Here is a 57,470-nt window from a genome sequence, read left to right as displayed (position 1 = left end):
GACGTCGTCGCGCACGCGGCGCACGACCTCCGACCACACGAGCGCGCCCGCGCCGATGACGTCGACCCGCCCGGGGTGCATGAACCCCAGGGCGGTGCGCTCGGCGCGCGTGCGGTGAAGCAGGTCGTCGCAGGCCGCGAGCACGGTGTCGACCGGCAGCACGGACCCGTTGATGCGGTCGCGGTCGTACCGGGCGAGGCCGAGCGCGTGGGCCGTGACCGTCGTGACGGACCCGGCGAGGCCGACGAGCGTCGCGGCCCGCCCGAGCGGCACCACGCGGGCCGCGTCGTCGAGCGCGGCCCGCACGTCGGCGCGGGCCGCCGCCTCCTCCTCGGGGGTCGGCGGGTCGGAGCGCAGGTGCCGCTCCGTCATGCGCACGCACCCCACGTCCATCGAGTACGCGGCGTCGGGCGTCGTCGTGCCGAGCACGAGCTCCGTCGAGCCGCCGCCGAGGTCCACCACGACGTAGGGGCCGGGGCGCACGGCCGCGACGGTCGACGTCGCCCCGCGGAACGACAGCGCCGCCTCCTCCTCGCCCGAGACGACCTCGGGCTCGACGCCGAGCGCGTCGAGGACGCCCGCGACGAACTCGTCGCGGTTCTCGGCGTCCCGCGTGGCCGACGTCGCGACGAAGCGCGTCCGCGTCGCGCCCAGGTCGTCGATCACCTGCGCGTAGCGGCGCGCGGCGTCGAGCGTGCGCGCGAGCGCCTCGGGGGCGAGCCGACCCGTGCGGTCGACGCCCTGGCCGAGCCGGACGACCTCCATGCGGCGGTCCAGGTCGACGAGGGTCCCGGCCTGCGGGTCGACGTCCGCGACGAGGAGGCGGATCGAGTTGGTGCCGCAGTCGATCGCCGCCACGCGCGAGGCGCCGGGCGGGACGGGGGCGGGCGAGGCGGCCGGCGCGGCGGTCGCGCCCGGGTCCCGGGTGAGCGGAGAGGTGGAGCCAGAGGTCATGCGTCCAAGCGTGCCACGCGGTCAGCAGGTGCAGCGGTCGGGGCGCCACACGTCGCGCACGCGCTCGAGCGCCTCGTCGCCCAGCGGGTTGACGCCCGGCCCGGCCGCGAGCGCGTGGCCCACGAGGACGTGCAGGCACTTCACGCGCGTGGGCATCCCGCCCGCCGAGATGCCGTCGATCTCCTCGACGTGGCCGAGCGCCTCACGCTGCGCGAGGTAGTGCTCGTGCGCGCGCCGGTAGGCGGCGGCGAGCTCCTCGTCCTCGGTGAGCCGCTCCGACATCTCCTTCATGACGCCGTTCGCCTCGAGCGTCGACGCGGCCGCGACCGCGCCCGGGCTCGTGAGGTAGAAGGTCGTGGGGAACGGCGTGCCGTTCTCGAGCCGCGGCGCCGTGCGGACGACGAGCGGGCGCCCGCACGCGCACCGCGCGGCGATGCCGACGACGCCGCGCGGGGTGCGCCCGAGCTGCTCCGCGAGCGTCTCGAGGTCGCGCTCGGTGACGACGACGTCCGGGTCGTCGGCGGGGATGGCCAGGCGGGCGTCGGGCACGGGACTTCCTTCGGGTCGGTCGGCGGCGTCGGGACGACGCCTCACCCATTCTCCCCGCTCTGCGGAGCGCCCTCGTCGCCGGCCGGTTCCTCGCCCGCGGGCGCGGTCCCGTCGGACGTCCCCGCGTCGTCGCCGCCGGACGTGCGCGGACCGCCCGCGACCTGCACCGACTCCCAGATGGCCTCGTACCAGGGCGTGCCCTCCTCGTACCCCCGGACGGGCCCGTCCGTGATCGTCCGCCCGGTCTGCGGGTCGGTGTCGTCGACGACCGTCTCCGGGTCGAGCACGCGCCACGGCCGCTCCCCCGGCATGACGAAGTTGAGCCGGTCCCGCGCCTCGCGCTCGACGTACGCCTGGTCGTCCCAGCGGGCGAGCTCGGCCTCGAGCTCGGTGTGCTCGGCCTGCGCCTGCTCGAGGCCGGCGCGCAGCTCGCGCAGCTCCCCCGTCTGGTTGACGTACGCGCGCAGCGTCGGCAGCAGGAGCACCGCGGCGAGCAGCACGACGACGGACAGGACCAGGGTCCGGACGGTCACCACCTCGGGCAGGAGGAAGCCGTAGCGGCTCCGGCGCCGGTCCTCGGGCGCCGGGCCGGCCGCACGTCGCGTCGACGTCGCGCTGCTCGGTCGGGCGGCGGGGCGGCGCGCTCCGGACGACGACGGGGTCCGGGCGGTCGAGCCGCCGCCCGGGGACTTCGCCGAGGAGCCCGACGCCGTCCGCTGGGCGCCCGTGGACGCCGGGCGCGGGCTCGCGGCCCCCGAGGACGCGGAGCGCTTCGTGGGCTTCGTCCCGGACGTGCCGCGCGCGGGCCCGGAGCCCGGCCGCGCGGGGGCACCGGGGCGCGGGGGACGACGCGAGGACGGCATGCCCCGATTGTGCTGCCGCGAGACGCGGCGCGCCGGGAGCACGCGCGGTGCGCCCGCGAACGTGAGGCGATCGACACGACTTCTTCACCCGTCCGGACGCGCCGGAGCCCGGCGGGCCGACGAGCGGCCCTCCGGGCTCCGGGTGCCGGGTCGTCCCGGCGGGGTCGTGCGCGACCGACGGTCAGCCGCAGGTCAGCCCTGCACCGTCCAGCGCGGGAACGCGCCACGGCCGGCGTAGCGGGCGGCGTCGTCCAGCGCCTCCTCGATGCGCAGGAGCTGGTTGTACTTGTTGATGCGCTCGCCGCGGGCGGGTGCACCCGTCTTGATCTGGCCGGCGTTCGTCGCGACGGACAGGTCCGCGATCGTCGTGTCCTCGGTCTCGCCCGAGCGGTGCGACACCATCGCGGTGAAGCCGTTGCGCTGCGCGAGCTCGACGGCGTCGAGCGTCTCGGTGAGCGTGCCGATCTGGTTGAGCTTCACGAGGAGCGAGTTCGCCGCCTTGAGCTCGATGCCCTTCGCGAGACGCTCCGGGTTGGTGACGAACAGGTCGTCGCCGACGATCTGCACCTTGTCGCCGACCTCGGCGACGAGCTGCGACCAGCTGTCCCACTCGTCCTCGGACAGCGGGTCCTCGATGGAGACCAGCGGGTAGTCGCGCACGAGCTGCTCGTAGTAGGCGATCATCTCGGCCGGCGTCTTCGCGCCGCCCTCGAACTGGTACGCGCCGTCCTTGAAGAACTCGGTGGACGCGACGTCGAGCGCGAGCGTCACGTCGGTGCCCGGCGCGAAGCCGGCCTTCTCGATCGCGACGAGGATGAGGTCGAGCGCCTCGCGGTTGCTCGCGAGGTTCGGCGCGAAGCCGCCCTCGTCGCCGAGGCCGGTGGCCAGGCCCTTCTCCTTGAGCACGGACTTCAGCGCGTGGTAGACCTCGGCGCCGGTGCGCAGCGCCTCGCGGAACGAGGAGGCGCCGATCGGGGCGACCATGAACTCCTGGATGTCCACGTTCGAGTCCGCGTGCGACCCGCCGTTGAGGATGTTCATCATCGGCACGGGCAGGACGTGCGCGTTCGGGCCGCCGACGTAGCGGTACAGGTCGAGGCCCGCGCTCTTCGCGGCGGCCTTCGCGACGGCGAGCGAGACGCCGAGGATGGCGTTCGCGCCGAGCTTGCCCTTGTTCGGGGTGCCGTCGAGGTCGATGAGGGCGGCGTCGATGAGGCGCTGGTCCTCGGCCTCGAAGCCGATGAGCTCCGGGGCGATGTCGTCGATCACGGAGTTCACCGCGCCCTCGACGCCCTTGCCCAGGTAGCGGGACTTGTCGCCGTCACGACGCTCGACGGCCTCGAACGCACCGGTCGACGCGCCCGAGGGCACTCCGGCGCGGGCGAACGTCCCGTCGTCCAGGACGACCTCGACCTCGACGGTCGGGTTTCCGCGGGAGTCGAGGATCTCGCGCGCTCCAACGGCTTCGATGCTGGCCACAGGTGCTCCTTCGGGGCAGGGCTGCGGGCGCTTCGAACGGTGGTGGCGGACCCGGGCAGGGAAACCCGGGACGCCGCGTGCGCGCCCGCGACGATGGTGGGTTTACGACCACAGCCTAGTGCCCGGTTGTGACCTGCGCCGCTGCGTCCGGTCCGTGGGCCCCGGGTCGGGGACCTGCGCGTCGACGATCGGGACGAACGTCCCGCCTCAGCCCTGCACCGCCGGGCCGGGCTCCGCGGGCGCCCCTGCCGACGTCTCGGCCGCGACGATCCGCGCCTCGACGCGCCGCAGCTCGCCCCGCAGCGCGGCCTCCGCGTCGAGCCCGTCGGCCTCCGCGCGGGCCACGAGCGCGAGCAGCTCGCGCCCGAGCCGCTCGTCCGGCGTCGGGCCGGCGCCGTCCTCGCCGACCGCACCCGCCCCGGTGCCCGACGGCGCCGCGAGCGCCGCGCCGACGACGTCGCCGAGGCCGCCGCGCCCGGCCCGGGACAGGACCTTCTGCGCGCGGGCGAGCGACCCCTGCGTGTGCGAGATGCCCTCGAGCACCGACGAGCGCTGCTTCTCCGCCTTCTTGATCGCGTCCCACTGCCCGTGCAGGTCGGTCGCGTCGGCGTCCGCGAACACGTGCGGGTGGCGCCGCACGAGCTTCGCCGCGAGGTCGGCGGCGACGTCGTCGACGGTGAACGGGTCCGGCTCCTCGCTCGCGATGCGCGCGTGGAACAGCACCTGCAGGAGCAGGTCGCCGAGCTCCTCGCGCATCCCGGCGCGGTCGTCGGTCTCGATGGCGTCGGCGAGCTCGTGCGCCTCCTCGAGGAGGTACCGCACGAGCGAGACGTGCGTCTGCTCGCGGTCCCACGGGCACCCGCCCGGGGAGTAGAGGCGGTCCATGACGGCGACGACGTCGCGCAGCGGGTCGGTCGCGGCGTCGGGCGCGCGGTCGTGCGTGGGCTCGTGCGGGTCCGGGGCGGCCGAGGGCTCGGGGGCGGTCACCGCCTCATCGTAGGTTCGCCGGGCGCGCGGTCACCGCCGGTCGAGCGTGCCGTCGCTGCCTGCCCCCAGCACGCGGTCGTGGCCCGGGCGGGGCCACGACCGCGTGGTGGGGACGGCGGAAGCGCTACGACCGCCAGGTGTCCGACAGCGTCACGGAGCCGTCGGCGCCGACCGTCGCCGTGCGGTTGCCGCCGCTCTCCCAGACGACGTTCCCGCCGCCGTCGCGCTTGACGTACTTGTACTGGAAGGTCGTGCCGGCCGGGAGGTCGACGCGCGCGGTCCACACCGGGTAGGCCGACGACGACAGCGGGACGCCGTTCGCGGGCGCCCAGGAGCCGAGCGCCGGGATGCTGCCGACGACGTGGACCGTCTGGCCCCACGTGGTGGTCGCGGTGACGGAGAACGACGCGTCGCCCTGCCCTTCGACCGGCCCGCCCGGCGACCCGCCGCCGTCGCACGGGTCGCCCGCCGTGACCGTCCCGCCGGAGACGGCGACCGCGGCGCCGGACAGGGCGTAGTCCTTGCCGCCGTTGCTGTCCCAGGCGCCCGAGCCGTTCGTGAAGGCGGCGGTGACGGTCGCGGCCGCGCCCGTCGCCCCGCTGGGCAGGCTGATCTGCCGCGAGACCCAGCCCGTGCAGGCCGCCGTCATCGGGAGCCCGGGGACGCTGGTCCAGGCGCCGGTGCCGACCTTGTAGTGGACGTTGTACGCGTTCCAGCCCTTGTCGGTCGCGTAGTAGACGGTCGTCGTGCCGGCCGGGTCGACGGGCCCGGGGCCCCCGGTGCCGCCGTCGCCGCGCGCCCCGACGTGGAGCGCGAGCGCCCCGTACGCGGGCACCGTCGCCGTGAAGGTGCCCGAGCCGGAGACGGAGACGGTCTTCGAGCAGTCCTTCGACGCCACGACGTCGCAGTACGTCCCGGCGGGGAGCGAGGTCTGGTAGGTGCGCGTCACGGCGTTCGCGGAGTTGTTGATCGTCACGTAGCCCTTGGCGCCTCGCCCGTAGGCGATGTGGTTGTTCCCGTCGTCCCACCAGCCCGTCACCGAGGTCCCGGCGACCGCGTTGTGGAAGCCGACCATGCCCGCGATCTCGGTCCAGCGCTGCGTGCAGACCCACGCGCTGTCGGCACAGCTCGCGTCCGGCACGGAGGTGGCCGAGGCGCCGGGCGCACCCGCGTCCTTGTCGCTCCACGTGTAGCCCGAGTAGACGCTCGGCGCGCCGTAGGGCCACGAGAGCATGAACGCGTTGGCGAGCCGGTACTTGGCGCCCCACTTGTAGTTCATCGTCTCGCCGTTGCGCTCGGTGTCGTGGTTGTCGACGAAGACGCCCGCGCGGTCGGAGGGGAGCTTGTTGTCGCCGATGGTGCGCAGGTCCTTGATCTGGGCGTCGAACCGGGACTTCAGCTCGCGCGCGTAGAAGAACTCGTGCGAGTCGCCGGAACCGAGGTACTCCGAGGGCTGGATCGGCTCGCCGCTCGCGCCGATGACCTCGTGCACCCAGAAGACGTTCGGGTTCGTGAGCCGCGCCTTGATCGCCGCGAGGTCAGCGGCCGGGATGTGCTTCGCGGCGTCGATGCGGAAGCCCGAGACGCCGAGCGACAGGAGGTCGTTGAGGTAGCCCGCGATCTTGCCGCGCACGTAGTCGGAGCCCGTCCGCAGGTCCTGGAGCGAGACGAGGCGGCAGTTCTGGACGTTGTACCGGTCGCCGTAGTTGCTGATGTTCGACCGGCAGTCGTTGAAGTCGTTCGGCCCGTACGGGACGCCCGGGAAGCTGTCCACGGAGTAGCTCGTCCCGCCGGTCCCGGTGCCGGACCCGGTGTCGGCGCCCGCCGTGTGGTTGACGACCGCGTCGACGATCACGCCCACGCCTGCCGCCTTGCAGGCGCTCACCATGCGCTGGAACTCGGCGCGGGTGCCGAGCTTCGACTCGAGCTTGTAGCTGACGGGCTGGTAGGAGGTCCACCAGGCCGTGCCCTGGATGTGCTCCTGCGGCGGCGAGACCTGGACGTAGCCGAACCCGGCCGGGCCGATGGTGCTCGTGCACTCGGCGGCTACGGAGTCCCACGTCCACTGGAAGAGGTTGAGGATCACGTCGCCCCGGCCGTTCGGGGAGTCGACGACGGGCGTCGGCACGGGCGGCGCGGCCGCGGCGGGTCCGGCGACCGGGACCGCGGCCAGCGCCGCGGTCAGCGCGAGGGCCGCCGAGGCGCCGGCCGCGAGGACGCGGCGCAGGCGCCCGCGGTGCGGGCTGGCGGGGCGGCCTGCGGGGACGGGGGTGGGCGCCGGGGGTCCGGCGAGGTCGGTGGTGCGCGTCATTGCAGCTCCTTCGAGGATGCGGCCGCCCCTCGCTCGGCGTCGAGCACGGGCGGGCCACGCGGTGATGACGAGCGCCCCGGGGTGGCGGGCGCGACCGGCACCTGCGGCGTTGCAGGATGTTTCCGGATGTTGCTGCAACCTTACAGAGACCGGCGCGGGCTGTCACGACCTGTGTCCACGGGTCGTGCGGACGGGTCGTGCCGGTGCGGCGGCGGCCCGGACGGCATAGCGTCGGAGGACACGCCGAGAGGAGACGCCATGGGAACCAAGCGCCGGTGGAAGGACCTGACGAAGGGTCAGCGGATCGCCGTCGGGGTGGTGGGAGCCGCACAGGTCACGCTCACCGCCGCGGCGTACCGGGACCTCGTGCGTCGGCCGGCCGACCAGGTGAACGGGACCAAGCTCGCGTGGGGCCTCGCGCTCCTCGTCAACTGGGTCGGGCCCATCGCCTACTTCCTCGACGGCCGCAAGAGCTGACCGCGGGAGGGCTCAGCCCTCGACCGTGAGCCCCGCCGTCGGCTCGAGCAGCGTCAGCGCGCGCCGCAGCGCCGTGCTCGACGTGTGCACGGTGTAGGGGAAGTAGACGACCTCGACGCCCACCTCGGCGAAGCGACGCTCCAGCTCCGCGCCCTTCGGGGTGCCGCGCCAGTCGTCGCCCTTGAAGAACACGTCGAACGGGCGCTGGCGCCAGGTCTCGAGCTTGTCGGGCTGGGTCTCGACGAACACCTCGTCGACGAACCGGACGTGGCGGACGATCTCCGCGCGCTCCGTGACGGGGACGACCGGGCGCCGGCCCTTGGCGAGCTCGAGCATGTCGTCGTCCACGACACCCGCGACGAGGTAGTCGCACTCGCTGCGGGCGTGCCGGAGGACGTTGAGGTGCCCGACGTGGAACAGGTCCCACGCACCGGGGGCGTACCCGACCTTCATGCCCGTCCTCCCGTCCTCGGCCGCGCGCCCCGCACGGCGAGGGGGCCGCGTCCAGGCTAGGACCGGGAGGAGACCCGGAACCACGCCCTCCGAGGGTGAAGAAGGCGGCCCACCGGGTGAATTGTGGGCTCGACGAGCGCGTGGGAGCGCACCCGCCCGCCCGCCCGGCAGGGGCCCGATCGCTGCGTGCTACCTTCGGTCGGTCGCCTTTCCGGACGACGTCCCCGCGCACCGGAGGGAGTGCCGACCTCAGTCATGCCGTCCCAGGTCCTCACCGTGTGCACCGGGAACGTCTGCCGCTCCCCCACCGCCGAGAGGCTGCTGAGCATCCGCAGCGACACGAGCGTCACGGTGTCGAGCGCCGGGACGCACGCGCTCGAAGGAGCACCGCTCGACGAGCCGATGGCGCGGCTGCTCACGGCACGCGGCCTGGAGGCGTCGACGCACACCGGGCGGCAGCTCACGGCGGCGATGATCGAGCAGGCGGACCTCGTCCTCACGATGTCCCGGGCCCAGCGGGCCGCCGTCGTCACCCTCGTCCCGCAGGCCGTCCGACGCACCTACACGCTCCTGGAGCTCGCCGCGCTGCTCTCGGCGATCGACCTGCCCGTCGACCCGGACGAGACCGACGCCGACCGGATCGCCCGCCTCCCGGAGATCGCGAGCGCGCAGCGCGTCCGGACGATCACCCCGCGCACACCCCTCGACATCCCGGACCCGCACGGTCGCTCCGAGCGGGCCTACCGGCAGGCGTTCACGACGATCGACACCGCCGTCGCGGCGGTCGCCCGCGTCGTGCACCCGCCCGCCGCCCGGCGCCTCGAGTGGTCCCCCACCCTCACCGAGCGCGGCGCGCGCACGCCGCCGTTCCCCGGCGGCGGGGACGGCACCGACCCTACCGGGCGCGGCGGCAGCAGCTCGCCCCGGCACGGCGGCCGGCGGAGCTGGCGCCTGCGCTGACCGCGCGTCAGCGGGCCGACGACGTCCCCACCGTCGCGGCCGCGCTCACCTCGCCGAGCACCACGGCGTCGATGAGCTGGCGCGCCCACCCGAGGACCTCCGCGCCACGCAGCGGGCGGCCGCCGATGCGCGCCGTCGTCGGGTACGGCACGAGGATCGCCCGGATCGCGGGCTTGAGCAGCGTGCCCGGGTAGAGGCGCTTGAGCCGCAGCTGCGCCGACTCGGGGAGGTCGACCGGCGCGAACCGGATGAACTTGCCCTGCGCGGTGACGTCCGTGAGCCCCGCCCGGCGGGCGTGGTTGCGGAAGTCGGCGACGTCGAACAGCGCGGACGCGACGTCCGGGAGGGCGCCGTAGCGGTCGACGAGCTCGGCCCGCACCTCGGCGAGCTCCGGCGCGTCGGCCGCGGCGGCGATCTTCTTGTACGCCTCGAGCCGCAGACGCTCGGTCGCGATGTAGGACTCCGGCAGGTGCGCGTCGACCGGGAGCTCGATCGAGACCTCCGGCTGCTCCTCGGGCCCGTCGCCCCGGTAGTTGGCGACGGCCTCCCCCACCATGCGCACGTACAGGTCGAACCCGACGCCCGCGATGTGGCCGGACTGCTCCCCGCCGAGCAGGTTGCCCGCGCCGCGGATCTCGAGGTCCTTCATCGCGACCTGCATGCCCGCGCCGAGGTCGGTGTGGGCCGCGATCGTGGCGAGGCGGTCGTGCGCGGTCTCGGTGAGGGGCCGCTCGGGCGGGTACAGGAAGTACGCGTACGCGCGCTCGCGCCCGCGGCCCACGCGGCCGCGGAGCTGGTGGAGCTGGGAGAGGCCGAGCATGTCCGCGCGCTCGAGGATGAGCGTGTTCGCGTTGGAGATGTCGAGGCCCGTCTCGATGATCGTCGTGCAGACGAGGACGTCGAGCTCCTTCTCCCAGAACGCCCGGATCACCTGGTCGAGCTGGTGCTCGTTCATCTTGCCGTGCGCGACGCCCACGCGGGCCTCGGGGACGAGCTCGCGCAGCCGCGCCGCGGTGCGCTCGATCGTCTCGACCTTGTTGTGCACGTAGAACACCTGACCCTCGCGCAGGAGCTCGCGGCGCAGCGCCGCGGCGATCTGCTTCTCCTCGTACGCCCCGACGTACGTGAGGACGGGGTGGCGCTCCTCCGGCGGGGTCGCGAGGGTCGACATCTCGCGGATGCCCGTGACGGCCATCTCGAGCGTGCGCGGGATCGGGGTCGCGGACATGGCGAGCACGTCCACGTTGGTCCGCAGCTGCTTGAGCGTCTCCTTGTGCTCGACGCCGAACCGCTGCTCCTCGTCGATGATGACGAGGCCCAGGTCCTTGAACCGCACGCTGCCCGTGATGAGGCGGTGGGTGCCGATGACGACGTCCACCGTCCCCTGGGCCAGCCCGTCCACGACCTCCTCGGACTCCTTGGGGGTCTGGAAGCGCGACAGCGCCTTGACCGTCACGGGGAAGCCCGCGTACCGCTCGGAGAACGTCTCGAGGTGCTGCTGCACGAGCAGCGTCGTGGGCACCAGCACCGCGACCTGCTTGCCGTCCTGGACCGCCTTGAACGCCGCGCGGATCGCGATCTCCGTCTTGCCGTAGCCGACGTCGCCGCACACGAGCCGGTCCATCGGGACCGTCTTCTCCATGTCGGCCTTGACCTCGTCGATCGTCGCGAGCTGGTCGGGCGTCTCGACGTACGCGAACGCGTCCTCCAGCTCGCGCTGCCACGGCGTGTCCGGGCCGAACGCATGGCCCTGCGTCGCCATGCGCGCCGAGTACAGGCGGATGAGCTCGCCCGCGATCTCCTTGACGTGCTTGCGCGCGCGGGACTTCGTCTTGGCCCAGTCCGACCCGCCCATCTTGTTGAGGCTCGGTGCCTCGCCGCCAGTGTACTTCGTGACCTGGTCGAGCTGGTCCATGGGCACGAACAGGCGGTCGCCCGGCTGGCCACGCTTGCTCGACGCGTACTCGATCACGAGGTACTCGCGCGTCGCGGCGTTGCCGCCCGTGCCGAGCGTGCGCTGCACGAGCTCGACGAAGCGGCCCACGCCGTGCTGCTCGTGCACCACGAAGTCGCCCGCCTTGAGCTGGAGCGGGTCGACGACGTTGCGACGCCGGCTGGGCATCTTGCGCATGTCGCGCGTGCTCGTGCCGGCCCGGCCCGTGAGGTCGGCCTCGGAGAAGACGGCGAGCCGCAGCCCCGGCGCGACGAAGCCCTTGCCGACCATCGCCGGCGTGACGAGGACGATGCCGCCCTCGGGCTCGTCGTCGAGCCGCGGCACGAGGCGCGCGGGCGTGTCCGCCGCGCCGAGCTGCTCGACCATGCGCTTGGCCGGCCCGTGGCCCTCCGTCGTGAGCACGAGCCGCCAGCCCGCGTGCTGCAGCCCGCGCACGTCGTCGAGCGCGCGCGCCACGTCGCCGCGGTAGGACTCGACGTCGCGCGCGCCGAGCGTGAAGGTCGGCACGCCGTCGGCGCTCTCGCCGACGTGGGCGGCCGTCGTGCCCGCGCCGCCGCTCGCCGCAGTGGCGTCCGCAGCAGCGCCCCCGTCGGCGTCTGGCGGGACGTCGAGGTCGGGGTTGTCGAGCGCGAACGACGACAGCGTCCACCAGCCCAGGCCGCGGCGCTGCGCGACCGCGCGCACCTCGGAGAACGTCTCGAACGACGCCGCGGACAGGTCGACCGGCGCCTTGCCGCCCGCCACCGCGCCCGTCCAGGCCGCGGCGAGGAACTCCTCCGTGGTCGCCACCAGGTCGTGCGCGCGACGGCGCACGCGCTCGGCGTCGTCCACGACGAGGAGCGCGTCGTCGGGCACGAGCTCGAGCACCGGGACCATGCGGTCCACGAGCACGGGCGCGAGGGACTCCATGCCCTCGACCGCGACGCCCGCCGCGAGCCGGTCCAGCATCTCCGTCGCGCCCGGCAGGTCCTCCACCAGCGCGGCGGCCCGCGCCCGTACCGAGTCCGTGAGCAGGATCTCGCGGCACGGCGGCGCCCACAGCCCGTGCTCGGCGATCTCCAGGCTGCGCTGGTCGGCGACCGCGAACCAGCGGATCTCCGACACCTCGTCGCCCCAGAACTCCACGCGCAGCGGGTGGTCCTCCGTGGGCGGGAAGATGTCGAGGATGCCGCCGCGGACCGCGAACTCGCCGCGCCGCTCGACCATGTCCACGCGCGTGTACGCCGCCGCGACGAGCCGCTCCGCGACGTCGGTGAGGTCCGCCGTCGTGCCCGCGTGCAGCTCGACCGGCTCGAGGTCCCCCAGCCCGTCCACGACGGGCTGCAGGAGCGCCCGGACCGGCATGACGAGCACCCGGACGGGACCGGACGGGCCGACCTCCGGGTCCGGGTGCGCGAGGCGCCGGAACACCGCGATGCGCTTGGCGACCGTGTCCGCGCGCGGGCTCAGGCGCTCGTGCGGCAGCGTCTCCCAGCTCGGCAGCACCGCGACGACGTCGCCCAGCTCGTCCGGCAGGTAGGCGCGCACGCTCGCGGCCAGCTCGTCCGCGTCGCGCCCCGTCGCGGTCACCACCACGAGCGGGCGCGAGCCCGCGGCCCACGCCGGGCCACCCCCGCCGCCCGACCCCGGGGCGTCGCCGTCCGGCACCGGCCCCGTCGCGCGCGCCCCCGCCATCGCCGCGAGGAGCGGCGGGCGGACGCCGGCCGGGCCGACGACGTCGGCCTCGCCGCGGGCGCGCACGTGCTCGACCGCGGCCGCCGCGGCCTGGTCGGCGAGCAGCGCGGGCAGGATGCCGGTGAGGTTCATGGGGGTCCTTCGAGGAGAGGGCACGACGACGGTCCCGACCGGGGCGGGCGATCGGGTCCGGCGTCCACACTACGCGCGTGGACCCACATCGTTCCGCGCGCGGGCGTGCGTCAGGCCCCCGCCACCGGGGCCTCCTCCGAGCGCCCCGCCGCCGCGGCCCGCCGCCGGGCGCGCAGGTCCCGGGCGACCCAGATCGAGTTCGGCACCACCTGGAAGACGAGGATCGCGACCGCCGACCCGACGACCGGCCCGGCCGCGCCCAGCGGCTCGATGAGCACCCACGAGAGCGCCACGTTGCTCACGGTCATGAGCAGGACAGGGACGACCTGGAACCGCAGGCCGCGCTCGTCGGTCATGTACATGCCCGGCGGGTAGTTGAGCGCCTGGACCGCGACGAGCGCGCAGTAGCCGAGGACGAGCGCGAGCGGCACGGTGATCTTGCCGTCGGCGACCACGTCCTGGAGGAACGGCAGGCACAGCGCGAGCACCGTGGACAGCAGCACGCCCCCGGCGAGGAACGCGAGCGAGATCCGGAACGGGCTCATCACCTCGTCGCGCGCCCGCGCCTGCGCGAAGTAGGGCCACATGCTGACCCCCGCCGCGATGATCGCCTGCATGACGAGCCCGAAGAGCTGGGTCGCGAACGTGTACTGCGCGAGCGCCTGCGTCGTCGACAGGTGGGACAGGAGCAGCCGGTCGCTCTGCATCGCGACCGGCATCGCGACGGACTGCACGAGCATCGGCACCGCGACCGATGCCACCGGCACCCCGGGCACGGCCCGGCGCCGCGGGACGTCGCGGAACGCCCGGCCGACCTGGGGCGCGAGCAGGCGCGCCGCGACGCTCACCGTGATCGCCGACGCGAGCCCGGCCGCGACGTAGGAGACGAGCGCGACGTAGTTGCCGCCCTGCCCCTTGCCGACGAGGACGAGCACGACGACGCCGACGAAGAAGAGCGGCGACACGATGCCCTGGAGGAACGTCTGGAGCACGTTCTGCTTGAGCCCGATGAGGACCCGGATGCCGATCCCCAGCGGGAGCGACAGCCCGAACACCACGAGACACAGCGTCGCGACGACGTCCCCGCCCGCGACGAGGCCGTCGCCCAGCAGGAGGGGCCACCACCCGAGGAGCTGGATCGCCACGCACACGGCGGCGATGGTCAGGCCCGAGACGGTGAGGACGCGCAGCGCCGTCGTCAGCGTCCGGTGGACCCGCTCCGACTCGCGCGGGGACGACGCCTCCGCGATGGCGTTGATGACGACCGCGCCGATGCCGAGGTCGGCGAACGGCAGGAGGTTGCGCAGCCCGTTGAGCAGCCCGTACTGGGCGTAGGACGCGACGCCGAAGTGCTCGATGATGAGGCGGCTGGTGACGATCCCGAGGAGCCCCGCCAGGCCCATCACGGCGACCTTGGCGCCGGCCGTCCCGGTCACCGAACGCCAGAGGCCCACTCGTCCTCCTCGTGCTCCCGGTGCGTCGCCCGCAGGCCCGAGCGCCGGTCCGCTGCCCGGAATTCACGATCTTAGGACCTTCTCCACGAGATCCGACCGTCGCGGGAGGGTGAATCCCGCCCGACCTGCGGCGACCGTCCGGTGCGCCCGACTACGGTGGACGGCAGGGCCCGTCGCCGACGGTGCCGACCGGCCGCGGAGGGCGAGAGATGACGCTGCGCGAGTACGTGACCGCGGTGCTGCGCCACTGGGTCGTGGTCGCCGTGTGCGCCGTCCTGGGGGCGGTCGCCGGGTTCGGCTACGCGCGCTCGGAACCGAAGGTGTACCAGTCGTCGGCGTCGGTGATGGTCGTCCCCGAGCAGGGCGAGAACGCCGCCGAGCTCGTGCAGGGCTCGAACTACGTGCAGAACCTCGTGGCGTCGTACGCGGTGCTCGCGCAGTCGCCGTACGTGCTGGAGCCCGTGATCGAGGACCTGGGCCTCGACACCACGCCCGCCCGCCTGGCCCGCAGCGTCAGCGTGAACACGCCGCTCAACACGGTGGTCATCGAGATCGCGGTGAGCGACACCTCGCCGGACCGCGCGCGCGAGATCGCCGACGGCATCAGCGACCAGCTCGCGCTGGCCGTCCCCGAGCTGTCGCCGCAGCTCGCCGACAGCTCGTCGGCCGTGCGGATCACGACGATCGCCCCCGCGCGCCAGCCCGTGAACCCCATCGCGCCCAACACGCGCCTGCTCACGATGGTCGGCCTCGCCGCGGGCCTCGCCGTCGGCGTGACGTACGCCGTCCTGCGCGAGCTGCTCGCGCGCCGCGTCGTCAGCTCGTCGTCGATCCAGTCGATGCTCGGCGTGCCGTTCCTCGGCGAGGTCGTCAAGGTGCCGTCGCGCACGTCGCTGCCCGCCGTCGTCGCCGCGGGGCCGGGCAGCCGCCCGTCCGAGAGCGTGCGCACGCTCGTCGCCAACGTGCGCTTCGCCGACGTCGACCACGGCCGCCGTGTGCTCATGGTCTCCTCCGGCGACGCGGGCGAGGGGAAGAGCTCGATCGCGATCAGCCTCGCGCTCTCGCTCGCCGAGGACGGGAGCAGCGTGCTCCTCGTCGACGCCGACCTGCGCCGGCCCTCGATCGCGCGCGTCACCGGGCTGGAGGGGTCGGTCGGCCTGACGAACCTGCTCGTCGGCGACGTGGCCCAGGAGGACATCGTGCTCCCCTGGACGCGCCCCAACCTCTTCGTGCTGCCGAGCGGGGTCCTGCCCGCGAACCCCGGCGTGCTGCTGTCCTCCGAGCGGCTCGTCGCCGTGATCGGCGACCTGCGGACGCACTACGACTACGTCGTGATCGACACCGCGCCCATCCTCCCGCTGAGCGACCCGCTGTGGCTCTCGCGCGCCGTGGACGGCGTGCTCGTCGTCGCGCGGGCCCGCAAGACCCGCATCTCGCGGCTGCGCCAGACGGTCGACAAGTTCGAGCGGGGCGAGGCGGACGTCATCGGCATCGTGCTCAACGACGTCAAGCCGCGCGGGCGCAGCGCCTACTACGTCGACGACCCCCGGGTCGGCATCCCCGGCGCGTTCTCTCGCGAGACCGGATCCGCGGACGTCCGCCCCGTCGCGACGGCCGACGACGCGGCGGCGCCGCGCGCCGTCGAGGACGCGGACCGCCGCACGACGCCGTGACGACCGGATGACGACGCGATGACGGCGCGCGCCGGGGCCGAGCCCGGCACCGGGCCCCGGACGACCGTCCCGGCGCCGCAGCCCCTCCCGGGGGCGTCCGACGTCGCGACGCGGATCGCGGCCGGCGCAGCCGCCCTCGCGTGCGGCGCCTGGGTCCCGACCGTCGCGGGGATCACCCCGGCGATCGTCGTCGGGCTCGTGCTGCTCCCCGTGTGGCTCCCCGTCGTGCGCCGGTCCCGGCCCGGCCGGTGGTTCGTAGGGCTCGGCGTCCTCGCCCTGCTCAGCGGCGTCCTGCTCACCGAGCTCTCCGCCCCGGACCGCGTGCTGTCGTCGCTGGCGCTGCGTGGCGGCCTCATCACGCTCTCGGCGCTCGTCCTCGGCGCCGGGGTGCTCCTGTGGTGCCGCGCCGTCCTCGAGACCTCGACCGTCGCCGTCCTCTTCGGGGTCGGCGCGCTCGCCGCGGCCGTGCTCCGGACGGGGGGCGCCGACAACCCCTGGAAGTACACGTTCGGCATGCCCGTGACCGTGCTCGTGCTCGCGCTGTGCCTCAGCACGCGGTCGCGCGGGCTCCAGGTCGTCGCCGCCCTCGCGCTCGCCGGGGTCTCCGCGGTCAACGACTCCCGGTCGGCGGCGACGACGATGCTCATGGTCGCCCTCCTCGTCGCCTGGCAGGCGATGCGCACCGGCCTGCGCGTGCGGTCCGGCGGGGTGCGCGTCGCGACGCAGCTCGGCGTGCTCGCGCTCGTCGTCTTCCTCGGGATGCAGACCCTCGTGCTCGACGGCTACCTCGGCGCGGACGCGCAGCAGCGCACGGAGATGCAGATCCAGACGTCGGGCTCCGTCTTCACGGGCGGGCGGCCCGAGATGGGGGCCGCGACCGCGCTCGTCGCGGCCCGACCCTGGGGGTACGGAGCAGGCGCTGTGCCCAACCTCGAGGACCTGCTCACCGCCAAGACCGGGATGGCGCGGCTCAACTACGACCCGAACAACGGCTACGTGGAGAAGTACCTCTTCGGGTCGGGCTTCGAGGTGCACTCCGTGCTCGGCGACCAGTGGATCCGGTTCGGGCTCGTCGGCATGCTGTTCGCCGTCGCGTGCGTCGTCGTCGTCTGGCGCGGCACGCTGGCCGACCTCGGCCGCAACGCGGCGTCGGCACTCCTGCTCTACCTCGCGCTCTCGTGCGCGTGGGACCTGCTCTTCAGCCCGTTCTACTCGGTGTCCGCCACCGTCCTCATGCTCGGCGTGGCGATCGCGACGCCGTACACGCTGCCCGACCGCGGCAGCGCCACCCCGCTCGGTAGTCCCTGAGCCCCCCGGGAAGCCCCCGGGAAGCCCCCGGGAAGCCCCCGGGACGCGCCGGTGCCCCCGGGTCGAGGACCCGGGGGCACCGGCGGACGTGAGGGGCGGCGGGCCTACGGCTCGCGCACCACCTTGACGTCGTCGAACGACACACGCGTCGTCGGGTTGGTGGACGCCGAGCTCACGGCCACCTTGATGCTCACCGTGCCGGGCGACTGGAGCGCCGCCGTCGTGTCGGTCGCCTCGAGGTGCCACGCCTGCGCCGGGCCGGCCGCCGTGGGCCACACCTTGGCGGAGAGCGTCGTCGGGGACGTCCCGACCGCCGAGATCGACACCGTGTACCGCGTGCCGGGTGCGTACGTCGCGGGGAGCAGCTGGTTCCCGAGGAGCGTCTCGTCCCGGAGCAGGTACAGCCGCATGAGCCCGTTGGGCTCGAGGCGGACACGCGCGGAGTACGTGCTCGTCCCGACCTGCCGGCCGACGAGCGTGACCGACGTCGTCCCGCCCACCGACGCGACGTCCGACCAGAACGTCGTCTCGGTGCGGGCCCGCGACTCCGAGACCCCCGCCAGGCGCGCCTCGCGCGTCCAGGAGGGCGACATCGTCAGCGTGCCGGCCGAGTCCGCGACCGAGAAGGCCGCGGCCCCGCCGAGCGCGGACCACGCCGCGCCCGACGTCGTCGTGCCCCAGCCGGAGGTCACCGCACGGTCGAACGTGTCGCGCACGACGACGTTCTCCGCCGGCGCGGTCGCCACGACGTCGTGCGACACGGAGGACGTGCCCCCGCGGTCGTCCGTCACCGTGAGCGTCACCGCGTACGTCCCGGCCTGCGCGTAGGTGTGCGAGGCCGTGGCGCCCTCCGCGGTCGCGCCGTCCCCGAAGCTCCACGCGTACGACGCGATCGTGCCGTCCGGGTCGCTCGACGACGAGCCGTCCACCGCGACGGTGAGGTCCGTCGCGGACGCCGTGAACGCCGCCTGCGGCGTCACGTTCGGCGCGAGCACCTGCACCGACGTCGTCGCCGTGGCCGTCGCCCCGCGGTCGTCGGTCACGTCGAGCGTGATCGTGTACGTCCCCGGCGCGTCGTAGGTGTGGGTCGCCGTCGCCCCGGTGCCGGTCGCGCCGTCACCGAAGTCCCACGCGTACCCGGTCAGGGTGCCGTCCGGGTCGCTCGAGCCCGAGCCGTCGACCGACACCGTGAGCCCGTCGGCCTGCGCCGTCACGACCGCCTGCGGCGGGACGTTCGGCGTGGTGCCGGAGCCCAGCTGGAAGTGCTGCTTCACCTGGGCCGGCGTGAGCGCGACCGGGTAGACGGCCGCCTCGTCGAGGTAGCCCTTCCAGTAGGTGTCGCCCTCCCAGCCGTTGTCGCCGCCGAGCCGCCAGTAGCCGGTGTTGTTCTCGGGCACGGCCTTGTCGTTCGACCCGACGAGCTCGCCGTCGAGGTAGAGCCGCATGCCCGCGCTCGACTGCGTCGCCACGACGTGGTGCCAGGCGTTGTCCCGGTACGACCCCGTGGTGCTGAGCACCTGCTGCGCGCCGTCGTACGTGCCGAACTTCACCTTGCCGTCGGCCGACATGTAGACGTGGCGGTCGTAGTTGGAGCTGGTGCCCGTGCGGCTGCTGCCGAACCCGATGAGCTTGCCACCGGTCGTGGTGTCGGTCTTGAACCACGTCTCGACCGAGTAGACGGTCGGGTTGGCGTAGCTGCGCTGGCTCGCGACGAGCCCGCCGTTCCAGGTGCCGAAGACGTTCTTCGTCGGCTGGAAGCGCACCGCCGTGTCCGTGACGCCCGTGAGCGCGCCGGTCTGCGACTTCGTCACGGGCCCGGAGTACGAGCCGTCGGACGCGTCGGGCCCGGAGTCCTTCGCGACCGAGCCCGAGGACTCCCCGAGCCGCCAGTACAGCGTCGGCTCGAGCGAGTAGACCGCCTGGCCGTACGCGTCCTGCGGCGCGGTGGCTCCGGCCGCGGGACGGCCGCTCGCCGTCCAGTGGTCGGAGACCTCGCCACGGGTGAGCGCACGGTCGTACACGGCGACGTCGGAGATGGTGCCGTTGAAGAAGTTCGAGCTCCCGCTGCTCGGCCAGCCTGACTGGCTGTCACCACCGACGCGCCAGTAGCCCGAGTAGGACTGGGCCGACGTCGTGTCGCTGCGCTGGCCCGCCTTGATGCCGTCGACCCAGAAGGTCATGCCGGAGCCGTCGAGCGTGCCCACCACGTGGTGCCACGCGCCGTCGTTGTACGAGCCGGCCGTCGTGATCTCGCGGACGGTCCCCGGGTAGACACCGAACGTGAGGCGTCCGGAGTTGTTCATGTAGATGTGCCGGTCGTAGCTCGACGACGTGCCGGTCTTGGAGCTGCCGAAGCCGACGATCTTGCCGCCCGACGTCGAGGTCGTGCGGAACCAGGCCTCGACGGAGAACCGCTGCGGTCCGGTGGTCGCGGTCGGGGTGCTCCCGGAGACACCGTTGGCGCCCGAGAATCGCGTCGCCTTCGCGGTCGGCGGCACGTCCTTGCCGTCGACGCCCCGCGTCGTGCCGTTCGTGAGCGCGAGGTCGGACAGCGACGCCCAGTCGGTCGCGCTGCTCCCGCTCGCCTCGCCCATCGGCCAGTAGCTCACCGGCGAGTCGCCGAGCACCGAGTCGTTGTAGGCCGTGCTCGACCCCTGCGCCGCGATCGTGACCGGCGTCCAGTTGGAGACCGTGGAGTTGCCGTCGCCGTCGATCACCTTGACGCGGTACTCGACCGTGCTGCCCGGCGCGAGGCCGGAGTCGGTGTAGCCCATGGTCGGGCGCACCCAGTACGTGGACGACGCCTTCTGCGTGGAGATCGGGGCGGTCGTGCCGCGGCGGTACAGCTCGTAGGTCAGCTCGGCGTTGTCCTGGTCGATGTTCGCCGGCCAGGAGATACGGGCGCTCCCGCTGACGAGGGACCGCGTCGAGATGGTGTACTGCCCGCCCTGGATCGTCGGGCCGATCTTCGTCGGGGCGACGTCGCGCCGCGCGAACCGGACCAGGCCCTGCTGCCGGGCCCCGGCGACGCGCGTGAACTCGCCGCCGTACACGACGTACTTGTCGTTGGCCGTGATGTCCCAGCCCGCCTGCGAGATCCCGGACGCGCTGCCTGTGCTCCACGTCGGGTACCAGTGCAGCAGCTTGCCCGCCGTCTGGCCCGTGAAGCTGCGGTAGCCCCAGACGTCCGGCGTGATCTTGCGGTCCGACGGCTCCTTGGCGAAGGCCAGCGAGTGGTTCACCGTCCAAGGGTCCGTCTGCGGGAACTCGCCGATGTTGCCGCAGTAGTGCGCGTGCGTCGCGACGTAGACGGAGTCGCCGGCCGGGTACACCGAGTACGTGTCGCCGTGGCAGTCCTCCATCCAGACGAGCGACCCGTCGGACCAGCTCGCGCGGAACGAGCCCTCGAAGTCGTCCTCCGTCTTGCTGCCGCCGTAGTCGTAGCCCGACCCATAGACGCTGTCGCCGTCGGACGCGAGCGAGTAGATCGCGGCGTTGTCGCCGCCGTTGCGGATCACGGAGTTGACGGCCCACGGGAGCACGGTGCCCGTCGTCGCGTCGAGGGCCGCCATGCCGCGGCCGGGGTTCGTCGACCCGTTGGTGCTCGTGAAGGAGCCCGCGACGACCACCTTGGCGCCGTCGGGCGAGATCTCGATCGCGCGGCCGCCGTACCCGCCGGCGAGCTCCGGCGCGAAGCCGAGCAGCGCGCCCGTGGACGCGTCCAGCGCGGCGATGCGGGCGCGCGCGGTGTTGTTGACGTTGGAGAACTCGCCGGTGATGTAGACCGTGGAGTTCGTCGCCTTGATGTCGTAGACCGTGGAGTTGGTGCCCGGGTTCCAGCTCGAGACGAGCGCGCCGGTCGCGGTGTCGAACGCCGCGAGGCGGTACCGCGTCTGGCCGGCGATCTCGGTGAACGCGCCCGCGACGTAGAGCCGCTTGCCGTCCGGCGACGACGAGATCGCGAGGACGCGACCGTTCGTGCCCGGGTTCCAGGACGCGTCGAGCACGCCGGTCTCGACGTCGTACCGCAGGATGTTCGCGCGCGGGGTCTCCCCCGTCCCGGCCGCCGCACCCGCGGGGCGTGCCGAGGTGAACTGGCCGCCGGCGTACGCGCGGCCGCCGACGATGGTCTGCGCCCAGACGATTCCGTCGATCTGGGTCGTGGGCAGGGGGTCGGCCGTGACCGGGACGGTCGCGTCGGCCGGGGTGGCGGCCGCGGCGACCGGCGCGTCGGGCGCGACGGCTGCGGGGGCCGCGGCGGGCGCCGCGCTCTCGACCGCGCCGGCCGCCGGGGCGACGAGGCCCGTCGCGACGAGGGCGGCGACGGTCAGCCCGGCGACGCGGCCGACGACGCGTCGCCGTCCCGGCGGCGCGCCCCGAAGAGAGCCCTGGACGACCGTCCGACTCACATCATTGTTTTTCATGGGTCACTCTCTTCGTCGCGGACCCGCGGAAATGCCGGTCCATCAGCCGGACGTTGTGACTGTAGCGCCGGCGAACCGGCCGCAGAACGGCGCGAGCGGGCGAAATTTACCGCCCCCTCCCGCGCGGGTCAGGACAGATCGCCGCGAAATACCACGGTCGACGTGCCCGGCGCGTACTCCACCGCGACGGTGACGTCGTCGCGGTCGGCGTCGGGGATGGAGAACAGGACGACGCCCGTCCCGCTCTCGCCCGGGGCGAGCTCGCCCTCGAAGGGCCGGCCGCCGGGCTGCACGAGGCGCCCGGCCGGCGCGCGGTCCTCGCCCGTGTAGGCGTTGACCACGGCGTAGGAGAGGTCGAGCGGGGCGTCGGTCCCGTTCGTGACCTCGACGGTGAGGCGGACGGCCGGACCCGAGGTCTCGCCCGCGGCCACGGCCTCGCCCTCGACGTGCTCGACCTGCGCGAGCCGCACGGTGACGCCGTCGGGCGCCTGGACCGTCTGGTCGGGCGCGGCCGGCTCGAGCTCGGGGGCCACGGGCACGACGGCGGGGTCCGCCCCGTCGGTCTCGCCCGTCCCGGCGGCCGCGTCGCCGTCCGCCGCGGCGGCGCCGTCCCCGTCGCCCGCGTCGTCCGCGGTCGCGTCCGCCGAGGCGTCGCCGCTCTCTTCCGGGGAGGCGACCGGCGCGGGCGTGACCGTCCCGCCCGGGGACTCGTCGCCGTCGGACCGCCACGGCTGCAGCACGACGAGGGTGACGGCGACCGCGAGCGCGACCGCCGCCCCGATCACCGCGACGGCACGGCGGGAGGGCCGCCGCGTCGGGGTGGCGCCCTCGGGGGCGCCGTCGTTCTCCGCGTTCATCGTCCGCCTCCGGTCGTGCTCCGTGCCGGCTCTCGCCGGTCCGCCGTCGCGGCGCCCTGCCGGGCCGCCCGCCGGCCGTCGCGCAGCCCGCGCCAGGCCGCCCGCAGCGGGACGACCGGCCGCAGGAACTGGCGCCGGCCGCCGCGCCGCAGGACCGCGCGGGCGTTGCCCGGCGCGCTGCGCCGCCAGCGCCGCACGGACACCTCGTCGAGGTGCTGCGCGGCGAACAGCATCCGGTTGCGGATGTTGTAGTAGTAGTACGTCTCCGACTTGGCCTCCGGCCGCTGCCGGCCGTCGCGGTGGGTCCCGCCCTCGTCGTGGACCGCGACGGCGTCCTCGACGACGGCGACCCGGCCGCCCGCGCGCTGCAGGCGGTAGGACAGGTCGACGTCCTCCCAGTAGAGGAAGTAGGCGTCGTCGAACCCGCCCGTGCGCTCCCAGACCTCCCGGGTGACGAGCAGGCACGCGCCGCTGAGCCACTCCACGCGCGCGGCGCCCGGGTGCTCGTCGCGGCGCGACGGCGCGCGGAACGTGCCGTCGTCGAGGTAGACGTCGAGGCCCCCGAACCAGCGGCGTCCGGCGGGCGTGAGGACGACCGGGGACACGAGGAGCAGGCGGTCGTCCTGGACGGCCGCCCGCAGGGTCCGGACGTCGGCCGCGGCGATCGTCGCGTCGGGGTTGAGGAGGAGCACCTCGGCGGCGCCCGCGTCGAACGCCGCGCGCATCCCCAGGTTGGCGCCGCCGCCGAAGCCCAGGTTCTCCGCCGGGGCGAGCAGGTCCCAGCCGCGCTCGTCCGCCAGGCGGGAGACCCGCTCGCGCTCCGGCGTCGTCGACCGGTTGTCGACGACGAGCACGCGCGCCTCCCCGACCGCGCCGCGCGCGCCGAGGTTGCGCTCGAGGAGCGCGGCGGAGCCGTAGCTCACGACCACGATCGCGAGGTCGCCGGAGGCGTGCGAGACGTCGTCCACGGTCGTCACCTCCAGGTCCTGGCACGTCGGCCGTCGCGGCGATCCTAAGCCCGTCGTCGGGCCGTGACGCCGGAATTCACCCGGGCGAGATACAACCTCACCCGCTGTTCACCCGCGCCCGCCTGGATACGATTCTCGGCACGGTCGGGGGCGGGCAGACAATCCGTCGCCGCCGCTTCCCGGAAGCTCCCCCCGTCTCTTTCGCGAGGTGCCCATGTCCGAGTTCGGCGCGGCGATGACGCGACTGCACGACGCGCAGAAGTCCTCGAGCGGCGCGGCCGCGTACTCGCGCTTCGTCAACCGCCCGCTCGGCCGCCCGCTCGCCGCGGGCGCGTACGTGCTCGGCCTGACGCCGGACGCGGTGACGCTCGTCAGCGCGGCCACCACGCTCGCCGGGATCGCGACGATCGCGCTCGCCGAGCCGACGCTCGCGTCGTCGCTCGCGGCCGTCGTGCTCCTCGTCCTCGGGTACGCCCTCGACTCGGCGGACGGCCAGCTCGCGCGGCTCTCGCGGTCGGGCAGCGCGGCGGGCGAGTGGCTCGACCACTTCTTCGACGCCCTCAAGACGGTGGCCCTGCACCTCGCGGTGCTCGTCTGCTGGTTCCGGTACTACGACGTCGACGCCGGCTGGCTCGTCGTCCCGCTGGCGTTCTGCGTCGTGAGCAGCACGTTCTTCTTCGGGATCGTCGCGGTCGACCTGGTGCGCCGCGCCAAGGGCTCGCCGGGCGGGGCCGCGCACGGGACGGGGGGCCGGCTCCGCGAGCACCCGCTCTACACGCTCGCGGTGCTCCCGACCGACTACGGCTTCCTGTGCCTCTCGTTCGCGCTGCTGTGGCTCCCCTCCGCGTTCCTCGTCGTGTACACCGCGCTCGCCGTCGTGAACGCGCTCGTCCTGCCCCTCGCGGCCGTGCGGTGGTACCGGTCGCTCCAGGCCCTGGAACGCGGCGCGGCGACGACGGCGGGAGTCCGCTCGTGAGGCCGGTGCGGGTGATGCAGTCGTTCCGCGCGCCGCGGCCGACGACGAACCCGTACATCACCCAGCTCGACGCGGCCCTCGCGGCGGAGCCGTCCGTGGAGCACCTGCGCTTCGACTGGCGCACGGCGATCGTGGGCCGCTACGACGTCTTCCACTGGCACTGGCCCGAGGGCAAGCTCGAGGGCACCACGTGGTGGAAGGCCGCCGCGAAGCACGCGCTCGTCGCCGCGATCCTCGTGCGGCACCGCCTGAGCCGCGTGGTCGTCGTGCGGACGGTCCACAACGTCGAGCTGCCCGACGTCCCGCGCGTCTCGCGCTGGCTCCTGGTCCGCGTCGACCGCTCGACGGACCACCGCATCGTCCTCAACGAGACGACCGAGCTGCCCCCGGAGCAGCCGCGCACCACGATCCTCCACGGCCACTACCGCGACTGGTTCGCCCGGTACGCCCGGGACGAGCGGGTCCCGGGACGGGCGGGCTACTTCGGCGGGGTGCGGCGCTACAAGAGCGTGGGCGACCTCGTGCGCGCCTACCGCGAGGCGCGCGCCCTGCGCGACGACCTGAGCCTGGAGATCGGTGGGCGCCCGTCGTCGACCGAGCTCGAGACCTCGCTGCGCGCGGAGACCGCGGACCTGCCCGGCGTCGAGCTGACCCTGCGCTTCCTCCAGGACGACGAGCTCGTCGCCCTCGCCTCGCGCTCCCAGCTCGTGGTGCTGGCCTACCGGTTCATGCACAACTCCGGGAGCGTGCTCGCCGCCCTGTCGCTCGACCGCCCGGTCCTCGTGCCGCGCAACGCGGTGAACGAGGCTCTCGCGAAGGAGGTGGGCGACGAGTGGGTGCTCATGTTCGACGACCGGCTCACGGGCGAGCGCCTCGTCGGGGCGCTCGCCGAGGCGGCCGCGATCCCGGAGGGCGCGCGTCCGGACCTGTCGCGCCGCGAGTGGACGGACGCGGGGGCGGCGCACGCCCGCGCCTACCGCACCGCGCTCGCAGGCCGCCGGTCGCGCCGCCGCGCCGGGCGGGAGGGGGCCGCGTGATCGCCGAGGCGGCGTTCCGCGCCAAGGCGGCCGTCGTGGGCCGGGACAGCACGGCCCAGCTCGACGCGTTCGTGCGGCACGACGCCCTCCCGGCACCGGCGCTGGAGCAGCTCTCGCGCGAGCGCGCCCTGCGGCACGCCCGGTTCGCGTCCGAGCACAGCCCGTTCTACCGGGACCTCTACCGCGACGCCGGGATCACCGCGGCCGACCTCCGGGACGACGCGGTGCTCGACGCGCTCCCGCTGGTCGACAAGCCCGCCCTGCGCGAGCACTTCGACACGATCCGCACCGACGAGGCGACGGACCGCACGTCGGCGACGTCGCGCACGGGCGGCAGCACGGGCCTCCCCCTGCACGTGCTGCGCGACCTGCGCTTCCCGGCGCGCGCGCTCGAGTGGCGGCTGTTCCGGTGGTGGGGCGTCGAGCCGTGGGAGGACCGCGGGATCATCACCCGGCACATGCTGGAGGGCCTCGCGCGCGTCCGCCACGACCTGCAGTGGCTCCCGAGCCGCCGCGTGCAGCTCGACGCGTTCCGCATCACCGACGAGACGGTCACCGAGTTCGCGCGCCGCTGGAACCGGCTGCGGCCGCCCTTCCTGCTGGGCTACGGCGGGGGCGTGCTGGAGCTGGTCCGGCGCACGGGACGGCTCGGCATCGAGCTCGCGCCGCCGCGCGCGGTCGCGGTCACCGCCGCGCCGCTCGCCCCGGGCGTCCGCGCGGAGATCGCGACGGCGCTCCGGGCGCCCGTCTACGACCACTACCGCAGCGCCGAGGTGCCGTGGATCGCCGGCGAGTGCGCCGAGCAGTCGGGGATGCACGTGTTCTGGGACGTGCGCCGCGTCGAGGTCCTCGACGACGACGACCGTCCGGTCCCCGACGGGCAGGAGGGCAACGTCGTCGTCACCGACCTGACGAACCGCGTGTTCCCCGTGGTGCGGTACCGCCTCGGCGACGTGAGCAGCATCCACCGCGAGACGTGCGCGTGCGGGCGGTCCCTGCCCCGGCTCGGCGCGGTCTCGGGGCGGGCCTCCGACGCCGTCCGCCTCCCGGACGGGACGACCATCGCCGGGGCGCTCGGCCACATCTTCGACCACGCACCGCTCTCGGTGCGGCAGTTCGAGATCGTGCAGGGCCGCGACTACGCCGTGACGCTGCGCTGCATCCCGGCGAGCGACGAGCGCGCCGACATCGAGCGGGCCCTCGCGACGCTGCGCCGCGCGACGCGCGGGCTCGTGCCGGTGACGCTCGAGCTCGTCGACCACATCCCGCAGGTGGGCGGGAAGATGAGGTTCATCCGCAGTGACGCCCCCTCGTGAGCTCCGGCTGGTCGTCGCGGTCCCGACGTTCCGGCGCCCCGCCACGCTCGCCGGGCTGCTCGCGCGGCTGCCCGAGCGGGTGGCCGAGGTGGAGGGCGCCCGGGTGGAGGTGCTCGTCCTGGACAACGACCCCGCCGGGTCGGCGCGGCAGGTCGTGCGGGACGCCCCGCTGCCCGTGCGCTACGTCGTCGAGCCGCGCCCGGGCATCGCCGCCGTGCGCGACCGCGCGCTCGACGAGACGGCCGACGCCGACCTGCTCGCGTTCCTCGACGACGACGAGCGCCCGCGCGAGCGGTGGCTCGCGGCCCTCGTCGACACGTGGCGCGACACGGGCCGGCCGGCGGCCGTCATGGGTCGGGTGATCTCCGTGTTCGCGCACGAGCCCGACCCGTGGCTCCTCGCGACGGGCGTGTTCCGCCGTCGTCCGCGCCCGACCGGGATCGAGATCCCGGTCGCGGCGAGCGGCAACCTCCTGCTGGACCTGCGGCAGGTGCGGTCGCTCGGGACCCGGTTCGACGTCACGCTGGGCCTCGCCGGGGGCGAGGACACGCTCTTCTCGCGCGCGCTCGTCGCCGCGGGCGGCCGGATCGTGTGGTGCAACGAGTCCGAGGCGGAGGACCTCGTCCCGGCCGAGCGCATGACCCGGGCGTGGGCCATGCGGCGCGCGTTCAACGGCGGCAACGGCGCCGTGCAGGTCGAGCTCCGCCTCGCCCGGGGGCCCGCGCGCCGGGCGCTCGTGCGGGCGCGCGCCCTCGTCGGGGGCGCGGGCCGCGCCGTCGCGGGCGCGGCCCGGCACGTCTGGGGCCGCTGGACGGGAGACCTGGAGAGCGACGCGCGCGGCCTGCGCACGAGCCACCGGGGCCGGGGCATGGTCGCCGGCGCGTTCGGGCACCTGCACCGGCAGTACGCCCGCGACGACGCGACGCCTCAGGGGGCGAGGCCCGCCTCCTCGGCGACCGGCTCGAACGACGAGACCGCGGCGGGGATCTCCGCCTGAGCGACGAGCGCCCGCGTGAGCAGCACGTACCGCGCGACGTAGTCCTCCTGCCGCAGGCCCCGCGCCCGGACGTCCGCGGCGCTCGTCGCCTCCCCCGGGCCGAGCGCGTGCCGCACCGCCTCGGCGAGCGCGGCGGCGTCGTGCGGGGCGACGAGCCGGGCCCGCGTCCCCGCGACGTAGTCGCGCACCCCGCCCGCGTCCGTCACGACGAGCGCGCGGCCCGCCGCCATCGCCTCGACGCACGCCGTCGCGCCGGACGCGTGCCGGTTCTCGCGCAGCGGCACGACGACGACCCGGCAGCCCGCGTAGAGCCGCGCGAGCTCGGCGCGGCCCGTCGCCGGCGCGACGTCGACCCGGCCCGGGACCGCGACCCGGGCCGCGGCCGCCGACCGCGACGCGACGCGCGCGGTCGCCCCGGGCAGCAGGTCGAGCGCGGCGCGCAGCACGGCCCAGTCCCGGTCCCGGTCGTTGCCCACGGCCAGCACCTCGGGCGCGGTCCCGAGGCCGTCGGTCCCGGCGGCACCCCCCTCCCGCGTGGCGGGCGCCGTCCCGAACGGGACGAGGACGACCCGCCGACCGGGCACCCGGTCGAGCGCCACGCGCCGGTTGACGTCGCTGTGCACCGCCTCGACCGCGTGCCCGCGCAGCACGGCCGCGAAGAGACGGCGGCGGGCGCGACCGAGGTCGTCCCACCGGTCCCAGAGCCACACGGACTGCGCGAGGACAGCGGGCCTGCGGCGTCGGGGCAGCGTCGCGCGCACGAGGCCGACCGCGAGGTGCTCGCGCTCGGTGTGCGTCCACACGACGTCGGCGCTCCCCAGGAGCGCGCGGTTGCGCCACGCGTGCACGACGTCGGTCCCGAGCCGCGCCGCGAGCGCGCGCCGCACGCGCGCCACGGACGGCCGCTCGCGGTGGGACACGCTCCACGCGAGGTCGACCGCGCCCGCGGCGAGGTCGTAGCCGTAGGGCGTGCGGTCCAGGGTCTCGCCCGCCGCGTACCGCGCCCGCCACGCCACCGGGTCCTGCTCGTGCGCGAGGTGCACGACGACGCGGGGCCGCGTCACGGGACGAGCCCGCGCAGCCGCTCCACCACGCGGTCCCACTCGTACCGGGCGAGCAGCCGCTCGCGCAGGGCGGCGTCCGGGGTCGTCCCCCAGGCGGCGTCCAGCGCGGCCGCGACGTCGCGCGACGGCGCGTCGAGCGGGACGAAGCGCGCGAGGCCGTCGGCGAGCTCGCGGAAGACGGGGGTGTCGGCGAGCACGAGCGGCGAGCCGAAGTGCGTCGCCTCGAGCACGGGCAGCCCGAAGCCCTCGTCGCGCGACAGGAACGCCGTGACGGCGGCGCGCGAGTAGAGCCACGCGAGCTCGGCGTCGTCGATCGCGCCGAGCAGCCGCACCGCACCGCTCGCGAGGAGCGCGTCCGTGCCGGGCGGGAGGTCCGGCGCGACGCCGGAGTGCTCGGCTCCCCCGACGACCAGGAGGGGCGACCCGGGCCCCAGCCGCGCGGACAGCGGGACGGCGCGCAGCACGGCCTCGAGGTTCTTGCGGACGTTGAGGCGCCCCACGCACAGCGCGAACGGGAGCCCCGGGTCGATCCCCGCGGGCGGGCGCGGGACGGCGTCGGTCAGGGTGCGCGGCACGCCCAGCCCCACGGGCGTGACCGGGCGGCCGGAGCGGCCCTCGATGCGGTCCGCCTCCGTGCGCGACGACGTCGCGACCGCGTCCGCCGCACGCAGGAGCGGGATCATCGGCGCGAAGTACGCGCGCTCCGTCCGCGAGAACCACTCGGGGTGGTCGCGGAACATCACGTCGTGGACGAACGTCACCGTCGGGACGCGCCCGACCGGCGTGTAGTTGTGGGCGACGACGACGTCGGCGTGGACCGTCCGCGCGAGCCGGCCGAGCTCGACCGCGTTCGACACCGCGTGCGGGTACAGGCGCGTCCCGATCGTCCGCGCGCCGGGGGGCAGGTCCGACGGCACGGCGACCTCCCCGCCGCGGACGGCGAGCACGAGCTCGTCCTGCGGGAACCGCTCGTGCCAGTGGTGGATGAGCGCGCGCTGGACCGCCCGGTTCGAGAACGGCCCCCGCTCCCACCAGTAGGCGTCGAACAGGACCCGGCGGGGCGGGTCACCGAGGGCCGGGTCACCGAGGGACGGGTCGTCGGCGGCTGCGGCGGGGCGAGGCGCGTCCTGCCGGTCCCCGGCCGCGGTGCGACGGCGCGCGGTCCGCCAGGGCCCGGGCGTCCGCCGGGCCGCGAGGTCGTGTGCGAGCCGCTCGTACCCGTCGGCGACGTCGTCCCACGAGTAGTCCTCGGCGCGCTTGCGGTTCGCGCGTCCGCGCTCGAGCGTCCCGAGCTCGTCGCGCTCGGCGTCCTCGAGGATCCCGGCGAGGTCGTGCGGGCCGCGGAAGTAGAGGCCGGGGTCGCGCACGACCTCGCGGTTGAAGTCCACGTCGAACGCGACGACAGGCGCGCCGGCGCCGATCGCGCGCAGGAGCGACGGGTTGGTCCCCCCGACGGAGTGGCCGTGGACGTAGGTGAACGCGGACGCGTAGAGGTCGTCGAGCAGCTCCTGGTCCCACACCGCGCCGAGCAGCCGGACCCGCGCGTCCCCCTGCGCGAGCCGGTCGATCCGGTCGGTGTACTCCGCGGAGTACGGCGCGGAGCCGACGACCACGAGGGGCTTCGTCGCGGCGGACCGCGCGTAGCCCTCGACGATCTCCTGCACGTGGTTCTCGGGCTCGAACCGCGCGACCACGAGGTGGTAGCCCTCGGGCTCCAGCCCGAGCTCGGCGACGCGCGCGCCGCGGTCGTCGTCGAGCAGCGGGGCGCCGTACGCGATGAGCGACGACGGGACGCCGTACTCGCGCGCGTAGTAGTCCTGGATGCCCCGGGCGTCGGCGATGATCGCGTCGGAGCACCGGACGGCCGTCGTCTCGGCCGCGCGGTAGTAGCGGCGGCCCGTGGGACCCCACTTCGCGCGCCGCCACTCGAGCCCGTCGACGTGGGTCGCGACGGGGATGCGCGCCGCGCGCAGCAGCGGCAGGAAGGGGGCGTTGGCCGCGTTGAAGACGAAGGCCGCGTCGGTGCGGTGCGCGACGAGGTGGGCGACCGACACGGCCGTGTGGCTCAGCGTCTCGAGCGAGCGGCTGCGCAGCGCGCCCGCGGTGACGACCTCCATGCCGAGGTGCTCGCGGACGACGTCCTCGGTGTTCCCCGTACGCGTGTAGACGCGCACGCGGTGCCCGCGCGCCGCGAGGCGCGAGCCGACCTCCTCGACCGCCGTCTCGAAGCCGCCGTACCGTGCCGGGACGCCGCGCGTGCCCACCATCGCGATGCTCAGCGTCGCCGCCACCGTCACTCCCGCCCTGCCGCCCTGTGCCTTCCTGCGAGGCTAGTGGTGCGCGGGGCCCGTGGGGCCGGATTCCCGGCGCCTCACCCGGGTGATTTCCCCGGCGGGGACGGGGTGGAGAGGCCTCGGCGGGCGGGACGGGTCAGGCGCGGGCGTGGTACTTGCCCTGCGCCGCGAGCAGCCCCTCGGTGAGCACCATCTCGACCGCGTCGGCCGCGTCGTCGAGGAGGAAGGGCAGCTCCTTAGCCTCCGTGCCCTTGAAGTCCTTGAGCACGTAGTCGGCGGTGTCCATGCGGCCGGGCGGGCGCCCGACGCCGCCCCGGACGCGCACGTAGTCCTTCGTGCCGAGCGCCTTGGTGATGTCGCGCAGCCCGTTGTGGCCGCCCTCGCCGCCGCCGATCTTCAGCTTGACGGCGCCGAAGGGGATGTCCACCTCGTCGTGGACCACGACCACGTGCTCGGGGTCGATCCCGTAGTACTTCGCGAGCCCCGCCACGGGCCCGCCCGAGACGTTCATGTACGTCGTGGGCTTCGCGAGCACGACGCGCGGCCCGGGGCGCCCGCCGGGCAGCATGCCGAGGCGCGCCTCCGCGACGGCGGCCTGCGCGCGCGGGTGCCGCGCGAACCGGGCGCCGGCCCGGCCCGCGAGGACGTCCAGGACCATGTGGCCGAGGTTGTGGCGGTTGCCGGCGTAGCCGGGGCCCGGGTTCCCGAGCCCGACGACGAGCCACGGCTGGTCGCTCATGTGCACCGTTCCTTCGCTGACGTCCTGCACGGTCCCGGCTCCCGACGCGCACGAGGCGTCCGGCACCAGGGTGCCGGACGCCTCGACGAGAGCATGGCGCGGACGACGTCCGCGCGGGGGGTCACTCGCCCGCGGTCGCCTCGGCGGCGGCCTCGGAGCCGGCGGCCTGCTCGGCAGCCTCGGCCTCGGCGGCCTCGATGTCCGCCGAGTTGTCCTGCGGCACGGAGATCGTCACGACGACGAGCTCGGGGTCCGTCGTGAGCGTCGCGCCGGAGGGGAGCTTCACCTCGCCCGCCGTGACGGTCGTGCCGGCCTCGAGGCCCTCGATGGAGACCTCGACGGACTCGGGCAGGTGCGTCGCCTCGGCCTCGATGGCGAGGGTCTGCAGGTCGACGAGGTGGATGGTGCCGGGGGCGGACTCGCCGGTGACGGCGACCGGGACCTCGACGGCGACCTTCTCGCCCTTCTTCACGATGAGCAGGTCGACGTGCTCGATGACGTTGCGGACCGGGTCGCGCTGGACGTCCTTGGCGATGGCGAGCTGGCCCTTGCCCTCGAGCTCGATGGAGAAGAGCGCGTTCGAGTGCTTGAGCGCCAGCATCGTCTGGTGGCCCGGCAGGGTGACGTGCACCGGAGCGCTGCCGTGGCCGTAGAGGACGGCGGGGATCTTGTCGGCGCGGCGGATGCGGCGCGCGGCGCCCTTGCCGAACTCGGTGCGGGCCTCGGCGGCGAGCTTGATCTCGGACACGTGGATCACTCCTGGAAGATGCGTTGCGGGCCGGCCGCCAGTGGGGGACGGTCGGCTGTCCGGACGGTGAGAGGGCCTCCCGGACGGGCGGTTGCGTCGGCGCGGGACGTGTGACGGGCGCGCAGGAGGACGACCGCCCAGTCGATAACGGAGATCCAACAGGTCTGGCTGACACGTGCGGTCCCGCGCCGCCGGTGTGCTCACCGGTCCAGCGCTGCCGGCCGTCAGACGTCCCTCGCCGAGGCAACCTGATAACTGTACCCGGGCGCGGCGCGAGTCGGAAACCCGCTCCCCGCCGCCGGACCCGGAGCCGCGGCCGCGAGGCCTGCGGCCGTCGTCGGGAAGGGCGTCAGGGCGTCGCGTCGGCGCGGGCCGTCTCGGGACGGGGCGCGGGCCGGCCGGCGAGGCGGCGCGCGAGGCTCCGGGGCAGCTCGTACAGCCAGTAGACCGGGGTCCGGGAGACGACGGCGTGCACGCCGACCGAGACCAGGGTCGCGACGAGCGCCAGCACGGGCGGCGCGAGCGCGGCCACCGGGGCGGGCACGGCGTCGAGCGCGTCGCCGCCGACGAGCAGGATCGCGTGGATGACGAGCATGTGCGTGAGGTAGACGGGCAGCGTCCGCGTCCCGAGCGCGCGCAGCGGCCGCAGGCCGCTCGTCGCGACGCCGAGCACGATGCCCGCGGCCACCCCGAGCACGCACACGACCCACAGCAGGACGCCCGACGCCACGTGCGCCGCGAGCACGCAGCCCGCGACCCAGAGCGCGACGACCCCCGCGCCGGTCCACAGCGTCAGGCGCTCGGCCAGCCCCAGGACGCGGTCGCGCAGGAGGAGGCCGCCCAGGAAGAAGACGAAGTACTTCGGCGCGCTGTCCCAGGCGTTGTTCGGCAGCTCGAGCGCGAACGCGAACGCCGCGAGCGACACGGCCGCCGCGCCGACGAGCTGTACGCGCGGGGACAGCCCCGAGAGCAGCTTCGCGACGACGAAGAACACCGCGAGCGCCCAGAGGAACCACCGGATCCCCGACGGCCACACCCACGCCGAGAGCGCGGCCGTGCCGACCTGCAGGGCGGGTCCGCCGTCGTCGGCCAGGCCGGGCGGGAGCTCGAGCCCGACGAGCGCCTCGTGCACCGGGTCGGGGTCGCCCGCGACGACGGCCCCGAGGAGGTAGCCGAGCGCCCGGACGAACGGCCACAGGAGCAGGAGCCAGGCGAAGAGCGCGACCTTCGAGGCGAGCAGCGCGCGCCAGGGCCCGCGGACCCACTTCCCGGCGAACAGGCCCGCGACGGCGAAGAAGAGCGGCATGCGCATCGTGCCGAGCGCCGCGTTCACGCGGTCCCACCCGGCCAGGACCGTGCCCCAGGCGCCGGAGAGGTCGAGGTCGCCGAGCGCGCGCGTCGCGTGCAGCACGACGACGAGCAGGATGGCGAGGCCGCGCGCGGCGTCGGGCCAGCGCAGGCGTACTCGCTCGGCGGTCTGCTGCCGGGGCACGTCGTCACCTCCGGACGCTGCGGGCGGGTCCGCGCGGGCGCTGCCACGACCGGACCGGGAGACCCCCGGCCGTCGGGACCGACGCGGACCGTGCGAACCTACCCTCGCGACGGCGACGGCCACGAGGGCCTCGCCGTCATTTCACCCGGGCGAGATCGTGCGCTCAGCCCGTCGCGGTGGTCGTCGCGACGGTCGTGGCCACGGTCGCGCCGACGAGGATCACCGCGGTCACCTCCTCGACGTACGCGCGCACGGCCTCGCTCGCCCAGCTCTCGCGCGCGATCTCGCGCGCCCGGGCGTCGACGTCGCGACGCCCCGCGGCGGTGCGTCCGGGCCCGCCGTCGGCGTCCGTGCCGCCGGCCGCGAGCACCCGGCCGGCCTGGCCCGTCGCGGCGAGCAGCGCGACGATCGCCGCCGCGCGCGCGTCCGGCACCTGCCCCTCGACGAGGACACGTCGCAGGTCGGCCCGCACCGCGTCCTCGTGGCGGGAGTCCGCCGCGGGGAAGCGCGTCGTCGGGAAGATGCCGAGCACGCGGCCCTCCTCGCGCCGCAGGACACCGCGCTCCGCGAGCGCCGCGACCGCGCGGGCGGCGGGCCGGAGCCTGGCGATCGGCGCGACGAGCGCCTTCGGCGTGGAGCCCTCGCGCGCCCGCACGACGTCGAGCGCCTCGTCGAGCAGCGCGTTGCCGGTCGGGGACGCGTCCCGCACGACGATGCGGCCCACCCGGCCGCCGTCGCCGTCGCCCGCGAGGTCGGCCCGCCCGAGCAGGGCGAGCTCGACGAGCAGCGCGCCCGCGGCGACCTGCTCGCGGTACGAGGCGTCGACGACGGCCTTCCCGGTCACGTCGTCGAGCGTGAGCAGCAGGTAGTCCTCGAGGATGAGCATGCGTCCACGCTAGGACCGGGCGACGGGGCCGGGCACCTGCCGTTTGTCACCGGTGCCCGGTGCAGGTCTCACGCCGTCGGCGACGCCGGGCCCCGGTCCGCCGGGTCGGCGAGCTCCCACCGGACGGTGACGGTCGCGCGGACCTCCTGGCGGCCCGGCTCCACGACGAGCGCGTCGCTCGTCGCCTTCGCCGCGAGGACGCGCGCCACCGGGGCGGGCGCGCCGTCGTCCTCCCGGATCTCGACGACCGGGCCGAGCGAGCGGCCCGCGAGGCGAGCGTACTGCTCGGCGCGGGCGCGGGCGTCGGCGAACGCGGCCTCGCGCGCCGCGGCCGCGAGCGGGCCGGGGTCCCCCACGGCGAGGCTGGTCGAGTCGAGCCGGCCCACCGGGCCGGCGGCGTCGAGCGCGGCGCGCACGACCTCGCCGCTCGCCCCCACGTCGCGCAGCGTCGCGCGCAGCGTGAGGCGGGCGGTCGTGCGGGGGCCGTCCTCGCGCTGCTCGGTCCACGTGGACGTCTGCGACGTGCGCAGGTCGGACGGCGCGACGCCGTGCGCGACGAGCGCGTCCCGCGCCGCGGCGAGCCCGGCGTTGGCGCGGTCGAGCGCGTCCTGGACGCCGGGCGCGCTCGCCTCGGCGCCGAGCTCGACGACGGCGACGTCCGGCGTGACCGTCACCGCTCCCTGACCGGTGGTCGTCACCCCAGAGCCGTTCATGGCCGTCATGCTCGCACGGACCGCCCGGCGTCGCTCCCGTTTCACCCGGGTGAGGGCGGCACGGACGGCCCGCGGCCTGCCACTCTCGTGTCAGAGGGGCACGACGTCGTGCCCGTCCCGCACCCGGGAGGTCCGCGTGAGACGTCTCCTCGCGCTCGCGGCGCTGCTCGTCGCGCTCGCCCCCTCCCCGGGGGTGGCCGCCGCGGACGCCGCGGGCACCGACCCGGCCGCCACGACGCCGCGCGCGTGCGCCGACGCGCTCGCGCTGCTCGACGACTCCCGCCCCCGGGACGCGGTCGCGCTGGTCGACGCCTACCGCGCGACGGCCTCGTCCCTCGCGGACCCGGCGGCGCGGGCCACGGCGTGCGCCGACGTGCGGGACGCGGCGGTCGCCGCGCGGGACACCGCCGCGACGCTCGCCGCCGAGGCGGAGGCCCTCGAGCCCGGCGGGGTGCGGCCGACGTCCGGGGAGGCCGAGTCCTGGGCCGCCGCGCAGGCCCGCGCGGAGCAGGCGCTCGCGCTCGACGCGCAGGACGCGCGGGCCGCCGCCGTGGTCCGCGCGGCGCAGGAGGAGGAGACGACGGTCCCGGACCGCGCGGCGTCCGCCTGGGACGGGTTCGTCGAGGCGGTCTCCCCCCTGGGTCCGCTCCTGCTCGCGCTCCTCGTCGGCGTCCTCGTGCTCGCCGTCGTCGCGCGGCTCGTCGTCCCCGTCACGCTGCGCTGGCCCGTCCTGTCCGCGGGAGAGCGCGTGCGCGCGGGCGCCGCCGGGTGGGGCGCCCTCGTCGCCGGCGCGGCGCTCCTCGTGTGGGGTCCCGCCGCGGGCGCGAGCACATGGACGGGCTCCGGCGTCGCGGGCGTGACCCTCGCGGTCGTGGTCCTCGTGCTCGGGTTCGTCGCCGGTGTCGTGGCGGTGGCGCTCGCCCTCGGGCGGCTCGTCGCGCCGGGTGCCGGCCCCGACCGCACCCGCTGGTGGGCGTGGGCGACCGCCGTGGCCGGCGTCGCCGCGGTCGCGGCCGTCGTGCTCTCGGCCCGCGCCCTCGGGGGCCCGGGCACCGTCGCGGCAGGGCCCGTCGCGGCGGGGTCCCTCGTGGCGGGGGCCGTCCTGGCGGCGCTCGGCGTGCTCCTCGTCGCCACGGTCCTCGCGACCCGGCTGCGGCTGACGATCGAGGTGACGTCGGGCCGCTCGGGCGACCGGACGACGTCGCACGAGGGGACGGGCGGGGCGCGCCTCGTCGCGCTCCTGGGCGAGCTGGGCGCCGAGCCGCCGCGCGGCCTGGAGGTGCCCCGCGGCACGGACATCAGCGCCCTCAGCGGGTCCGCGCTGTCCGAGCTGCCCCAGGGCGCGTTCGTCAAGGCGGTCGTCAGCCTGGCCCAGGGCGTCGTCGGTTCGGTCCCCTGGCGGGTCACGGTCGAGGAGCGGGACGCCGACCACCTGGCCGTCGTCGTCACCAGGAACGGACGGGCCGCGGGCTCCGCCGCGCTCGACCGGGCGGGGCTCCTGCGGTTCGACCCCGACGACCCGACGTCGGCCGCCGCCGCGGCGCAGGTCGACCTCTACCGCGCCGCGGCGGCCGTCGTGCTGCTGACGCTGGCACGCCACCACGCGGGCTTCGAGGGGCTGTGCGGGGCGACGTCGTGGCGCAGCCTCGCCCTCCAGTACGTCGCCCAGAGCGACCTCACCGACGCGCCGGACCGGGAGCGGGAGCTCCTCGCGCGCGCCGTCGACGTCGACCCGCGCAACGACCTGGCCCAGGTCGCCCTCGCGCACGCCGAGGGCCGGCACCACACCCTGCGCGAGGACCTCGACGCGTACGGCCGCTGGCTCGACCGGTTCGTCACGCGGAGCGAGGGCCGCAGCGGGTACCGCTCGCTGCGGCTGCGGGCCCAGTACTCGCGCGCCGCGACGACGGTCAACGCGTGCTTCGCCCCGGGCCGCGACGGGGACGACCCGGCAGGCAGGCTCGACGCGACCGCCGTCGACGCGGTCCGCGCGCTGCTGGAGGCGCTCGCGGTGGAGCGTGCCGCGGGGCGGGAGGACGCGCTCGTCGTCCGGCTCCAGGACGCCGTCGAGAGCCTCTACCTCCAGGCGGAGGTCGCGGCCCGGGCGCTGGAGCCCGTGGCACCGCAACGGGTGCCGACGGCACCGGGGACGGAGCCGGGCGAGCGGGCCGAGCCGAGCGAGACGGCCGAGACGCCCCGGGAGCGCCTGCGGCGCGCCTACCGGGCCGCCCTGGCCCGCGACCCCGAGGGCACGGACGCGCCGTCCCCCACGACCCCGACCGGCGAGTACAACCTGGCGTGCACGTACGCCGTCCGCACGAAGCCGCTCGATGCCGCGGACGCGCTCCGCACGACCGACCACCTGCGGCGCGCGGTCGTGCTCGCCGACCTGCGCACGTGGCTCCACGACGACCCGATGCTGGCCGCGTACCGCGAGCGGCCGGAGTACGCCGCGGAGTTCGGCCAGGACCCTCTCGACCTGCTCTCCGTCGCGCCGTTCGCCCGGTACGCGCCGGCCCTGCGCGCGTGGGGCCTGACGACGGAGCAGCGGATCGTGGCGGTCCCCCCGCCCGACCTCGCGGCGCTCCTCGGGACGACGCCCGAGGAGGCCGCGAGGGTGCGCGCCGCCGCGCACCTCGCGGCGGACCTCCCGGCGCTCCCGGGCCGCTGCGACGTGCTCGACGTGCTGCTCGCGCACGACGTGGGCGCCCTGCCCCAGGAGGGGCTTCCCGACGACGTCGCCCGCGCCGTGCGGTCGCGCGTCGTGCGCCTGCGGCTCACCCCGTCGGAGCGCGACCGGCTGCGCACCGCGCTGGCCGGGTGGCTGGGCTGAGCCTCAGCTGTTGCCGTCGAACAGCGAGGTGACCGAGCCGTCGTCGAACACCTCGCGGATCGCGCGCGCGATGAGCGGCGCGATGGAGAGCACCGTGAGCTGCGGGAACTGCTTGTCCGCCGCGATGGGCAGCGTGTCCGTGATGACGACCTCGCTCGCCCCGCACTCGGACAGGCGCTGGGCCGCCGGGTCGGACAGCACGCCGTGCGTCGCGGCCACGATGACCGACCGCGCGCCCGCGGCGAGGATGACGCGCACGGCCTCGGCGATCGTGCCGCCGGTGTCGATGAGGTCGTCGACGAGCACGCAGTCGCGGCCCTCGACGTCACCCACGACGCGGTTCGCGACGGCCTGGTTCGGGCGCGTGACGTCGCGCGTCTTGTGGACGAACGCGAGCGGCCCGCCCCCGAGCTTCGCGGCCCACTGCTCGGCGACGCGGATGCGGCCCGCATCGGGCGAGACGACCGTGACGTTCGACGTGTCGACGCGCGAGCGCACGTAGTCGGTGAGGATCGGCATCGCCCACAGGTGGTCGACCGGCCCGTCGAAGAAGCCCTGCGTCTGCGCGGCGTGCAGGTCGACGCTCATGAGGCGGTCGGCGCCCGCGGCGGTGAACAGGTCGGACATGAGGCGCGCCGAGATCGGCTCGCGACCGCGGTGCTTCTTGTCCTGGCGGGCGTACCCGTAGAACGGCTGCACCACGGTGATCGTGCGGGCCGAGGCGCGCTTCGCGGCGTCGACCATGAGCAGCTGCTCCATGATCCACTGGTTGATCGGCGCGGTGTGGCTCTGGAGGATGAAGACGTCCGAGCCGCGCACCGACTCGCCGAACCGGACGTAGATCTCGCCGTTCGCGAAGTCGTACGCGGTCGTGGGCAGCAGGTCGATGCCCAGCTCCCGCGCGACGTCGTTGGCCAGCTCGGGGTGCGCGCGCCCCGAGGCGAGGACGAGGGACTTCTCCCCGTTGCCGGCGATCGTGCTGCTCATACCAGTGGGTTCCTTCGGTGGGGTTTCCGGGTGCGGGGTAGGTCTGAGGTCGGCTGGCCGGTCGCGGTCAGTCTGTCGTGGTGGCGGGACGACCGCCACGCAGCGCCTCGAGCGTGTGCTCGAGCTCGGGCGCGGGCGGCGGCGGGGTGGGGCGGTCGGCCGTCGCGGCGGCGCTCTGGTCCGCGAGCTGGGCCTGCGCCTGCGCCCCGAGCGGGGGCGCCTCCGGGTCCGCGGCGCGCGCGGCGGCCGCGGCCTCGGCGGCGGGCGTGCCGGCGCGACGGCGCTCGACCCAGCCCTCGATGTTGCGCTGCTGGCCCCCGCTCACGCCGAGCGCGCCCGCGGGCACGTCGCGGCGGATGACGGACCCGGCGGCGGTGTACGCGCCGTCGCCGACGCTCACGGGCGCGACGAACATGTTGTCCGCGCCGGTGCGGGCGTGCGAGCCGATGACGGTGCGGTGCTTGTGCACGCCGTCGTAGTTGACCGTGACCGACGCGGCGCCGATGTTCGTGTGGTCGCCGATGGTCGCGTCGCCGACGTAGGACAGGTGCGGGATCTTCGACCCCTCGCCGATCTCCGCGTTCTTCGTCTCGACGAACGTGCCGATCTTGCCCTGCGCACCGAGCACGGTGCCGGGCCGCAGGTACGCGAACGGGCCGACGGACGTCCCCGCGCCCAGGACCGCGAGCGAGCCGTGCGTGCGGGTCACGGTCGCGCCGGCGCCGACCTCGGTGTCGGTGAGCGTGGTGTCCGGGCCGACCGTCGCGCCCTCGGCGACGACCGTCGCGCCGTGGAGCTGCGTCCCCGGGAGCAGCGTCACGTCGCGCGCGAGCTCGACGTCGACGTCGACCCACGTCGTGGCCGGGTCGACGACCGTCACGCCCGCGCGCATCCAGTCCTCGAGGATCCGGCGGTTGAGCTCGGCGCGCAGCGTCGCGAGCTGCACGCGGTCGTTGACGCCCTCGACGACCGTCGGGTCGTCCGAGACGAGCGCCCGCACGACGCCGCCCTCGGCGCGCGCCGCGGCGACGACGTCCGTCAGGTAGACCTCGCCCTGCGCGTTGTCGCGGCCGAGCGTGCCGAGCCCGCGTCGCAGGACGGCGGCGTCGAAGACGTAGATCGACGCGTTGATCTCGCGGATCGCGAGCTCGTCGGCCGACGCGTCCTTGTGCTCGACGATGCGCAGGACGTCGCCGGTCGCGTCGTCGCGCACGACGCGGCCGTAGCCCGTCGCGTCGTCGAGCTGCGTCGTCAGCATCGTCACGGCGTTGCCGTCGGCGACGTGCGCCGCGAGGAGCTGGGCGAGGGTGCCGCCGTCGAGCAGCGGGGTGTCGCCCGCGGTGACGACCACGGGGCCCTCGAGGCCGTCGCCGACGCCGCGCCCCTCCTCGCCGTCGGGCACGCCGTGGACGAGCGCCTGCGCGTGCGCCTTCGCGTCGAGCGCGACGAGCGCGCACTGCACGGCGCGGCCCGTCCCCGGGATCTCGTCCTGGTCCACGACGACCGCGTCCGGGTCGACCGACACCGCGTGCTCGGCGACGCGGTCGCGCTCGTGCCGCACGACGACGGCGAGCAGGGCCGGGTCGAGCGAGCGCGCCGCGACGAGCACGTGCCCGAGCAGGCTGCGGCCCGCGAGCGTGTGCAGCATCTTGGGGGTGGACGACTTCATCCGCGTGCCCTCGCCTGCGGCGAGGACGATCACGGCAGCGGGGGCGACGGTGGTGTCGGTGCCCTGCTGAGCTTCCATGGGTGTTCCCCTCGGGATCGGTGGCACGAGCTCCGCCCCCAGGACTCGAACCTGGACCAAGGGCACCAAAAACCCTTGTGCTGCCGATTACACCAAGGCGGACCGGACCCGGCGACGCCGTCTCACGTGCTCGGCACGTGCACGTCACCTGCCCGTCGCCGCGCCCCCGGTTCGACCCGGGCCGCGGCGGGCGGGCCGGGTCCGGGAACAGTCTGCCAGGTCGGTCCCCGTGCCCGACGCCGCGCGTGCCCGTCTCGCCCCATCCGCACCGGACGCGGGGCGTGGCCCGCACCACACCCGCGCGCGCCCGCCCGACGACGCCCGCGCCGGCGGGCGCGGACCCTCCGGCTGCGGCGACCGCCCGCACGGCATGATGGACCCGTGGCAGACTCCAGGCGCACCCCCCGATCCCGCATGACCGCGAGCCAGCGGCGCGAGCAGCTGCTCGCCGTCAGCCGCAAGCTGTTCGCCGAGAAGGGGTTCGAGGGGACGAGCGTCGAGGAGATCGCCGCGCGCGCCGAGGTGTCCAAGCCCGTCGTGTACGAGCACTTCGGCGGCAAGGAGGGCATCTACGCGGTCGTCGTGGACCGCGAGGTGCAGGCGCTCACCGCGGCGCTGTCGGGCGCGCTCGACGAGGGCGGTCACCCGAAGGTGCTGCTGGAGCGCACCGCGCTCGCCCTCCTGTCCTACATCGAGGCGTCGGAGGACGGCTTCCGGATCCTCGTGCGCGACTCCCCCGTCGCGCAGGCCACGGGCACCTTCTCGAGCCTCATCGGCGACGTCGCGACGCAGGTCGAGCACCTCCTGGCGCACCAGTTCCGCACGCGCGGCCTCGACCCGAAGGTCGCGCCCATCTACGCGCAGATGCTCGTCGGCATGGTCGCCCTCACCGGTCAGTACTGGCTCGACGCGCGCTCCCCCAAGAAGACGGAGGTCGCGGCGCACCTCGTCAACCTCGCCTGGAACGGCCTCGCGGACATGGAGAAGCGGCCGCACCTCATCACCACGAGGTCCTGACGCAGATCCGCTCCCCGAACCCGCGTCATGACAGCGGGGTCAGCCCGTCTCTCTGGCGGCAGAGCAGAACGACGAAGCGGGGCAGCGGATGCACGGGCACGACCGGTCGGCCGACCAGGAGTACGGCGACCCACGGGACGAGATCCGTCCCACGGTCTGGGGGTACGTGACCTGGACGACCGCACGGTGTCTGCAGGGCGACGTCCCGGGCGCGCCCGCGCGCGTCGTCCAGCGCACCGACGTGCTGGTCCCGGGCCTCACGCCCTACGAGCTCGACCGGGTGCGCCGGCACGCGGAGTGGCGTGCGTCGGTCGACGTGGTGCGGGTCGGTCTCGTCGCGGGCGTGACGACCGCGCTCGCCGCCCTGGTCGCCGGGCGGCACCTGGCGGCGCCCGAGACCCTGCTCCTCGCCGCCGTCCTCGGGCTCGTGGCCGCGCTCCTCACCGTCGTGCTCCTGCACGTGACGGGCCCGCGCCTCACGCGGGTCGAGCGTCGCGCGCTGCGCCGGGCCGTGGAGATCCGGCGCGTGCGCGTCGCGCCCCCGACGTCGGCCGTGATGCGCGTGCTCGTCGCGATGAGCGCCGTCGAGTCGGTGTCCGGTCGGCTCGACGAGCAGGACGCCGCGCTCGCCCGCGAGCTGCTCTGGGTCTCGCTCGACGCCGTCCGGCGCGACGACGCCGCAGCCGTCGACGAGGCGACCGGGACGATGCTGCGCCTCGCCGTGCGGGCCGCGCGGACGCTGCCCACGGTGCGCGACGAGCACCTCGGCTGACCGGCGGGCCCGACCTCGGCAGGGGCGCACCCCCTGCTCCCGCACGGCCAGGACGTGACATCTGTCCCGTGCCGCGCGCGCTCGCGCGTGGTTGTGTGGAACGCATGGCGACACTCGAGATCGACTCGCTGACCAAGTCCTACGGCGACGTGCGCGCCCTGCGCGGCACGTCGTTCGACGTCCGCGCCGGGGAGCTCTTCGGCTTCGTCGGCTCCAACGGCGCCGGCAAGACGACGACGATGCGCATCGTCCTCGGCGTCCTCGCCGCCGACGGCGGCGAGGTCCGGTGGGAAGGCCGGCCCCTCGACCTGGCCGCCCGCCGCCGCATCGGCTACATGCCGGAGGAGCGCGGCCTCTACCCCCGCATGAACGTCGGCGAGCAGCTCGTCTACCTCGCCCGGCTGCACGGGCTGTCCGCCGCGGCGGCGAAGGACGCGATGGAGCGCTGGACCACGACGCTCGGCGTCGAGGCGCGCCGCGGCGACGAGGTGCAGAAGCTCTCGCTCGGCAACCAGCAGCGCGTCCAGCTCGCCGCCGCGCTCACCCACGACCCCGAGCTGCTCGTGCTCGACGAGCCGTTCAGCGGGCTCGACCCCGTCGCCGTCGACGTCATGAGCGGAGTCCTGCGCGACCGCGCCCAGGCAGGCGTGCCCGTCGTGTTCTCGTCGCACCAGCTCGACCTCGTGGAACGGCTGTGCGACCGCGTCGGCATCATCAAGGACGGCGCGATGGTGGAGGTCGGCACGATCGACGAGCTCCGTCGCACCGAGCAGGAGCGCTGGGTCGTGGACGGCCCGCCCGGCGCCACGTGGATCGGCGCCGTGCCCGACGCGCGGGCCGTCAGCCTGGAGGGGTCGCGCACCGTCGTCGAGCTCGTGCCCGGTGGGTCGACCGGCGACGGGACCGGCGGGCGCGAGCAGGCCGTGCTGCGCGCGGCGCTCGCCGCCGGGCCCGTGCACGAGTTCGCGCTCGTCCGGCCGTCGCTCACCGAGCTGTACCGCGACGTCGTGAGCGCCGAGGAGAAGCCGGCCGCGACGGCCGCCGAGACCGTGGAGGTGGGGGCATGAGCACGGGGACCTCGTTGACGTCCTGGGGCGCGATCCGCCTCGTCGCGGGCCGCGAGATCATGACGCGGCTGCGCTCCAAGTCGTTCGTGTGGCTGACCGTGATCCTCGTCGGCGCCGTCGTGCTCGGCGGGGTCGTGCTCAACCTCGCGAACGGGTCGGGCCCGAGCGCCGAGCGCGTGGGGGTCACGCCGCAGACCGCGGCGCTCGCCGAGGCGATCGAGACCACGGGGAGCACGCTCGGGACCGACGTCGAGACCGTCGACGTCGCGGACGACGCCGCGGGCGAGGCCCAGGTGCGCGACGGCGACCTCGACGCGCTCGTCACCGGGAGCGTCGGCTCCCCCACGGTCGTCGTCGACACCGAGCTGTCGTCGGGCCTCACGGCCGTCTTCACCACGCTCGCCCAGCAGACCGCGCTGTCCGACGCCGTCGCGAGCCTCGGGGGCGACCCCGCCCAGGTCGCGGGCGACGTCGCGACCGCCGCGCCGGACGTGCGCACCATCGGCGAGCCGAGCGAGTTCGACCCGGCGCGCTACGTCACCGGCCTGGTCACCGGCATCCTGCTCTTCATGGCCATCATGATCAGCGGCCAGCTCATCGCGCAGGGCGTCGTCGAGGAGAAGACGAGCCGCGTCGTCGAGCTCCTGCTCTCGACCGTGCGCCCGTGGCAGCTCATGGCCGGCAAGGTCCTCGGCATCGGCCTCGTCGGGCTGGGGCAGGTCGCGCTCGTCGTGCTCGCGGGCGTCGGGACCGCGCTCGGCCTCGGCCTCGTCGACACCTCGACGATCGACCTCGGGACCGCAGCCGCCTGGGCGCTCGTGTGGTTCGTCGTCGGCTTCGTCAGCTACGCGCTGCTCATGGCCGGCCTCGGCGCGCTGGTGTCGCGCCAGGAGGACGTCGGCGCGGTGACCACGCCCGTCACGTTCCTCATGATCGTGCCGTACATCGTGGGCGTCTCCGTCGCGCCGTGGGCGCCGGACAACCCGCTCGTCGTCTGGCTGTCGTACGTGCCGCTGTGCTCGCCGCTGCTCATGCCGGTCCGCATCGCGCTCGGCAGCGCCGAGACGTGGGAGGCCCTCGTCGCGCTGGGCCTCTCCGTGGCGGTCATCCCCCTCCTCGTGTGGCTCGCGGCGAAGATCTACTCCAACGCCGTCCTGCGCACCGGCGCCCGCGTCAAGCTCACGGACGCGCTGCGCACGTCCTGACGGGGGGCCGCCCCGCCCGCCGAGGTAGAGGCGCGGTTCGTCGAGGTAGAGGCCTGGTCCGCCGAGGTAGACCTTCGGTTCGGCGAGGTAGAGCCCGGGTTCGGCGAGGTCGAGGCCAGGTCCGGTGGTCGACGACGGTGGGTCGCCCCACCCCGTGCTCGTGTCGCCCTGGTAGGTGCGCGCCCAGGCACGGCCCGCGCGACCACGCCTCTACCTCGGCGGACAGCGGCTCTACCTCGCGGGACCACGGCTCTACCTCGCGGGACCACGGCTCTACCTCGGCGGACAGCGGCTCTACCTCGCGGGGCCAGGGCTCTACCTCGCGGCGGCGGGTCTTGCGACGCGCCGCGACGACCGGCGAGCCGTCAAGAGTCTTGACGTCGAGACACGTCGAGTACCCTCGCGTCATGGACCAGCAGCACGAGGACGAGGTCGACCGCATCGTCGCGGCGTGGCAGCGCGAGCGGCCGGACCTCGACGTCGAGCCGCTCACCGTGTTCTCCCGGGTCGACCGGCTCGCCCGGCACCTGGACCGGGCGCGGCGCACGGCGTTCGCGCGCGGGCACCTGGAGACGTGGGAGTTCGACGTCCTGTCCGCGCTGCGCCGCGCCGGCGAGCCGTACCGCCTCTCCCCCGGGGCGCTCGTCACCCAGACGCTCGTGACGAGCGGGACCATGACGAACCGCATCGACCGGCTCGAGGAGCGCGGGCTGGTCGTGCGCCGCCGCTCGCCCGACGACCGGCGCGGCGTGCTCGTCGAGCTCACGCCCGAGGGCCTGGAGCGCGTGGACACGGCGATGACCGACCTCCTCGCCGTCGAGGCCCGCATCCTCGACGCGCTCGAGCCGGGCGAGCGACCTGCGCTCGCGGCGCTCCTGCGTACAGTCGGAGGACAGTTCGACGACTGACCGACGGCCCGGACGACCGGGCGGGCGTCGCCGCACGCGCCCGCACCCGGAGGTCCCCGCCCGATGCCGTCGTCACGGCCGCCCCGCCCGAGCACGTTCCGCGGCGGGATCGACGGGGTCCTGCTGGTCGCCGTGCTGCTCGTGGCCGTCAACCTGCGGGCACCGCTCACGGCGCTCCCGCCCGTCGTCGCGGACGTCGCGGCCGACCTCGACCTCACCGCCGCCGCGGCGGGCCTGCTCACCGGCATCCCGGTGCTGTGCTTCGCGCTCGCGACGCCCGCCGTCGCGGGCCTGCTCGGGCGGTCGTCGCTGCGGACGGCGATCGCCGTCGCGCTCGCGCTGATCGTCGCGGGGACGGTCCTGCGCTCGGCGGACCTCGCGGCGCTCGGCGCGGCCGGGACGTTCGCGGGCACGGTGCTCCTCGGGCTCGGCATCACGACGGCGAACCTCGCGGTGCCGATGATCGCCCAGCGCGACTTCCCCGGCCACGTCGCGACGGTGACGGGCCTGTACACGGCGGCGATCAACGTCGGGACCGTCGCGACGACGGCGCTCACCGCCCCGCTCGCGGACGCCGTCGGCTGGCGCTGGGCGCTCGCGTCGTGGTCGGTGCTCGCGGTCGTCGCGCTCGTGTGGTGGCTGCGCGCGGTGCCGCGCGAGGCGCGCGAGCCCCGGGGCGTGTCGGCGGAGACCGTGCCCGGCCCGGCGGCATCGGAGACGAAGGCCGGGGCGGCCGGGGATGCGGCCGAGGCGGACGCGCTGGCGGCGGCTGCGGCGGAGGGCGTCACGGGCACCGACCCGACGACGGCCCGCGAGCGCCACGTGCTCGCGACGCCGTTCACGTGGTGGCTGTGCGCGATGTTCGCGCTCCAGTCGTCGAGCTTCTACGCGCTCACGGCGTGGCTGCCGCTGATCCTCGAGGACCTCGCGGGCATCCCGCGCTCGGCGTCGGGCGGCGCGGCGTCGCTGTTCCAGGGCTTCGCGATCGTCGGCGGTCTCGCGGTGCCGCTCGCCGCGCGCCGCCTCAGCCTGCGGCAGACGTTCGTCGGGATCGCGGTGCTGTGGCTGACGCTGCCCGTGGGGCTGCTCGTCGCGCCGGGGCTCTGGGCGGTGTGGGCGTCCGCCGCGGGCGTCGCCCAGGCGGCGAACTTCGTCGTGATCTTCACGCTCGTCGCCCAGCGGTACCCGACGGTCCGGCGCGGCCGGCAGGCGTCGGCGACGGTGCAGTCCGTCGGGTACTGCCTGGCCGCCGTCGCGCCCACCGCGGCCGGGGCGCTGCAGACGGCGACGGGGACGTGGACGGTGCCGGTCGCCGTCGTGCTGGGTGCGCTCGTGGTGATGACCGGGATCGGGCTGGTCCTCACCGGCGCTCCCCGTCGTCGCGCGGGCTGAGCGCGAGGCCCCTCTCCCCCGAAGCGCCTCCTCGACCCTTGACCCCCACTCGCGCCGGTGTTTATGGTGTACACACAGTTTACGGCGCACACAAACAGTGTGCGCCGCACACGAACGGCCGACGGAGAAGGAGAAGGCGATGACCGGACCGATGATCGCCGCGCAGGGGTTGGAGAAGTCCTACGGCGACCACGCCGTGCTGCGCGGCGTCGACCTGACCGTGCGCCGCGGCGAGATCTTCGCGCTGCTGGGGCCCAACGGCGCGGGCAAGACGACGACCGTCAACATCCTCACGACCCTCGTCCGGCCCGACCGCGGCACGGCCCGCGTCGCGGGCGCCGACGTCGTGCACGACGCCGCCCGGGTGCGCGAGACCATCGCGCTCACGGGCCAGTACGCGTCGGTGGACGAGTTCCAGACGGGCCGCGAGAACCTCGTGATGATGGGCGAGCTCGCGCACCTCCCCCGCCGGGCGGTGCGCCCGCGCGCCGCCGCGCTGCTCGAGCGCTTCGACCTCACCGACGCCGCGGACCGGCGGGTCGGGACCTACTCGGGCGGCATGCGCCGCCGCCTCGACCTCGCGATCAGCCTCGTGGCCGACCCGTCGGTGCTCGTGCTCGACGAGCCGACGACGGGCCTCGACCCGGCGTCGCGCGCGCAGCTCTGGGAGGTCGTGCGGGGCCTCGCCGCCGACGGGACGACCGTCCTGCTGACGACCCAGTACCTGGAGGAGGCCGACCGCCTGGCCGACACGATCGCCGTCCTGCACGACGGCCGCGTCGCGGCGCGGGGCACGGCCGCCGAGCTCAAGGCGCTCGTCGCGGGCGACCACGTGCGCGTGGCGTTCGACGACCGGGAGAGCCTGGCCGCCGCCGTCGGGCTCGCGCCCTCGATCGGCCTGGCCCGCCCCACGGCCGACGCGAAGGACCTCTCGCTCACCGCACCGAGCGACGACCCCGTCCGCACCATCCGCGACGTGCTCGCGGCCGCCGACGCCCACGCGCTCGCGGTCGTGGGGGTCAGCGTCGTGCGGCCCACGCTCGACGACGTGTTCCTCGCCCTGACCCGGAAGGAGGGCGCCCGATGAGCGCCGCACCCACGACCACGCTGCCCCGGCCGTCCCGCACCACGCGGCCGCGCGCGCGGCAGACCCCGGCCACCGCGGCGCGCGACGTCCGCACGATGGTCGGCCGCGAGACCCGCCGCCAGCTGCGCAGCGTCGACGGGCTCGTCACGGCCTTCGCGCTGCCGGTGATGATCATGCTCGTCTTCGTCGTCATCTTCGGCGGGGCGATCGGCGGGGACGACTACATCGACTACGTCGTGCCCGGCGTGCTCGTGATGTGCCTGGGGTTCGGCTCCGCGACGGCCGCGGTCGGCGTCGCGCAGGACATGACGTCCGGCACGATCGACCGGTTCAAGACCCTGCCGATCTTCGGGCCGTCCGCGCTGTGGGGGCACGTCGTGGCGAGCGTCGTGCGCAACCTCGCGTCCGCCGTCGTGGTCGTCGGTGTCGCGCTCGCGCTCGGCTTCCGGCCCGACGCCGGGCCGGCCGACTGGGCGGGGCTCGTCGCGTTCGGGGTCCTCGCCGTGCTGACGTTCACGTGGCTGAGCGTGGCGCTCGGCCTCGTGCTGAGCGTCGAGGCGTCGCAGTCCGTGAACTTCCTCTTCCTGTTCGTGCCCTACCTCAGCTCGGGGTTCGTCCCGATCGACACCATGCCGTCGTGGCTGCACGGGTTCGCCGAGAACCAGCCGTTCACGCCGGTCATCGAGACGTTCCGCGGGCTGCTCGCGGGCGCGCCCGACGCGTCGACGGCCCTCACGGCCGTCGCGTGGCTCGCCGGCTTCCTCGTCGCGAGCTGCACCGCCGGCTCCCTGCTCTACCGCCGGCGGACCGCCTGCTGACCCCCCTCCGCCCCTCTCTCCCACCCACCCCCGCCCCCACCCCCGCGCGGCCGAGCAGGTGGTCCTGGTGCGTCCGGTCGACAGGACGCACCACGACCACCTGCTCGCGCCACCGGGAGGGCCTGCTCGGCAGGGCTGCGACCACGTCCGGGCACCGTCGGGGAGGATGAAGCCATGACGGACGCACCCGACCTCCCGCCCCGGCTCGCGCTCGCGTGGGGCGTGGCCGAACGCCCCGAGCGCGCGCCCAAGCGCGAGCTGAGCATCGAGCGGATCGTCGACGCGGCCATCGAGCTCGCCGACGCCGACGGGCTCGGGGCCGTGTCCATGGCGAAGGTCGCGCAGAGCCTCGGCTTCACGACGATGTCGCTCTACCGGTACGTCACGAGCAAGGACGACCTGCTGCTCCTCATGCAGGAGGCCGCGCTCGACGTCGAGTACCCGCCCGCGCACGAGCCCGCCGACTGGCGCACCGAGCTGCGCGAGTGGGCGCAGTTCACGATGGCGGTGTTCGCGTCGCACCCGTGGTTCCTCGACATCCCCGTGACCGGCGCGCCGCTCACGCCGAACAACCTGCGCGGCGCGGACGCCGGGCTGCGCGCGCTGCGGTCCACGCCGCTCGACGACGAGGAGAAGATGTCCGTCATCCTCCTCGTCAGCGGGTACGCCCGGAACGCGGCGCGGCTGCAGACCGACCTCGCGCGCGCCGTCGCGGCGGCCGGGGGCGACGAGGCGGTCCAGGGCGGCGCGTGGGCCGACGCGCTGCGCGGGCTCGTGGACGAGGTGCGGTTCCCCTACCTGCGCCCGCTCGTCGAGGCCGGCACGTACGCGGGCGAGGGCGAGATCGACGACACCGCGTGGGGCCTGGAGCGGGTGCTCGACGGGATCGCCGTCTACGTCGACGCGCGGGCCGCCGGGGCGCCCGGCGCGGGCCGCGCGCCCGGGCGGCAGCCCACCACGGTCACGGAACCCGCACCGGCGACGGACCCGCGGGACGCCGTCGCGCCCGTCGAGGTCGCGGTGCACGTCAAGGACGCGCGGGTCAAGAAGGCGACGCTCCGGCGGCGCGACGCGGAGCGGCGCGTGCGCGAGGCGCAGAAGAAGGTGCGCGAGCTGGAGAAGGCCCTGCGGGACGCCCAGAAGGCGGAGCACGAGGCGGCCCGCGCGGCCGTCGAGAAGGCGCGCGGCTGACGCACCACGCACGACGGCGGCCGGCCACCCCCAGGGGTGGCCGGCCGCCGTCGTGCGTGAGCGGGCGGGGTCACTCGGCGAGCGCGAAGCCCGTCGTCCAGGAGGTCTTCTCCCCCGCCGCGAGCGTGAGCTGCAGGAAACCGAGAGCCTCGAGCTCGTGCGCGCGCTTCAGCGAGCCGGCGTCGACGACGCGGACCCCGGACACGGCGCCCGCGAGGGCGGCCTTCGCGTCGGCGTCGTCGCCCGCGACGAGGACCGTCGTCACGAGCGGCCCGACCTGGCCGGTGGCGAGCGTCGCCGCGAAGTTCGTGTTGAACGCCTTGAGGACGCGCGCGCCCGGGACGCGCTCCTGGATCTGCGCCGCGGCCGACGAGCCGTCGGGCACGACGAGGGAGTCGAACGTCGCGAAGTCGAGCGGGTTGGTGATGTCGACGAGGACCTTGCCGTCGAGGCGGCCCTCGTAGGCGCCGAGGACGTCGTCGAGCGCCCCGTACGGGAGCGCGAGCACGACGACGTCGCCGGTGATCTCGTCGCCGACGGTGCCCGCCGTGACGCGCGGGTCGACCTCGGTGGCCTCACGGGTCAGGACCTGCACCTGGCTGCCCGCGGCGAGCGCGAGACCGGCGATGGCCGAGCCCATGTTCCCGGCGCCGATGATGGTGATGCTGCTCATGGTGGCTTCCCTTCCTCCGCCGGCCCGACGGTCGGCTATTAGTTGTTGCTACAACTAACACCGTACGCCGCTAAAGTTGTACCGTCAACTATGCGGATCGCCGCACCGGAGGAGGCACGATGACGACGGAACCCCGCTGGCTCGACGACCAGCAGCTCGACGCGTGGAAGCGGCTCGTGGCGGTCGTGGAGCTGCTGCCGGGCGTCCTCGACTCCCAGCTCCGGCGCGACGCCGACCTCAGCCACTTCGAGTACTACGTGCTCGCGATGCTCTCCGAGGCGCCGCGGCGCACGCTGCGCATGACCGACCTCGCGGGCGCCACCAACGCCACGCTCCCCCGGCTCTCCCACGTCGTCGCACGCCTCGAGAAGCGTGGCCTCGTCGAGCGCGTGCCGTGCCCCGAGGACCGCCGCGCGACGAACGCGCACCTCACCGACGCCGGCTGGGAGAAGGTCGTCGCGACCGCGCCCGGGCACGTCGGGACGGTGCGCGACCACGTGATCGACGCGCTCACCGACGAGCAGGTCGAGCAGCTGGACGCCATCGCGGGCGCCATCCTCGAGCGCGTCGACCCCGACGACCGCATGGGCTTCCTGCGGCGCTGAGCCGCACACCCGCGCCCGGCTGGGCCCCGGCGCCGCGCCCGGGAGTCCGGACCCGGGTCCCCGCGCGGTCAGCGAGTCCGCACGGGTCCCGCGAGGACGAGCCGCTCGCCCGGCGCGAGCGCGCCGAGCGCGACGAGCGGGTCGTCGACCGCGAGCTCGACCCGCCCGGGCAGGGCGGCGAGCACGTCGTCCCACTCCGGGGCGGCGTCGTCCACCTCGACGCTGTGCCCGTTCACGAGGTCGAACGACACGTACCGGGCGGTGCCGCCCGGGGCACCGAGCGCGAACGCGGTGACGCGGCGCACGTCCGCCCACGGCGCGAGGACGCCGCCCTGCCCGTCGTCGACCTCGACGCCGCGCGCGGACACCGCGACGCGCATCCGGTCGGCCGTCACCCGGCGACCTCGGCCGCCTCGAGCCACGCCGCCTCGAGCTCGTCCTTCTCCGCCGCGAGGGTGCGCAGCTCGGCGTCGAGCTCCGCGACCGCCGCGAAGTCGGTCGCGTTCGCCGCGATCTTCTCGTGCAGCCGGCCCTCGGCCTCCGCGATCTTGCTCAGGCGCCGCTCGATGCGGTTGATCTCCTTCTTCGCCGCCCGCACCTCGGCCGCGCTCGGGCCCGGGGCCGCCACGGCCGGCCCCGCGTCCGGTGTCGCGTCGGCGCCGCCCGTGGGCGCGAACCCGGTCGACGCCGCGCCCGCGCCCGCGAGCGCCGCGCGCCGCAGCTCGAGGTACTGCTCGACGCCGCCCGGCAGGTCGCGCACCTGGCCGTCGCCGAGCAGCGCGACCTGGCGGTCCGCGACGCGCTCCAGCAGGTAGCGGTCGTGCGAGACGACGATGAGCGTGCCGGGCCAGCCGTCGAGCAGGTCCTCGAGCGCGGCGAGCGTGTCGGTGTCGAGGTCGTTCGTCGGCTCGTCGAGCAGAAGCACGTTGGGCTCGGCGACGAGCAGGCGCAGGAGCTGCAGGCGCCGCCGCTCGCCGCCCGAGAGGTCGCGCACGAGCGTCTGCGACCGCTCGCGCGTGAAGCCGAGCCGCTCGACGAGCTGGGACGCGGAGAGCTCCTTGCCGTCGACGACGACCGAGCGCTTCTCGTCCTCGATCACCTGGATCACGCGCGCGCCGGCGATGTCGTCGAGCTCGCCGACGTCCTGCGACAGCTCCGCGACGTGGACGGTCTTGCCGCGCTTGACCCGCCCGGAGTCGGGCTCGCGCCGCCCGGCGAGGAGCGCGAGGAGCGTCGTCTTGCCGGCACCGTTGACCCCGACGACCCCGTACCGGTCGCCGGGCCCCAGGCGCCACGTGACGTCGTCGAGCAGCACGCGCTCGCCCTGGCCGTCCTGACGCGGCACCGCGACCGTCACGTCCTCGAGGTCGAGCACGTCCTTGCCGAGGCGCTTCGTCGCGGTGCGCGTGAGCTCGAGCGTGTCGCGCGGCGGCGGGACGTCGGCGATGAGCGCGGCGGCGGCGTCGAGCCGGAACTTGGGCTTGGACGTGCGCGCGGGCGCGCCCCGCCGGAGCCACGCGAGCTCCTTGCGCAGCAGGTTGTCGCGCTTCTCCGCCGCGACGGCCGCGGTGCGCTGGCGCTCGGCGCGCGCGAGCACGTACGCGGCGTACCCGCCCTCGTAGCCCTCGACCTGGCCCGAGCCGTCGCCGCGCACCTCCCACATGCGCGAGCACACGGCATCGAGGAACCAGCGGTCGTGCGTGACGACCACGAGGGCGCCCTTCGCGCCCGGGCGGGCGAAGCGGTCGCCCAGGTGCGCGGCGAGCCACGCGACGCCCTCGACGTCGAGGTGGTTCGTGGGCTCGTCGAGGAACAGCACGTCGTGGTCGGCGACGAGGAGCGCCGCGAGCGCGACGCGGCGACGCTGCCCGCCGGACAGCGTGTCCGCCGGGGCGTCGAGGTCGAGGTCGCCCAGCAGCCCCGCGTGGACGGTGCGGATGCTCGCGTCCGACGCCCAGGCGTGGGTCGCGGCGTCGCCGTGCACGAGGTCGCGGATCGTCGCGCCGGTGCCCACGTCGTCGCGCTGGTCGAGCAGGCCCACCCGCAGGCCGCCCACGCGGGTGACACGGCCGCCGTCGGGCTGCTGCGTGCCCGCGAGGAGGCGCAGGAGCGTCGTCTTGCCGGCCCCGTTGGGGCCGACGATGCCGACGCGGTCGCCGTCGTCGAGGCCGAGCGAGACGTCGTCGAGCAGGGTGCGGGTGCCGACGGTCAGCGAGATGCCGTCGGCGCCGAGGAGATGAGCCACACCGTCGAGCGTAGCGACCTCGGCGGCGTCCTCGTGCAGGGCGCCGGGCGCTCAGCCCGACCGCGCGTCTCGGCCCGATGGGGACTCCTCCCCCTTGCGCCGGGCCGCGCCATGACGAAGGGTGACCGTGACAACCGTCCCCCTGCCAGCAGAGGTTCACCATGTCCTTCTACGGTGCCGACGTCGCCGCGCTGCGCGGGCTCGCCGACACGTTCCAGGGCGAGTCCGCGAAGCTCGAGGCGACGACCTCGGCGCTGCGCGCCGCCGTCACGTCGACCCCGTGGGCAGGTCCGGACGCCGAGGCGCTGCGGGCACGGTGGCACGGCGAGATGCAGGCGGCGCTGCGAGCGGCGTCGACCCTGCTCGACGACGGCGCGCAGAAGCTCCGCGTGCAGGCCGAGCAACAGGACAGCGCGAGCGCCGTCGACGGCGGCGGGAGCAGTGGCGGCGGTGCTGGCGGCGGCGGCGGTGGCGGCGGGATCCCTGGTCTGCCGGGCGATCGCACCCTGCCCGACCTGCCGCCGATGACCGAGCAGCAGGAGCCGCCGACGATCGTCGCGACGGAGCACGTGACGTACGAGCAGGGCATCGGGGCCGGCCCGGGGGAAGGGAGCGCCGGGTTCGAGTACCGCATCGACGAGCTCTCCGACGGGACGTTCCGGGTCACCCAGCTCGCCGGGGGCAGCCTGGGGGTCGGAGAGGGCACCCCGACCCCCTACGTCGAGGGGCACGTGAACGAGCACGGCGTCAACCTCGGCGCGCAGGCGGGCGCCTCGGGCGGGGCGGTGCTGAACGTCGGGAGCGAGTACACCTTCGCGAGCCAGGAGGAGGTCGACGCCTTCCTCGCTTACCAGCAGCGCCAGACGATGCACTACATGGGGCCGGAGCTCGGGTCGTACGTGCCGCCGAGGCCCGACGCCACGATCGTCGAGGCGGGCGCCTACGCGACCGGGTCCGCCGGGGGTGCGGTCGTCCCGCTCGCCGGAGGCAGGGCCGAGGTCGAGGTCGAGGGCCTGGTCGGCACCCGAGTGGACAACAACACGGGCACCACGACGGTCTACGTCCGCGGCGACGCCGGCGCAGGCATCGAGGGCACGGGGATCGTCCCGGGCAGCACGGACCTCGGCGGGCCCGGCGTGTACGCGATCACGTACGACGCGAGCGGCAACGTCGTGCCCAACCCGCCGAGCTCGCTCATCACGACGCCCCCCGGCGGGACGGTCGTGAAGGAGCAGGGTGCCGGGTTCTCCGCCGGGACGCCGCTGCCCGTGGTCGGCGGCGGGAGCGTCTCGGTCGGAGGGTCGCGCACCCGCACCGAGTACCCCGAGCAGGGCTGATCGGCGGCCTCTCCTACTTCAGTCCCGTGTGCGCCAGGCCCTGGACGAACTGCTTCTGCGCGACGAGGAACACCGCGAGGACCGGCAGCACCGTGAGCGTCGTCGCGGCGAGCTGGACGTTCCACATCGGGCCGCCGTAGGCGTCGACGTACTGCGTGAGCGCCTGCGGGAGCGTGAACCGGTCCTTGCTGGACAGGTACACGATCGGCTCGAGGTACAGGTTCCACGACTTGAGGAACGTGAAGATCGCGACGGCCGAGATCGCCGAGCGCGACAGCGGGAACGCGATCCGCCAGAAGATCCCCCACCGCCCGAGGCCGTCCATGCGCCCCGCCTCCTCGAGCTCGCCGGGGAGCCCGAGGAAGAACTGGCGCATGATGAACGTCGCGAGGACGCTCGGCGCCCCGAGGATCGGGATGACCACGAGCGGCCAGTGCGTGTCGATGAGCCCGAGCGAGTTGACCATCCGGAACAGCGGGACGATCGTCACCTCCGACGGCACGAGCAGCCCGACGAGCACGAGCAGGAACAGCGCGTTCGCCCCGGGGAACCGGATGCGCGCGAACGCGTACCCGGCCATCGAGGCCACGAGGATCGTCCCGACCGTCACGACCACGGCGATGTAGAGGCTGTTCCAGTACTGCTGCGCGAACGGCTGCAGCCGGAACACCTCGCCGTAGGCCGCGAACGACGGGTCCTGGGGCCAGAGCGTCGGCACGGCCCGCAGGATCTCGCTCATCGGCTTGAGGCTCGACGTCGCCATCCACCACGTCGGGAAGACGAACGGCACGCTGAGCACCACGAGGAGCGCCACGAGCGCCGCGCGCCCCCAGCGGCGGCGCGTGCGCGCGCTCCCCGTGCGGCGCGCGGGCCGCCCGCCGCGGGTCGCCGCGCCGTCGGCGCCGCCCGTGCCCGACGCCGCGGGCCGGGCCGGGCCGTCGTCCGCGCCCGGGAGCGTGGCCGGGCCGGGCATCACGTCAGACTTCATGGAAGACCCACCTCTTGCGCGTCTGCCACTGCACGAGTGTCAGGACGAGGACGATGACGAACAGCAGGACGGAGATCGCGCTCGCGTAGCCGAAGTCGTTGAACCGGAACGCCTGCTGGTACAGGTAGTAGACGAGCACGGTGGTCGAGTTCCCCGGCCCCCCGCCCGTGAGCACGGCGATCTGCGCGAACACCTCGAGCGAGCCCACGATCGTGAGGATCGAGACCAGCAGGACGGTCGGGCTGATGAGCGGGAGCGTGATCGACCGGAACCGGCGCCACGCGCCCGCGCCGTCGATGCGCGCGGCCTCCTGGATCTCCTCGGGCACCCCCTGCAGGGCCGCGAGGAACAGGATCATGTTGAGGCCCACGTTCTTGAAGACCTGCACGACGATCACCGAGAGCATCGCCGTCGTCTCCCCGCGCAGCCAGTTCGGGCCGTCGACGCCGAGCAGCGACAGGAACCCGTTGATGCCGCCGTCCGCCTGGAGCAGGAAGCTCCACACGATCGTCCACGCCACGAGGGACACGACGACGGGCGAGAAGAAGAACGTGCGGAACGTCGTCGTGCCGGGGAGCCGCTGGTTGAGCAGCACCGCGAGGACGAGCGCGAGCGAGATGTTGAGCACGACGAGCCCGACGGAGAACCACAGGCTCGCGAGGAGCGAGTCCCGCAGCCCGGGGTCGGCGAGCATCCGCTCGTAGTTGTCCCCGCCCGCGAACGTGAACGTGTTCGCGAGGACGTTCCACTCGTGCAGCGAGTACCAGACGACGGCGACCAGCGGCGCGACGACGAACGCGAGCGCGCCGAGCACGGCGGGCGCGACCATGGTGTAGCCCACGGCCGCGTCCCGTCGTGC

At 75.0% G+C, this 57,470-nt stretch carries 45 protein-coding genes, 1 tRNA gene and 2 pseudogenes (2 of these 48 only partly in view); 20 read left to right on the top strand and 28 right to left on the bottom strand.

The genetic code is table 11. The features are described from left to right. The 6 genes from E1O70_RS16035 to E1O70_RS16010 all read right to left on the bottom strand — a co-directional run. Positions 1–954, bottom strand: the 5' portion of a protein-coding gene (locus E1O70_RS16035; RefSeq protein ID WP_082774680.1) for a Ppx/GppA phosphatase family protein. The gene continues 81 nt to the left of window position 1, outside the view; the window shows 954 of its 1,035 coding nt (coding positions 1–954); the start codon lies at positions 952–954; its stop codon lies beyond the left edge, outside the window. A 21-nt stretch (positions 955–975) separates the two neighbouring features. Then, positions 976–1,503 carry a DUF501 domain-containing protein gene (locus E1O70_RS16030; RefSeq protein ID WP_240696736.1) on the bottom strand — a complete coding sequence of 176 codons (528 nt, stop codon included), beginning with the start codon at positions 1,501–1,503 and terminating at the stop codon, positions 976–978. A gap of 41 nt (positions 1,504–1,544) precedes the next feature. Next, a complete protein-coding gene (locus E1O70_RS20500; protein WP_082774688.1) occupies positions 1,545–2,366 on the bottom strand; it encodes an FtsB family cell division protein in 822 nt (273 codons plus the stop codon). Positions 2,367–2,558: 192 nt separating this feature from the next. Beyond that, positions 2,559–3,845 carry a phosphopyruvate hydratase gene (gene eno, locus E1O70_RS16020; RefSeq protein ID WP_061268679.1) on the bottom strand — a complete coding sequence of 429 codons (1,287 nt, stop codon included), beginning with the start codon at positions 3,843–3,845 and terminating at the stop codon, positions 2,559–2,561. A gap of 207 nt (positions 3,846–4,052) precedes the next feature. Continuing rightward, positions 4,053–4,832 (bottom strand): nucleoside triphosphate pyrophosphohydrolase, encoded by a 780-nt coding sequence (locus E1O70_RS16015; protein ID WP_240696735.1) that lies wholly within the window; start codon positions 4,830–4,832, stop codon positions 4,053–4,055. A 124-nt stretch (positions 4,833–4,956) separates the two neighbouring features. Continuing rightward, positions 4,957–7,143 carry a carbohydrate-binding module family 20 domain-containing protein gene (locus E1O70_RS16010; RefSeq protein WP_082774681.1) on the bottom strand — a complete coding sequence of 729 codons (2,187 nt, stop codon included), beginning with the start codon at positions 7,141–7,143 and terminating at the stop codon, positions 4,957–4,959. Between the two features lie 258 nt (positions 7,144–7,401). On the opposite strand from E1O70_RS16010, the gene E1O70_RS16005 reads away from it, so the two are divergent. After that, entirely contained in the window at positions 7,402–7,620 is a 219-nt protein-coding gene (locus E1O70_RS16005; RefSeq protein WP_061268680.1) for a PLD nuclease N-terminal domain-containing protein, read from the top strand. Positions 7,621–7,632: 12 nt separating this feature from the next. Here the strand turns inward: E1O70_RS16005 and E1O70_RS16000 are convergent, their stop codons facing one another. After that, positions 7,633–8,073 carry an FAD synthase family protein gene (locus E1O70_RS16000; protein ID WP_021483197.1) on the bottom strand — a complete coding sequence of 147 codons (441 nt, stop codon included), beginning with the start codon at positions 8,071–8,073 and terminating at the stop codon, positions 7,633–7,635. A 255-nt stretch (positions 8,074–8,328) separates the two neighbouring features. Here E1O70_RS16000 and E1O70_RS15995 point away from each other — a divergent pair, with 255 nt between their 5' ends. Continuing rightward, positions 8,329–9,033: an arsenate reductase/protein-tyrosine-phosphatase family protein gene (locus tag E1O70_RS15995; protein ID WP_061268681.1), complete on the top strand. Its 705-nt coding sequence runs from the start codon at positions 8,329–8,331 to the stop codon at positions 9,031–9,033. A 7-nt stretch (positions 9,034–9,040) separates the two neighbouring features. On the opposite strand, the gene mfd is transcribed toward E1O70_RS15995, so the two are convergent. Further along, positions 9,041–12,793 carry a transcription-repair coupling factor gene (gene mfd / locus E1O70_RS15990; RefSeq protein ID WP_061268682.1) on the bottom strand — a complete coding sequence of 1,251 codons (3,753 nt, stop codon included), beginning with the start codon at positions 12,791–12,793 and terminating at the stop codon, positions 9,041–9,043. A 110-nt stretch (positions 12,794–12,903) separates the two neighbouring features. Beyond that, the gene (locus E1O70_RS15985) at positions 12,904–14,247 is read right to left on the bottom strand and encodes a lipopolysaccharide biosynthesis protein (RefSeq protein WP_240696734.1); all 1,344 of its coding nucleotides are present in this window, start codon (positions 14,245–14,247) and stop codon (positions 12,904–12,906) included. A 209-nt stretch (positions 14,248–14,456) separates the two neighbouring features. On the opposite strand from E1O70_RS15985, the gene E1O70_RS15980 reads away from it, so the two are divergent. After that, complete coding sequence (locus tag E1O70_RS15980) at positions 14,457–15,920, top strand: tyrosine-protein kinase domain-containing protein (RefSeq protein ID WP_061268684.1); 1,464 nt, start codon at positions 14,457–14,459, stop codon at positions 15,918–15,920. A gap of 18 nt (positions 15,921–15,938) precedes the next feature. After that, positions 15,939–17,228 (top strand): hypothetical protein, encoded by a 1,290-nt coding sequence (locus tag E1O70_RS15975; RefSeq protein ID WP_061268685.1) that lies wholly within the window; start codon positions 15,939–15,941, stop codon positions 17,226–17,228. Positions 17,229–17,332: 104 nt separating this feature from the next. On the opposite strand, the gene E1O70_RS15970 is transcribed toward E1O70_RS15975, so the two are convergent. The 3 genes from E1O70_RS15970 to E1O70_RS15960 all read right to left on the bottom strand — a co-directional run bounded on the left by E1O70_RS15970 (position 17,333) and on the right by E1O70_RS15960 (position 23,486). Continuing rightward, positions 17,333–21,652, bottom strand: coding sequence for a LamG-like jellyroll fold domain-containing protein (locus E1O70_RS15970; RefSeq protein ID WP_082774682.1), 4,320 nt, complete (start codon positions 21,650–21,652; stop codon positions 17,333–17,335). Positions 21,653–21,780: 128 nt separating this feature from the next. Beyond that, a complete protein-coding gene (locus E1O70_RS15965; RefSeq protein WP_061268687.1) occupies positions 21,781–22,509 on the bottom strand; it encodes a hypothetical protein in 729 nt (242 codons plus the stop codon). Further along, positions 22,506–23,486: a glycosyltransferase gene (locus E1O70_RS15960; RefSeq protein ID WP_240696733.1), complete on the bottom strand. Its 981-nt coding sequence runs from the start codon at positions 23,484–23,486 to the stop codon at positions 22,506–22,508. Before E1O70_RS15960 ends, E1O70_RS15965 begins: the two co-directional genes overlap by 4 nt. Positions 23,487–23,691: 205 nt before the next feature. Between E1O70_RS15960 and E1O70_RS15955 the strand changes: the two genes are divergently transcribed. Genes E1O70_RS15955 through E1O70_RS15940 form a run of 4 tightly spaced genes read left to right on the top strand, consistent with a single transcriptional unit; the run spans position 23,692 to position 27,803 of the window. Beyond that, positions 23,692–24,453, top strand: coding sequence for a CDP-alcohol phosphatidyltransferase family protein (locus E1O70_RS15955; protein WP_061268688.1), 762 nt, complete (start codon positions 23,692–23,694; stop codon positions 24,451–24,453). A 14-nt stretch (positions 24,454–24,467) separates the two neighbouring features. Further along, positions 24,468–25,490 (top strand): glycosyltransferase family protein, encoded by a 1,023-nt coding sequence (locus tag E1O70_RS15950; protein ID WP_061268689.1) that lies wholly within the window; start codon positions 24,468–24,470, stop codon positions 25,488–25,490. Next, positions 25,487–26,806 carry a phenylacetate--CoA ligase family protein gene (locus E1O70_RS15945; RefSeq protein WP_128957438.1) on the top strand — a complete coding sequence of 440 codons (1,320 nt, stop codon included), beginning with the start codon at positions 25,487–25,489 and terminating at the stop codon, positions 26,804–26,806. Before E1O70_RS15950 ends, E1O70_RS15945 begins: the two co-directional genes overlap by 4 nt. Next, on the top strand, positions 26,790–27,803 hold the full coding sequence (locus tag E1O70_RS15940; protein ID WP_082774683.1) for a glycosyltransferase family 2 protein: 1,014 nt from the start codon (positions 26,790–26,792) through the stop codon (positions 27,801–27,803). The genes E1O70_RS15945 and E1O70_RS15940 overlap by 17 nt, the downstream gene beginning before the upstream one ends. Here E1O70_RS15940 and E1O70_RS15935 read toward each other — a convergent pair. The 8 genes and pseudogenes from E1O70_RS15935 to E1O70_RS15905 all read right to left on the bottom strand — a co-directional run bounded on the left by E1O70_RS15935 (position 27,734) and on the right by E1O70_RS15905 (position 35,739). Continuing rightward, positions 27,734–28,867, bottom strand: coding sequence for a glycosyltransferase (locus E1O70_RS15935; RefSeq protein ID WP_061268691.1), 1,134 nt, complete (start codon positions 28,865–28,867; stop codon positions 27,734–27,736). The genes E1O70_RS15940 and E1O70_RS15935 overlap by 70 nt on opposite strands. After that, a pseudogene (locus tag E1O70_RS20720) lies at positions 28,864–29,760 on the bottom strand (glycosyltransferase); the annotation flags it as partial. The pseudogene E1O70_RS20720 and the gene E1O70_RS15935, both read right to left, overlap by 4 nt. Positions 29,761–30,012: 252 nt before the next feature. After that, positions 30,013–31,134: pseudogene (locus E1O70_RS20715) on the bottom strand (DUF1972 domain-containing protein); the annotation flags it as partial. Between the two features lie 163 nt (positions 31,135–31,297). Next, the gene (gene pth / locus E1O70_RS15925) at positions 31,298–31,900 is read right to left on the bottom strand and encodes an aminoacyl-tRNA hydrolase (protein ID WP_061268692.1); all 603 of its coding nucleotides are present in this window, start codon (positions 31,898–31,900) and stop codon (positions 31,298–31,300) included. A 121-nt stretch (positions 31,901–32,021) separates the two neighbouring features. Further along, positions 32,022–32,648, bottom strand: coding sequence for a 50S ribosomal protein L25/general stress protein Ctc (locus E1O70_RS15920; RefSeq protein ID WP_061268693.1), 627 nt, complete (start codon positions 32,646–32,648; stop codon positions 32,022–32,024). A 349-nt stretch (positions 32,649–32,997) separates the two neighbouring features. Beyond that, entirely contained in the window at positions 32,998–34,140 is a 1,143-nt protein-coding gene (locus E1O70_RS15915) for an acyltransferase family protein (RefSeq protein ID WP_061268694.1), read from the bottom strand. Positions 34,141–34,303: 163 nt separating this feature from the next. Then, entirely contained in the window at positions 34,304–35,026 is a 723-nt protein-coding gene (locus E1O70_RS15910) for a GOLPH3/VPS74 family protein (protein WP_061268695.1), read from the bottom strand. Between the two features lie 68 nt (positions 35,027–35,094). Beyond that, positions 35,095–35,739, bottom strand: a complete 645-nt coding sequence (locus tag E1O70_RS15905) for an SIMPL domain-containing protein (RefSeq protein ID WP_167496898.1) — start codon at positions 35,737–35,739, stop codon at positions 35,095–35,097. A gap of 136 nt (positions 35,740–35,875) precedes the next feature. Between E1O70_RS15905 and E1O70_RS15900 the strand changes: the two genes are divergently transcribed. Next, a complete protein-coding gene (locus E1O70_RS15900; protein ID WP_061268697.1) occupies positions 35,876–38,572 on the top strand; it encodes a hypothetical protein in 2,697 nt (898 codons plus the stop codon). Between the two features lie 3 nt (positions 38,573–38,575). On the opposite strand, the gene E1O70_RS15895 is transcribed toward E1O70_RS15900, so the two are convergent. From E1O70_RS15895 to E1O70_RS15885, 3 genes are all read right to left on the bottom strand, one after another. Continuing rightward, positions 38,576–39,559 (bottom strand): ribose-phosphate diphosphokinase, encoded by a 984-nt coding sequence (locus tag E1O70_RS15895; protein ID WP_021483711.1) that lies wholly within the window; start codon positions 39,557–39,559, stop codon positions 38,576–38,578. Between the two features lie 67 nt (positions 39,560–39,626). Further along, on the bottom strand, positions 39,627–41,306 hold the full coding sequence (gene glmU, locus E1O70_RS15890; RefSeq protein WP_061268698.1) for a bifunctional UDP-N-acetylglucosamine diphosphorylase/glucosamine-1-phosphate N-acetyltransferase GlmU: 1,680 nt from the start codon (positions 41,304–41,306) through the stop codon (positions 39,627–39,629). A gap of 30 nt (positions 41,307–41,336) precedes the next feature. Next, positions 41,337–41,408, bottom strand: a tRNA-Gln gene (locus E1O70_RS15885). 312 nt (positions 41,409–41,720) lie between these two features. Between E1O70_RS15885 and E1O70_RS15880 the strand changes: the two genes are divergently transcribed. The 9 genes from E1O70_RS15880 (at position 41,721) to E1O70_RS15840 (ending at position 50,763) form a co-directional block, all read left to right on the top strand. Continuing rightward, positions 41,721–42,323, top strand: a complete 603-nt coding sequence (locus E1O70_RS15880) for a TetR/AcrR family transcriptional regulator (RefSeq protein WP_031317332.1) — start codon at positions 41,721–41,723, stop codon at positions 42,321–42,323. Positions 42,324–42,489: 166 nt separating this feature from the next. Continuing rightward, positions 42,490–43,095 (top strand): hypothetical protein, encoded by a 606-nt coding sequence (locus E1O70_RS15875; RefSeq protein ID WP_128957436.1) that lies wholly within the window; start codon positions 42,490–42,492, stop codon positions 43,093–43,095. 104 nt (positions 43,096–43,199) lie between these two features. After that, positions 43,200–44,162 (top strand): ABC transporter ATP-binding protein, encoded by a 963-nt coding sequence (locus tag E1O70_RS15870; RefSeq protein WP_061268700.1) that lies wholly within the window; start codon positions 43,200–43,202, stop codon positions 44,160–44,162. Continuing rightward, positions 44,159–45,367, top strand: coding sequence for an ABC transporter permease (locus E1O70_RS15865; RefSeq protein WP_021482857.1), 1,209 nt, complete (start codon positions 44,159–44,161; stop codon positions 45,365–45,367). Before E1O70_RS15870 ends, E1O70_RS15865 begins: the two co-directional genes overlap by 4 nt. A gap of 407 nt (positions 45,368–45,774) precedes the next feature. Further along, a complete protein-coding gene (locus tag E1O70_RS15860; protein WP_021482856.1) occupies positions 45,775–46,275 on the top strand; it encodes a MarR family winged helix-turn-helix transcriptional regulator in 501 nt (166 codons plus the stop codon). A gap of 63 nt (positions 46,276–46,338) precedes the next feature. Further along, positions 46,339–47,667: an MFS transporter gene (locus tag E1O70_RS15855; RefSeq protein ID WP_061268701.1), complete on the top strand. Its 1,329-nt coding sequence runs from the start codon at positions 46,339–46,341 to the stop codon at positions 47,665–47,667. Positions 47,668–47,806: 139 nt separating this feature from the next. After that, on the top strand, positions 47,807–48,754 hold the full coding sequence (locus E1O70_RS15850; protein ID WP_061268702.1) for an ATP-binding cassette domain-containing protein: 948 nt from the start codon (positions 47,807–47,809) through the stop codon (positions 48,752–48,754). Continuing rightward, positions 48,751–49,572, top strand: coding sequence for an ABC transporter permease (locus tag E1O70_RS15845; protein ID WP_205688663.1), 822 nt, complete (start codon positions 48,751–48,753; stop codon positions 49,570–49,572). Before E1O70_RS15850 ends, E1O70_RS15845 begins: the two co-directional genes overlap by 4 nt. Positions 49,573–49,746: 174 nt before the next feature. Then, positions 49,747–50,763, top strand: a complete 1,017-nt coding sequence (locus tag E1O70_RS15840) for a TetR/AcrR family transcriptional regulator (protein ID WP_128957435.1) — start codon at positions 49,747–49,749, stop codon at positions 50,761–50,763. A 70-nt stretch (positions 50,764–50,833) separates the two neighbouring features. Here the strand turns inward: E1O70_RS15840 and E1O70_RS15835 are convergent, their stop codons facing one another. Beyond that, complete coding sequence (locus E1O70_RS15835; protein WP_128957434.1) at positions 50,834–51,436, bottom strand: NADPH-dependent F420 reductase; 603 nt, start codon at positions 51,434–51,436, stop codon at positions 50,834–50,836. A 119-nt stretch (positions 51,437–51,555) separates the two neighbouring features. Between E1O70_RS15835 and E1O70_RS15830 the strand changes: the two genes are divergently transcribed. Next, positions 51,556–52,041, top strand: coding sequence for a MarR family winged helix-turn-helix transcriptional regulator (locus E1O70_RS15830; protein WP_021483746.1), 486 nt, complete (start codon positions 51,556–51,558; stop codon positions 52,039–52,041). Between the two features lie 68 nt (positions 52,042–52,109). Here the strand turns inward: E1O70_RS15830 and E1O70_RS15825 are convergent, their stop codons facing one another. Both E1O70_RS15825 and E1O70_RS15820 read right to left on the bottom strand, forming a co-directional pair. Then, complete coding sequence (locus tag E1O70_RS15825) at positions 52,110–52,436, bottom strand: hypothetical protein (RefSeq protein WP_034654213.1); 327 nt, start codon at positions 52,434–52,436, stop codon at positions 52,110–52,112. Continuing rightward, positions 52,433–54,286, bottom strand: coding sequence for an ABC-F family ATP-binding cassette domain-containing protein (locus E1O70_RS15820; RefSeq protein WP_061268710.1), 1,854 nt, complete (start codon positions 54,284–54,286; stop codon positions 52,433–52,435). Before E1O70_RS15820 ends, E1O70_RS15825 begins: the two co-directional genes overlap by 4 nt. A gap of 161 nt (positions 54,287–54,447) precedes the next feature. Here E1O70_RS15820 and E1O70_RS15815 point away from each other — a divergent pair, with 161 nt between their 5' ends. Further along, positions 54,448–55,623: a WXG100 family type VII secretion target gene (locus tag E1O70_RS15815; protein WP_061268711.1), complete on the top strand. Its 1,176-nt coding sequence runs from the start codon at positions 54,448–54,450 to the stop codon at positions 55,621–55,623. Positions 55,624–55,636: 13 nt separating this feature from the next. On the opposite strand, the gene E1O70_RS15810 is transcribed toward E1O70_RS15815, so the two are convergent. Together E1O70_RS15810 and E1O70_RS15805 are read right to left on the bottom strand one after the other, a co-directional pair. Further along, positions 55,637–56,611 (bottom strand): carbohydrate ABC transporter permease, encoded by a 975-nt coding sequence (locus tag E1O70_RS15810; RefSeq protein WP_232322724.1) that lies wholly within the window; start codon positions 56,609–56,611, stop codon positions 55,637–55,639. After that, positions 56,601–57,470, bottom strand: the 3' portion of a protein-coding gene (locus E1O70_RS15805) for a carbohydrate ABC transporter permease (protein WP_228485059.1). 18 nt of this gene lie beyond the right edge of the window; the window shows 870 of its 888 coding nt (coding positions 19–888); its start codon lies beyond the right edge, outside the window; it ends in the stop codon at positions 56,601–56,603. The genes E1O70_RS15810 and E1O70_RS15805 overlap by 11 nt, the downstream gene beginning before the upstream one ends.

The organism is Cellulosimicrobium funkei (assembly GCF_004519295.1).
Classification (GTDB): Bacteria; Actinomycetota; Actinomycetes; order Actinomycetales; family Cellulomonadaceae; genus Cellulosimicrobium; species Cellulosimicrobium funkei.
Note: the sequence above shows the minus strand (reverse complement) of the source record. Positions and strands in the feature narration are given on the sequence as shown.

Bases quoted from the DNA above. Each gene is read 5' to 3' on its own strand.
- E1O70_RS16000 (WP_021483197.1), bottom strand. From the start codon at position 8,073: ATGAAGGTCGGGTACGCCCCCGGTGCGTGGGACCTGTTCCACGTCGGG.
- E1O70_RS15910 (WP_061268695.1), bottom strand. From the start codon at position 35,026: ATGCTCATCCTCGAGGACTACCTGCTGCTCACGCTCGACGACGTGACC.
- E1O70_RS15975 (WP_061268685.1), top strand. From the start codon at position 15,939: ATGACGGCGCGCGCCGGGGCCGAGCCCGGCACCGGGCCCCGGACGACC.
- E1O70_RS16005 (WP_061268680.1), top strand. From the start codon at position 7,402: ATGGGAACCAAGCGCCGGTGGAAGGACCTGACGAAGGGTCAGCGGATC.
- E1O70_RS15815 (WP_061268711.1), top strand. From the start codon at position 54,448: ATGTCCTTCTACGGTGCCGACGTCGCCGCGCTGCGCGGGCTCGCCGAC.
- E1O70_RS15865 (WP_021482857.1), top strand. From the start codon at position 44,159: ATGAGCACGGGGACCTCGTTGACGTCCTGGGGCGCGATCCGCCTCGTC.
- E1O70_RS15895 (WP_021483711.1), bottom strand. From the start codon at position 39,559: ATGAGCAGCACGATCGCCGGCAACGGGGAGAAGTCCCTCGTCCTCGCC.
- E1O70_RS15880 (WP_031317332.1), top strand. From the start codon at position 41,721: ATGACCGCGAGCCAGCGGCGCGAGCAGCTGCTCGCCGTCAGCCGCAAG.
- E1O70_RS15955 (WP_061268688.1), top strand. From the start codon at position 23,692: ATGTCCGAGTTCGGCGCGGCGATGACGCGACTGCACGACGCGCAGAAG.
- E1O70_RS15905 (WP_167496898.1), bottom strand. From the start codon at position 35,739: ATGAACGGCTCTGGGGTGACGACCACCGGTCAGGGAGCGGTGACGGTC.
- E1O70_RS15860 (WP_021482856.1), top strand. From the start codon at position 45,775: ATGGACCAGCAGCACGAGGACGAGGTCGACCGCATCGTCGCGGCGTGG.
- E1O70_RS15995 (WP_061268681.1), top strand. From the start codon at position 8,329: ATGCCGTCCCAGGTCCTCACCGTGTGCACCGGGAACGTCTGCCGCTCC.
- E1O70_RS15950 (WP_061268689.1), top strand. From the start codon at position 24,468: ATGCAGTCGTTCCGCGCGCCGCGGCCGACGACGAACCCGTACATCACC.
- E1O70_RS20500 (WP_082774688.1), bottom strand. From the start codon at position 2,366: ATGCCGTCCTCGCGTCGTCCCCCGCGCCCCGGTGCCCCCGCGCGGCCG.
- E1O70_RS15845 (WP_205688663.1), top strand. From the start codon at position 48,751: ATGAGCGCCGCACCCACGACCACGCTGCCCCGGCCGTCCCGCACCACG.
- E1O70_RS15980 (WP_061268684.1), top strand. From the start codon at position 14,457: ATGACGCTGCGCGAGTACGTGACCGCGGTGCTGCGCCACTGGGTCGTG.
- E1O70_RS15870 (WP_061268700.1), top strand. From the start codon at position 43,200: ATGGCGACACTCGAGATCGACTCGCTGACCAAGTCCTACGGCGACGTG.
- E1O70_RS15965 (WP_061268687.1), bottom strand. From the start codon at position 22,509: ATGAACGCGGAGAACGACGGCGCCCCCGAGGGCGCCACCCCGACGCGG.
- E1O70_RS16010 (WP_082774681.1), bottom strand. From the start codon at position 7,143: ATGACGCGCACCACCGACCTCGCCGGACCCCCGGCGCCCACCCCCGTC.
- E1O70_RS15840 (WP_128957435.1), top strand. From the start codon at position 49,747: ATGACGGACGCACCCGACCTCCCGCCCCGGCTCGCGCTCGCGTGGGGC.
- E1O70_RS15850 (WP_061268702.1), top strand. From the start codon at position 47,807: ATGACCGGACCGATGATCGCCGCGCAGGGGTTGGAGAAGTCCTACGGC.
- E1O70_RS15970 (WP_082774682.1), bottom strand. From the start codon at position 21,652: ATGAAAAACAATGATGTGAGTCGGACGGTCGTCCAGGGCTCTCTTCGG.
- pth (WP_061268692.1), bottom strand. From the start codon at position 31,900: ATGAGCGACCAGCCGTGGCTCGTCGTCGGGCTCGGGAACCCGGGCCCC.
- glmU (WP_061268698.1), bottom strand. From the start codon at position 41,306: ATGGAAGCTCAGCAGGGCACCGACACCACCGTCGCCCCCGCTGCCGTG.
- E1O70_RS15810 (WP_232322724.1), bottom strand. From the start codon at position 56,611: ATGAAGTCTGACGTGATGCCCGGCCCGGCCACGCTCCCGGGCGCGGAC.
- E1O70_RS15855 (WP_061268701.1), top strand. From the start codon at position 46,339: ATGCCGTCGTCACGGCCGCCCCGCCCGAGCACGTTCCGCGGCGGGATC.
- E1O70_RS15835 (WP_128957434.1), bottom strand. From the start codon at position 51,436: ATGAGCAGCATCACCATCATCGGCGCCGGGAACATGGGCTCGGCCATC.
- E1O70_RS15830 (WP_021483746.1), top strand. From the start codon at position 51,556: ATGACGACGGAACCCCGCTGGCTCGACGACCAGCAGCTCGACGCGTGG.
- mfd (WP_061268682.1), bottom strand. From the start codon at position 12,793: ATGAACCTCACCGGCATCCTGCCCGCGCTGCTCGCCGACCAGGCCGCG.